At 69.1% G+C, this 57,671-nt stretch carries 52 protein-coding genes (2 of these 52 running past the window's edge); 43 read left to right on the top strand and 9 right to left on the bottom strand.

The features are described 5' to 3' along the window. The 8 genes from OG555_RS07405 to OG555_RS07370 form a co-directional block, all read left to right on the top strand. On the top strand, positions 1-424 hold the 3' end of the coding sequence (locus tag OG555_RS07405) for a beta-ketoacyl-[acyl-carrier-protein] synthase family protein (RefSeq protein ID WP_329482075.1). 848 nt of this gene lie to the left of the window's left edge; the window shows 424 of its 1,272 coding nt (coding positions 849-1,272); its start codon lies off the left edge, out of view; its stop codon occupies positions 422-424. Continuing rightward, positions 425-1,492: a 4-hydroxyphenylpyruvate dioxygenase gene (hppD, locus tag OG555_RS07400; RefSeq protein WP_329482074.1), complete on the top strand. Its 1,068-nt coding sequence runs from the start codon at positions 425-427 to the stop codon at positions 1,490-1,492. After that, positions 1,489-2,394 carry a phytanoyl-CoA dioxygenase family protein gene (locus OG555_RS07395; protein ID WP_329482073.1) on the top strand — a complete coding sequence of 302 codons (906 nt, stop codon included), beginning with the start codon at positions 1,489-1,491 and terminating at the stop codon, positions 2,392-2,394. Before hppD ends, OG555_RS07395 begins: the two co-directional genes overlap by 4 nt. Positions 2,395-2,408: 14 nt before the next feature. Further along, a complete protein-coding gene (locus OG555_RS07390) occupies positions 2,409-3,194 on the top strand; it encodes a DUF3050 domain-containing protein (RefSeq protein WP_329482072.1) in 786 nt (261 codons plus the stop codon). A gap of 3 nt (positions 3,195-3,197) precedes the next feature. After that, on the top strand, positions 3,198-4,148 hold the full coding sequence (locus tag OG555_RS07385) for a thiamine pyrophosphate-dependent dehydrogenase E1 component subunit alpha (RefSeq protein WP_329482071.1): 951 nt from the start codon (positions 3,198-3,200) through the stop codon (positions 4,146-4,148). Then, positions 4,148-5,122 (top strand): alpha-ketoacid dehydrogenase subunit beta, encoded by a 975-nt coding sequence (locus tag OG555_RS07380; RefSeq protein WP_329482070.1) that lies wholly within the window; start codon positions 4,148-4,150, stop codon positions 5,120-5,122. Before OG555_RS07385 ends, OG555_RS07380 begins: the two co-directional genes overlap by 1 nt. Beyond that, the gene (locus OG555_RS07375; RefSeq protein WP_329482069.1) at positions 5,119-6,447 is read left to right on the top strand and encodes a hypothetical protein; all 1,329 of its coding nucleotides are present in this window, start codon (positions 5,119-5,121) and stop codon (positions 6,445-6,447) included. Before OG555_RS07380 ends, OG555_RS07375 begins: the two co-directional genes overlap by 4 nt. Positions 6,448-6,562: 115 nt before the next feature. Continuing rightward, positions 6,563-8,674 (top strand): hypothetical protein, encoded by a 2,112-nt coding sequence (locus tag OG555_RS07370; RefSeq protein ID WP_329482068.1) that lies wholly within the window; start codon positions 6,563-6,565, stop codon positions 8,672-8,674. Here the strand turns inward: OG555_RS07370 and OG555_RS07365 are convergent. The 3 genes from OG555_RS07365 to OG555_RS07355 are packed head-to-tail and all read right to left on the bottom strand — an operon-like array spanning position 8,656 to position 12,160. Beyond that, a complete protein-coding gene (locus tag OG555_RS07365; protein WP_329482067.1) occupies positions 8,656-9,345 on the bottom strand; it encodes an SGNH/GDSL hydrolase family protein in 690 nt (229 codons plus the stop codon). The genes OG555_RS07370 and OG555_RS07365 overlap by 19 nt on opposite strands. Beyond that, positions 9,342-10,559, bottom strand: a complete 1,218-nt coding sequence (locus OG555_RS07360; protein ID WP_329482066.1) for an MFS transporter — start codon at positions 10,557-10,559, stop codon at positions 9,342-9,344. The genes OG555_RS07365 and OG555_RS07360 overlap by 4 nt, the downstream gene beginning before the upstream one ends. Beyond that, positions 10,556-12,160 carry a class I adenylate-forming enzyme family protein gene (locus tag OG555_RS07355; protein WP_329482065.1) on the bottom strand — a complete coding sequence of 535 codons (1,605 nt, stop codon included), beginning with the start codon at positions 12,158-12,160 and terminating at the stop codon, positions 10,556-10,558. Before OG555_RS07355 ends, OG555_RS07360 begins: the two co-directional genes overlap by 4 nt. Before the next feature lie 293 nt (positions 12,161-12,453). Here OG555_RS07355 and OG555_RS07350 point away from each other — a divergent pair, with 293 nt between their 5' ends. From OG555_RS07350 to OG555_RS07325, 6 genes are all read left to right on the top strand, one after another. Further along, entirely contained in the window at positions 12,454-13,737 is a 1,284-nt protein-coding gene (locus tag OG555_RS07350) for an SGNH/GDSL hydrolase family protein (protein ID WP_329482064.1), read from the top strand. A 5-nt stretch (positions 13,738-13,742) separates the two neighbouring features. Beyond that, the gene (locus OG555_RS07345; protein WP_329482063.1) at positions 13,743-14,954 is read left to right on the top strand and encodes a cytochrome P450; all 1,212 of its coding nucleotides are present in this window, start codon (positions 13,743-13,745) and stop codon (positions 14,952-14,954) included. 4 nt (positions 14,955-14,958) lie between these two features. Further along, the gene (locus tag OG555_RS07340) at positions 14,959-15,885 is read left to right on the top strand and encodes an alpha/beta hydrolase (protein WP_329482062.1); all 927 of its coding nucleotides are present in this window, start codon (positions 14,959-14,961) and stop codon (positions 15,883-15,885) included. A 17-nt stretch (positions 15,886-15,902) separates the two neighbouring features. Continuing rightward, a complete protein-coding gene (locus OG555_RS07335) occupies positions 15,903-16,979 on the top strand; it encodes an alpha-hydroxy acid oxidase (RefSeq protein ID WP_329482061.1) in 1,077 nt (358 codons plus the stop codon). Beyond that, positions 16,961-18,226: an aminotransferase-like domain-containing protein gene (locus tag OG555_RS07330; RefSeq protein WP_329482060.1), complete on the top strand. Its 1,266-nt coding sequence runs from the start codon at positions 16,961-16,963 to the stop codon at positions 18,224-18,226. Before OG555_RS07335 ends, OG555_RS07330 begins: the two co-directional genes overlap by 19 nt. 66 nt (positions 18,227-18,292) lie before the next feature. Beyond that, positions 18,293-19,468: an MFS transporter gene (locus OG555_RS07325; RefSeq protein WP_329482059.1), complete on the top strand. Its 1,176-nt coding sequence runs from the start codon at positions 18,293-18,295 to the stop codon at positions 19,466-19,468. Positions 19,469-19,871: 403 nt separating this feature from the next. Here OG555_RS07325 and coaA read toward each other — a convergent pair whose 3' ends face one another. Then, on the bottom strand, positions 19,872-20,825 hold the full coding sequence (gene coaA / locus OG555_RS07320; protein WP_329482058.1) for a type I pantothenate kinase: 954 nt from the start codon (positions 20,823-20,825) through the stop codon (positions 19,872-19,874). A gap of 136 nt (positions 20,826-20,961) precedes the next feature. Between coaA and OG555_RS07315 the strand changes: the two genes are divergently transcribed. From OG555_RS07315 to OG555_RS07295, 5 genes are read left to right on the top strand one after another with little or no spacing between them, the layout of a single operon-like run. After that, positions 20,962-22,821, top strand: coding sequence for an alpha-glucuronidase (locus tag OG555_RS07315; RefSeq protein ID WP_329484782.1), 1,860 nt, complete (start codon positions 20,962-20,964; stop codon positions 22,819-22,821). A gap of 31 nt (positions 22,822-22,852) precedes the next feature. Continuing rightward, positions 22,853-23,857, top strand: a complete 1,005-nt coding sequence (locus OG555_RS07310) for a LacI family DNA-binding transcriptional regulator (protein WP_329482057.1) — start codon at positions 22,853-22,855, stop codon at positions 23,855-23,857. 60 nt (positions 23,858-23,917) lie between these two features. After that, complete coding sequence (locus tag OG555_RS07305; protein WP_328526199.1) at positions 23,918-24,268, top strand: holo-ACP synthase; 351 nt, start codon at positions 23,918-23,920, stop codon at positions 24,266-24,268. 2 nt (positions 24,269-24,270) lie between these two features. Beyond that, positions 24,271-25,668: an NAD(P)H-hydrate dehydratase gene (locus OG555_RS07300; RefSeq protein ID WP_329482056.1), complete on the top strand. Its 1,398-nt coding sequence runs from the start codon at positions 24,271-24,273 to the stop codon at positions 25,666-25,668. A 56-nt stretch (positions 25,669-25,724) separates the two neighbouring features. Next, positions 25,725-28,670, top strand: a complete 2,946-nt coding sequence (locus OG555_RS07295; RefSeq protein ID WP_329482055.1) for a PIG-L family deacetylase — start codon at positions 25,725-25,727, stop codon at positions 28,668-28,670. Here the strand turns inward: OG555_RS07295 and OG555_RS07290 are convergent. Further along, positions 28,657-29,424, bottom strand: coding sequence for an META domain-containing protein (locus OG555_RS07290; protein ID WP_329482054.1), 768 nt, complete (start codon positions 29,422-29,424; stop codon positions 28,657-28,659). The two genes, OG555_RS07295 and OG555_RS07290, sit on opposite strands and share 14 nt — an antisense overlap. Positions 29,425-29,715: 291 nt before the next feature. Here OG555_RS07290 and OG555_RS07285 point away from each other — a divergent pair, with 291 nt between their 5' ends. The 10 genes from OG555_RS07285 (at position 29,716) to OG555_RS07240 (ending at position 38,257) form a co-directional block, all read left to right on the top strand. Continuing rightward, a complete protein-coding gene (locus tag OG555_RS07285) occupies positions 29,716-30,933 on the top strand; it encodes a GH12 family glycosyl hydrolase domain-containing protein (protein WP_329482053.1) in 1,218 nt (405 codons plus the stop codon). A 77-nt stretch (positions 30,934-31,010) separates the two neighbouring features. Beyond that, positions 31,011-31,652 carry an HAD family hydrolase gene (locus OG555_RS07280; protein WP_329482052.1) on the top strand — a complete coding sequence of 214 codons (642 nt, stop codon included), beginning with the start codon at positions 31,011-31,013 and terminating at the stop codon, positions 31,650-31,652. Between the two features lie 15 nt (positions 31,653-31,667). Further along, positions 31,668-32,843, top strand: a complete 1,176-nt coding sequence (gene alr, locus OG555_RS07275; RefSeq protein WP_329482051.1) for an alanine racemase — start codon at positions 31,668-31,670, stop codon at positions 32,841-32,843. Between the two features lie 6 nt (positions 32,844-32,849). After that, positions 32,850-33,968 (top strand): alpha/beta fold hydrolase, encoded by a 1,119-nt coding sequence (locus OG555_RS07270; protein WP_329482050.1) that lies wholly within the window; start codon positions 32,850-32,852, stop codon positions 33,966-33,968. Then, positions 33,965-34,891 (top strand): tRNA (adenosine(37)-N6)-threonylcarbamoyltransferase complex ATPase subunit type 1 TsaE, encoded by a 927-nt coding sequence (gene tsaE, locus OG555_RS07265; RefSeq protein ID WP_329482049.1) that lies wholly within the window; start codon positions 33,965-33,967, stop codon positions 34,889-34,891. The genes OG555_RS07270 and tsaE overlap by 4 nt, the downstream gene beginning before the upstream one ends. A gap of 1 nt (position 34,892) precedes the next feature. Continuing rightward, positions 34,893-35,558 carry a tRNA (adenosine(37)-N6)-threonylcarbamoyltransferase complex dimerization subunit type 1 TsaB gene (gene tsaB, locus OG555_RS07260; protein ID WP_329482048.1) on the top strand — a complete coding sequence of 222 codons (666 nt, stop codon included), beginning with the start codon at positions 34,893-34,895 and terminating at the stop codon, positions 35,556-35,558. Continuing rightward, positions 35,555-36,004 (top strand): GNAT family N-acetyltransferase, encoded by a 450-nt coding sequence (locus tag OG555_RS07255; RefSeq protein ID WP_329482047.1) that lies wholly within the window; start codon positions 35,555-35,557, stop codon positions 36,002-36,004. Before tsaB ends, OG555_RS07255 begins: the two co-directional genes overlap by 4 nt. 17 nt (positions 36,005-36,021) lie before the next feature. Then, a complete protein-coding gene (tsaD, locus tag OG555_RS07250; protein ID WP_328526931.1) occupies positions 36,022-37,068 on the top strand; it encodes a tRNA (adenosine(37)-N6)-threonylcarbamoyltransferase complex transferase subunit TsaD in 1,047 nt (348 codons plus the stop codon). Next, on the top strand, positions 37,065-37,514 hold the full coding sequence (locus tag OG555_RS07245; protein ID WP_329482046.1) for a GNAT family N-acetyltransferase: 450 nt from the start codon (positions 37,065-37,067) through the stop codon (positions 37,512-37,514). Before tsaD ends, OG555_RS07245 begins: the two co-directional genes overlap by 4 nt. A 20-nt stretch (positions 37,515-37,534) precedes the next feature. Then, positions 37,535-38,257: an alpha/beta hydrolase gene (locus OG555_RS07240; protein WP_329482045.1), complete on the top strand. Its 723-nt coding sequence runs from the start codon at positions 37,535-37,537 to the stop codon at positions 38,255-38,257. 309 nt (positions 38,258-38,566) lie between these two features. Here OG555_RS07240 and OG555_RS07235 read toward each other — a convergent pair whose 3' ends face one another. Both OG555_RS07235 and OG555_RS07230 read right to left on the bottom strand, forming a co-directional pair. Further along, entirely contained in the window at positions 38,567-39,727 is a 1,161-nt protein-coding gene (locus OG555_RS07235; protein WP_329482044.1) for a class I SAM-dependent methyltransferase, read from the bottom strand. A 9-nt stretch (positions 39,728-39,736) separates the two neighbouring features. Continuing rightward, complete coding sequence (locus tag OG555_RS07230; protein ID WP_329482043.1) at positions 39,737-40,057, bottom strand: peptidoglycan-binding domain-containing protein; 321 nt, start codon at positions 40,055-40,057, stop codon at positions 39,737-39,739. A 573-nt stretch (positions 40,058-40,630) separates the two neighbouring features. Between OG555_RS07230 and groES the strand changes: the two genes are divergently transcribed. From groES to OG555_RS07185, 9 genes are all read left to right on the top strand, one after another. Continuing rightward, positions 40,631-40,927, top strand: coding sequence for a co-chaperone GroES (gene groES, locus OG555_RS07225; RefSeq protein ID WP_130384566.1), 297 nt, complete (start codon positions 40,631-40,633; stop codon positions 40,925-40,927). Positions 40,928-41,108: 181 nt separating this feature from the next. Then, the gene (gene groL, locus OG555_RS07220; RefSeq protein WP_329482042.1) at positions 41,109-42,728 is read left to right on the top strand and encodes a chaperonin GroEL; all 1,620 of its coding nucleotides are present in this window, start codon (positions 41,109-41,111) and stop codon (positions 42,726-42,728) included. Between the two features lie 109 nt (positions 42,729-42,837). Continuing rightward, positions 42,838-43,293: a GNAT family N-acetyltransferase gene (locus OG555_RS07215; protein ID WP_329482041.1), complete on the top strand. Its 456-nt coding sequence runs from the start codon at positions 42,838-42,840 to the stop codon at positions 43,291-43,293. Between the two features lie 187 nt (positions 43,294-43,480). Next, positions 43,481-44,092 carry an RNA polymerase sigma factor ShbA gene (gene shbA / locus OG555_RS07210; RefSeq protein WP_405069224.1) on the top strand — a complete coding sequence of 204 codons (612 nt, stop codon included), beginning with the start codon at positions 43,481-43,483 and terminating at the stop codon, positions 44,090-44,092. After that, the gene (locus OG555_RS07205) at positions 44,085-45,452 is read left to right on the top strand and encodes a hypothetical protein (RefSeq protein ID WP_329482040.1); all 1,368 of its coding nucleotides are present in this window, start codon (positions 44,085-44,087) and stop codon (positions 45,450-45,452) included. Before shbA ends, OG555_RS07205 begins: the two co-directional genes overlap by 8 nt. 152 nt (positions 45,453-45,604) lie before the next feature. Then, entirely contained in the window at positions 45,605-47,116 is a 1,512-nt protein-coding gene (gene guaB, locus OG555_RS07200) for an IMP dehydrogenase (protein WP_329482039.1), read from the top strand. 29 nt (positions 47,117-47,145) lie between these two features. Continuing rightward, positions 47,146-48,252, top strand: a complete 1,107-nt coding sequence (locus OG555_RS07195; RefSeq protein WP_329482038.1) for a GuaB3 family IMP dehydrogenase-related protein — start codon at positions 47,146-47,148, stop codon at positions 48,250-48,252. Continuing rightward, entirely contained in the window at positions 48,249-48,974 is a 726-nt protein-coding gene (locus OG555_RS07190; RefSeq protein ID WP_329482037.1) for an alpha/beta fold hydrolase, read from the top strand. Before OG555_RS07195 ends, OG555_RS07190 begins: the two co-directional genes overlap by 4 nt. Before the next feature lie 22 nt (positions 48,975-48,996). Next, positions 48,997-49,398 (top strand): hypothetical protein, encoded by a 402-nt coding sequence (locus OG555_RS07185; RefSeq protein ID WP_328526220.1) that lies wholly within the window; start codon positions 48,997-48,999, stop codon positions 49,396-49,398. Here the strand turns inward: OG555_RS07185 and OG555_RS07180 are convergent. Continuing rightward, positions 49,395-49,955, bottom strand: coding sequence for a TIGR03086 family metal-binding protein (locus OG555_RS07180; protein ID WP_329482036.1), 561 nt, complete (start codon positions 49,953-49,955; stop codon positions 49,395-49,397). The two genes, OG555_RS07185 and OG555_RS07180, sit on opposite strands and share 4 nt — an antisense overlap. A 46-nt stretch (positions 49,956-50,001) precedes the next feature. Continuing rightward, positions 50,002-51,453, bottom strand: a complete 1,452-nt coding sequence (locus OG555_RS07175; RefSeq protein WP_329482035.1) for a hypothetical protein — start codon at positions 51,451-51,453, stop codon at positions 50,002-50,004. 125 nt (positions 51,454-51,578) lie between these two features. Between OG555_RS07175 and OG555_RS07170 the strand changes: the two genes are divergently transcribed. The 5 genes from OG555_RS07170 to OG555_RS07150 form a co-directional block, all read left to right on the top strand. After that, complete coding sequence (locus OG555_RS07170) at positions 51,579-53,171, top strand: succinic semialdehyde dehydrogenase (RefSeq protein WP_329482034.1); 1,593 nt, start codon at positions 51,579-51,581, stop codon at positions 53,169-53,171. After that, positions 53,168-54,877, top strand: coding sequence for a GMC family oxidoreductase (locus OG555_RS07165; protein WP_329482033.1), 1,710 nt, complete (start codon positions 53,168-53,170; stop codon positions 54,875-54,877). Before OG555_RS07170 ends, OG555_RS07165 begins: the two co-directional genes overlap by 4 nt. A 689-nt stretch (positions 54,878-55,566) precedes the next feature. Beyond that, positions 55,567-56,562, top strand: a complete 996-nt coding sequence (bioB, locus tag OG555_RS07160) for a biotin synthase BioB (protein WP_329482032.1) — start codon at positions 55,567-55,569, stop codon at positions 56,560-56,562. Beyond that, positions 56,559-56,747: a biotin synthase auxiliary protein BsaP gene (gene bsaP / locus OG555_RS07155; protein WP_329482031.1), complete on the top strand. Its 189-nt coding sequence runs from the start codon at positions 56,559-56,561 to the stop codon at positions 56,745-56,747. Before bioB ends, bsaP begins: the two co-directional genes overlap by 4 nt. Positions 56,748-56,767: 20 nt before the next feature. Then, on the top strand, positions 56,768-57,671 hold the 5' portion of the coding sequence (locus OG555_RS07150; RefSeq protein WP_329482030.1) for an isopentenyl transferase family protein. It continues 233 nt past the right edge of the window; the window shows 904 of its 1,137 coding nt (coding positions 1-904); the start codon lies at positions 56,768-56,770; its stop codon lies off the right edge, out of view.

Genomic DNA, 57,671 nt, shown 5'->3' with positions numbered 1-57,671 from the left:
GTGCATGCGAAAGGCCTTCGAGGCAATAGATCCCAGCAAGGTCGGCTATGTGAACGCGCACGGCACCAGCACCAAGCTCGGTGATGTGGCCGAGTCGGTCGCGATCGGGCTGGCGTTCGGTGTGCACCATCCCGCGGTCAGCTCGACCAAGGCGTTGACCGGGCACATGCTGGGCACCTCCGGTGTCGTCGAGGCCGCGGCCGCCGCCTGTGCGATCACGACCGGTCTGCTGCCCCCGACGTACCACCTGGACGATCCGGATCCGGCCTGCCCGCTGGACCACGTCCGCAAGGAACCCCGCGAAGTCCACGTCGAGTACGCGCTGTCGAACTCGTTCGGATTCGGCGGCCAGAACGTGAGCCTGCTCCTCGGCACCGCCACCACGCCGGAGCGGCGAGTCATCAACAGTGAGGAGAACCTGTAAATGGAGATCTACGGGATCGACCACGTCGAGCTGTACGTGGGCGACGCTCGCCAGGCCGCGTTCTATCTGGGACACGCGTTCGGCCTGCAGGTGCACGGACAGGGCGGACCGGAGACCGGCCTACCGGACCAGCGGTCGCTGCTGCTGCGCGAGGACGCCGTACAGATCGTGCTGACGTCCGGGCTGGTCGCCGACCACGCCGCGGCCCTCTACGTCCAGCGCCACGGTGACGGTGTCGCCGTGGTCGGGCTGGAGGTGGACAACGCGTCCGTGGCCTACACCGAGCTGCTGGCCAGGGGCGCCGAGTCGGTCGCCGAACCGGTGACCTACACCGACGAGCAGGAGACCACCGTGGTGGTCGCGGAGGTGACGGGCTTCGGCGACGTGATCCACCGGTTGGTCGAGCGGCACGGGCCGCGCCGCGAGTTCCTGCCCGGCGCGTTCCAGATCACCGAGCCGGCGAGTGGCCCCGACGAGAAGCTGTTCAGCGAGATCGACCACCTGGCGATCTGCGTGCCGTCGGGGCAGTTGAGGCCGACGGTGGAGTTCTACGAGAAGGTCTTCGGGTTCCTGCCGATCTTCGACGAGTACATCGAGGTGGCCGGGCAGGGGATGGAGTCGACGGTCGTGCAGAGTACGTCGAAGCACGTCACCTTCACGTTGATCGAGCCGGATCCGAACCGCCGGCCGGGACAGATCAACGACTTCCTCACCTGGCACGCCGGCGCCGGCGTGCAGCACATCGCGTTGCGGACCAGCGACATCGTCGAGGCGGTCGGAACGCTGGCCGGCCGGGGCGTCAACTTCCTCGCCTCGCCGTCGGCGTACTACCGGGCGCTGCCGGAACGCGTCGGTGAGGTGGAGACGCCGATCGAGGACCTGGAGAAGCTCGGCATCCTGGTCGACCGGGACCACTGGGGTCAGCTGCTGCAGATCTTCACCGAGTCGATGCACGTCCGGCGCACGCTGTTCCTGGAGATCATCGAGCGGCGCGGCGCGATGACGTTCGGCAGCGGCAACATCAAGGCACTCTACGAGGCCAAGGAACGCGAGTTGGCGGCCTCATGACCCTCGAATTCAAGCTTTCCGAAGAAGAGATCGAGCTCCTGCCCACTGACGAAGAGGTTGCCTTCTACAACGAGCATGGCTGGTACCTGTCCAAGAAGCTGCTCACCGACGACGAGACCGACGAGCTCGTCAACGCCAGCGAGCGTTACTACGCCGGCGAACGCGATCGCAGCCTCCCGACGGCCCCGCCGAAGCTGGCCTACTGGGATCCGTCGAAGGGCGACGTCCAGCGGCACAACGACTATGTGCACTACGAGCACGACGGCCTGGCCAAGATCCTCCGCAAGCCGCTGATCGGCGCGGTCGCGGCCCGGCTCGCACAGACCGACGAGATCCGGATCTTCCAATCCACGCTGATCTACAAGCCGCCGATCAAGGGCGAGCCGTCGAACATCGTGCCCTGGCACTTCGACAAGCACTACTGGTCGTCGTCGGCATCGGACCGGATGCTGACCGCGTTCATCCCGTTCCACGACTGTCCGCCGGAGATGGGCACGATCACCATGGTCGACGGCAGTCATCGCTGGCAGGAGAACGGCTCCGACGACACCGTCGTACGCCACTTCGCCGACCGGGACAGGTCGCAACTCGACCAGATGCTGGCCGAGAACGCGGCGTACAACCACGCCGAGGTGACCAAAATCCCGATCACGATCCCACGCGGTCATATGAACTTCCACCACTGCCGCACGTACCACGGCAGCGGAGCCAACGTCAGCGACCGCCCCCGCCGCGCGATCTCCCTGCACCTCCAGGACGGTGCCAACCACTACCGCGAGTTCCCGTTGTCCGACGGAACCCTGGCCGCCTACAACCACGACGTCCTCGTACGCCGCACTCCCGCCGGCCACCCCGACTACGCCGACCCCGACTACTGCCCAATCCTCTGGGCCGACCGCTGACAGGAGAACCGCCCATGTCCCGTTACGACTGGGGTCAGACCCACCCCGGCATCGAACAACTGGAGAAGGCCGTCACCCCGGCCCGCGACAAGGTCGTCCAGCACCCGCTCTACGCGAACCTGGATACCCACGAGGCGCTGGTCACCTTCATGGAGCACCACGTGTTCGCGGTCTGGGACTTCATGTCCCTGTTGAAATCGCTGCAGCGCGAACTCACCTGTGTGACCGTGCCCTGGATCCCGACCGCGCACTCCGGGAGCCGCAGGCTGATCAACGACATCGTGATGGTCGAGGAGAGCGACGAACTCGGCGACGGTTTCATCAGCCACTTCGAGCTGTACGTCAACGGAATGCGCGAGGCCGGAGCGGACGTGGCCGCCATCGAAAGGCTGATCGACCTGCTCCGGAACGGCGGCTCGGTGGTCGAGTCGCTGCGGGAGGCCGGCGTACCGCAGCCGTCGATCGACTTCGCCGGGACGACCTGGGACATCATCGAGAACGCCCCGATCCACTGCCAGGCGGCCGCCTTCGCGTTCGGCCGGGAGGACCTGATCCCGGACATGTTCACTCAGGTGGTCGCGGTGAACGAGCGGTCGAACAAGCTCAACACGTTCGTCGACTATCTGGAGCGGCACATCGAGGTGGACGGCGAACAGCACACGCCGATGGCGATGCAGATGGTCACCGATCTCTGCGGTGACGACCAGGCCAAGTGGGAAGCCTGTGCGGACACGATCAACACCGCGCTGGCCGCCCGCGCCCGGCTGTGGGACGCCATCCTCGCCGCGGTGAAGGACTGACCCATGAGGTCTGTCGATCTCTACCGGACCGTGCGGTTGATCCGTCGTTTCGAGGAGCGGGCGATCGAGTTCGTGCGGTCCGGGGAGATCGTCGGCGGGATTCATCCGTACGTCGGGCAGGAGGCGATCGCGGTCGGCGTGTGTGCAGCGTTGACGGACGCCGACGTGATCACCAGTACGCACCGCGGGCACGGCCATGTGCTGGCCCGCGGTGTGGACCCGGCGCGGTTGTTCGCCGAGTTGATGGGCCGGGAGAGCGGGCTGAACAAGGGTCGTGGCGGGTCTATGCACGCGGCCGACTTCAGCCTCGGGATCCTTGGTGCGAATGCGATCGTCGGCGCGGCCGGATCGATCGCGACCGGTGCGGCGTGGGCTTTGCGGCAGCGCGGTCGTCACTCGGTCGCCGTCACGTTCTTCGGTGACGGCGCGATGAACGAGGGAATGTTGCTCGAAGCATTCAACCTGGCCGCGCTCTGGCAGGTGCCGGTGATCTTCGTCTGCGAGAACAACGGGTATGCGACGACGATGCCGGTCGAGTCGGCGGTCGCCGGCAGCATCACCGGCCGGGCGCGGGCGTTCGGCATCCCGGCTTTCAGCATCGACGGGCAGGATCCCGAGACGGTGCTGAAGGCAACCTTGGCGGCCGTGAAGCGGGCCAGGGCTGGTAAGGGGCCTACGTTCCTGGAGTGCGTCACCTACCGCTTCGACGCACACCACACCTTCGAGCACCGGACCCGGCTCACTTACCGCTCGCCCGAGGATCTCGCCGCCGGCCGGTCGCGCGATCCGGTGGAGATCCAAGGCGCCCGACTGGCAGCCGACGAACGCGCGGCGGTCGACAGGGAGGTCGAGGTTCTGCTCGACGCGGCGGCCGAATTCGCCTTGGGAAGTGCTCACCCGGATCCGGCGGCCGCTCTCGACTACCTGTACGCCTCGCCGGAGGTGCTGCGCTGATGCCGAAACTCTCATACCTGAAGGCACTCAACCGCGCCCTCGGCGACTCCCTGGCTGAGGACCCGTCGGTCTTCTTGCTGGGTGAGGACATCCGGGTCGCGGCGTCCAACCTGACCGCCGGCCTGTTCGCCCGCTTCGGCCCGGACCGCGTACTCGACACTCCGCTGTCCGAGCAGGCCTTCACCAACTTCGCGACCGGCGCGGCACTCGCCGGGATGCGGCCGGTGATCGAGTTCCAGATCCCGTCGCTGCTGTTCCTGGTCTTCGAGCAGATCGCCAACCAGGCCCACAAGTTCTCGCTGATGACCGGCGGCCAGTGCAAGGTCCCGGTCACGTACGTCGTTCCCGGTTCGGGCTCGCGGACCGGATGGGCCGGCCAGCACTCCGACCACCCGTACGCCCTGTTCGCCCACATCGGCGTGAAGACCGTCGTACCCGCGACTCCGGCCGACGCCTACGGACTCCTGGTCTCGGCAATCCGGGACGACGATCCGGTCGTGGTGTTCGCGCCGTCCGGTGCGCTCGGTGTCCGTGACGATGTCGACTTCAGCACGCTCGCGCCGGTACCGCTCGGCGTCGGCCGGGTCGCACGCGCTGGCAGCGACGTGACAGTCGTTGCCCTCGGCCACCTCGTGCAGGATGCGGTGGCGGTCGCGGACGAACTGGCCGGGCTGGGAATCTCGATCGAGGTCTTCGACCCGCGGACCGTCTACCCGCTCGACACGGACGGTCTGGCAGCGTCGGTGGCCAAGACCCGCAGGCTGGTGGTGATCGACGACTCCAACCGGACCAGTGGCTTCGCCGCCGAGGTCCTCGCGATCGCCGCCGAACGCTCCACCCTCGCCGCGCGGCCGCGCCGAGTGACCCGCCCGGACGGAGCCGTGCTCCCGTTCGCCCTGGCCCTGGACCGCGCCGTCCAACCCGGCCGCGACCAACTCGTCTCCGCGATTCACGCCGTACTGGAGGAACGATGACCGATCTGTGGCACCAGTTGCCCGAGGCAACGCGCAAGGCGCTTGTCGCGCGGGGGAGCGAGTCCTGGCAGCGGGTGTACGACGGGGTCGCCACGCACAACAAGGAGTGGCGACCGCTCCGGCCGCCGATCATGGCGGCGGCGACCTATCGATCGTTGACCGACATCTCGGCGACCGTGGCCCGGCTGATCCTGGCCGCATGTTTGCGTAGGGCAACGACAGCCGGGGAGTTGCGGCGCGCACTCGGGCTGCCGGTCGGCTACATCGACCTGCTCGACGAGGAATTGCCGCTGACCGAGGAGCTGCTCGGTGGCGTCCGGGCGGACATCCTGCTCGCGGACGGGACGCCGTACGTGGTCGAGGCCAACATCGACAGCGCCCTCGGCGGCGCCCACGACTCCGACGGTGTCGCCCGGCGCTTCCTCGACGCGTACGCCGGTGATCCGGTGCTCGATGAGGTCGGGTTGGCGGCGCCGCCGTCCGCTGTTGACGCGCGGTACGAGGCGGTGCGGGCGGCGTTGAAGCTGACCGAGTCGGATCGGCTCGCCATGGTGTTCACCACCGGCGGCACGTATCCGGGGTCGCAGGACGGGCTGGCGATGATCAAGGTGCTCGAACCGTTCAGCGACCGCGGTCGCGAACTCGGTCTCGACATGCGCGTGTACCCGGTCGAGTGGCTCACCCTGGACGACGCCGGTCGGCTCTGCGTCGACGACGGCCCGATCGACGCCGTACTCCGGATGTTCGTCCCGCAAGGTATGAAGCCGAGCGATGGGTTGCAGGCTCTGCACACGGCGGTCCGGATGGGTGCAGTGCGGATGTTCACGCACACGGCCAGTTGGCTGCTGGCCAGCAAGACGATCTTCGCGTGGCTCTGGGAAGACCTGCCCTTGCTATCTGGGGAGGACGCCGAGGTCGTCCGCCGCCACGTCCCTCGCACCGAGGTGTTGTCCGCGGACCTTCGCGACGAGGCGATGACCGACCAGAACCACCTCGTCCTGAAGCCCTCCGGTTCGTACGGCGGAGTCGGTGTCGTGGTGGGCCCGGAGGTCACCCCGCAGACCTGGCAGGACGCCGTCGATGCCGCACTCGTCGAGGGCTGCTACATCCTCCAGGCGTACGTCGAGGTCGACCGGCTCACCATGCAGTTCGTCGAGATCGCCACCGGCGACACGCACGAGGCCGCAGTACCGTTCTGCATCGCGCCGTACCTCTTCGCCGGCACCCCGTGCGGCGCCTATCTCCGCTTCACCGTCCCCGGCGCCGGCCCGGTGGTCAACGTGGGTCAGGGTGCGCTGACTAGCGGTCTTCTCTTGGTTCCGTAGCTGGTATATCAGCCGCATCCATCGTCTGCAGTGTGATGTTTTCCCTTGTGGATAAGGGCTTTCGGGGTCTCGCCGGATTTGCCGCAGCTCGATGGCGGTGCGTAGAATCGCACACATGTTCGAAGGAGACTTGGCGACGCTGACGACGGCCGACCTGCTGGCCTCGGCCGCCGACCACGACGCCGAGGCCCGGCGGGTCGACGCGCGGCGCCTGGAACATGCCCAGGTCTATGCCGATCGTTTCCATCCTGACGCGTGCCCGGCCCGGCCAGGCCGTCGGTCGTGGGAGGGCCGCGAACGCGCGGTGGTGCTGGGTGGTGACGGGTGCCCGGAGATCCTGGAGTTCGCGGTCGCCGAGTTCGCAGTGATCCTCGGGATCTCCCCGCGGGTCGCGGCGAACTGCATCGGTCAGGCGTTGGCGCTGCGGCACCGGTTCCCCTTCACCTGGGCCAGGGTCCAGGCCGGCGACGCGACACCCTGGAAGGCCTGCCGCATCGTCGCCGACTGCGCGAAACTGACCCAGGACGCCGCCGCCTACGTCGACCAACGGATCGCGCGACTCATCGATTCGATCACCCCGTACCGGCTGAACAAGATCGTCCAGGCCGCCAAGATGCACACCGATCCCGACCTGGCACGGGCCGAGGCCGCCGAGCAGGCCCGCGAACGCGGCGTGTTCGTCGGCCGATCCACCGAGCACGGCACCAAGACGATGTACATCAAGGCCGCCGCCGGTGCAGTCATCCGCAACAAGGCGACCCTCGACGCGATCGCCGACGCCCTCAAAACCTTCGGCGACACCCGGTCGGTCCAACACCGCCGCGCCGACGCCGTCGGCATCCTGGCCGACCCCCGTTACACCCAAGAACTCCTTACCCAGGCCCGCCACCACCACCTCACCACCCCAGCCCAGGACACCCCAGCACAGGACACCCCGGCCCCGGACACCACGGCCCGGGAGACCACGGCCCGGGAGACCACGGCCCGGGAGACCGCGACCCGGGAGACCGCGGCCCGGGAGACCGCGGCCCGGGACACCGCGGGGCCGGATACCACGGCCCCGGACGCCGCGGGGCTTGTGAGCACGAGCCGTCCGGGTGCGGGCGACCGGGCAGCTGGACCGCTACGTCGAGGCCGGCGGGGCGCCGGGTGCCCCGAGGCCGGTGACGACGATCGTCCTCACGCGACCACCGACGACCTGGCCCGGGCTCGTGTCGGCCATCAGGTCGGCTCGGGTCATGGCGTCGCTGCCGCGGGGGCGAGCGGGATGCCCGGCGCGGGCTCGGCATCGCGGTGGGGTGATCAGGACCGGACCGGCAACCGGACCGTCGTCCAGGACGAGCCCGGCCTGGACGACGAGGCCGACCGCGACGCACCCCACCCGAGTGGCAGTGATTTGCCCGACCCCCTCGACAGCCCCGACACCGTGCCGACCGAGCCCGGCCTGGACGACGAGGCCGACCGCGACGCACCCCACCCCAGCACCAGCGACCTGCCCGACCCCCTCGACACCCCCGACACCGTGCCGATCGAACCCTTCGACCCAGCCGACCCCGGCCTACACCTCGACCCCGACGACGGCCAGCCCATGGACGCGGCCGCCCGCCGCGCCCTGCACGCCCGCCTGGCCCAGATGAAACAGGACGCCTACACCACCCACCCCACCCGAACCGGCGAGGACCGCGCCGATAGTCCCGACCGTACCCGCGGACGAGTCCGTCCGGGCCAGACCCAGATCTACGTTCACCTCACCGACCACACCCTGGCCACCGGCACCGGCGTACTCCGCGCCGAAGCCATCGGCCCGCTGCTCGCCGACCAGCTGGCCGAGCTCATCGGCCACGGCCCGTACACCGTCAAGCCGGTCATCGACCTCAACGACGCGGTCAGCGTGGACGCCTACGAGATCCCCGACCGGATCCGCGAACGCGTCAAACTCACCCACCCCGTCGAACTGTTCCCGTTCGGCACCCAAGAAACCCACCCCGGCATGGACCTGGACCACCTCCGGCCCTACGACCCCCTCGGCCCACCAGGCCAAACCAACACCACCAACCTCGCACCCCTCGGCCGCTACGGCCACCGGGTCAAAACCCACGCCCACGGCTGGACCGTCCACCGCCTCGACCACCAGACCCTGGAATGGACCACACCCCACGGCTTCACATTCCACGTCGACCCCACCGGCACCCACCGAGTCCCTGACGTTCAGCCAGGTGAATCCTGATGTGGCGCGGCTATGAGGTGGCGGCCAAGAGCGCGGACGGTTTCGGCGGTGGCGACGGCGTCGCTGCGGGCGTTGCCGTGGCGGCCGTCGCTGCTGTAAAGGGTGGGGTCGGTGGACAGGGGGTGATCGGTCAGATGGATGTGGATGGTGTTGAGCTTGTCGGCCAGTGCGGCGGTGCGGTCCGAGAGGGTTCGCATTCGTTGCCGAAGGCCCGGTCTGAGCCAGTCCGCGACGGCGGGGCTGTAGGAGATGTCGAACATGCCCAGCGTCATCACGTCCGCGCCGGCGTCCTGCAGGGTCGTGATCATCAGCGTGAGTTCGCGATCGACCCGGTCGGCGTCGTACGTGGCCGGGAAGGCGTCGTTGCCGCCGCCGACGACGAGCGCGAGGTCGGGACCGAACACGAGCGCCGGCTCGAGTTGGGTGGCCAGGATCTCGCGCGTACGCAGGCCGCTGACACCGAGGTTACGGCAGACCAGCTCGGGTTGGACCGCGCGGAGTTCGCCGGCGATCCGGTCGGCCCACTGCAGGGTGCTGTAGCCGTCGACCGGTTCGCACATCCCCTCCGCGACACTGTCGCCGAGCACGACAAACCGCCGCCAGGGGTGACCGGCGAGCAACTCGACGCTCTCTCCTGGTCGGAGGCAGTAGGGATCGTTTGCCTCATTCATGCCGCCTCCATCGTGCTCGGAGCGTCGAGAACCTTTCCAGGACCACGCCGGGCGAGCGGGAAGACACTGATCAGCAGGCACACCAGGCCGGACAGGACCAGTGAGGGGGTCAGCCCGAGCCCGCTGACGAGTGCGCCGGCGAGCAGTGCCCCGAGTGGTAGTCCGGCGAAGGAGGTGGCGGCGACCACGCCGATGACCCGCGCCTGCAGGTCTTTCGGGACATGTTCGTAGAGAGCTGCGCCGAACACCGGGTTGATCGCGGCCATGCCGATCCCGGACAGGAACGTCACCACCATCACCAGGATCAGGTCGTCGCTGAACCCCAGTACCAGGAGGCGCGGACTGCCGCCGATCACAGCGCCGACGGCGAAGGTCAGGTAGCGCGGCAGTCTGGTGGCGAGGATCGCGAACCCGATGCTGCCCAGGAGGGCGCCGCCGGAGAACGCGCCGAGGGTCAGGCCGAGACCGGCTGCCGTGCCGAGCTCCTCCTTGACCCACAGGGGAATGAAGACCGCGGTGCTCGCGCTGCTGAAGACGTTCAAGGTGAACGTGGTGATCAGCATCGTGGTGAGCAACGCGTCACGGCGGACGAACGCGAAGCCAGCCATGAGCGACCGGAAGTACTTCTCCCGCACCGCGGCGGCGACCACCGAAGGTGGGTAAACGAAGGCGGCCACCAGCACCGCGCAGACCGCGAACGTCGCCGCGTCGATCCACAGCACGGAGGCCGCGTCGGTCCAGTAGATCAACAGGCCGGCCAGGGGTGCGGCGAGCAACGTCGCACCCCGCGCGAAGGCTTCGTGCAACGACGTGATCCGGATCAGTTCGACCTGGGCCGCCTCCGCCATCGGCCGGACGAGCAGATCCTTGGACCGGTCTGCGGCGCCACGCAGCGCACCCGCCAGTGCGACCAGCAGGAGTAGCGCGGTGAACCCCAGTTGGGTGGTCGCGGCGATCGCCCCGACCGCCACTGCGCTGCAGAGGTTCGCGAGGATCGAGGTACGCCGCGGCCCGAGACTGTCGATCAGCGGCCCGGCCATGATGCTGGCCACGATGTACGGCACCATCTCGACCGCCGCCACCAGACCCATCCGCGCCGCGCTCCCCGTGGTCACCAGCACCAACCACGGGATCGCCACCATCGAGATCCGGCTCCCCACCGCCGACAGAACGTCCGCGACGAACAGGATGACCAGACCCCGCCGTGCGCTCATCCCGCCTCCCCGACTCCGACGCCGCGCCGGGCAGGGTGGCGTGCTGGGCCATCGGGACCCGCCTCCGCGTGATCCGGTCGCCGGACCACACGCAGTTCCCGGTAGAGCTTGCGGAGGGCAACTTTGTCGACCTTCGCGATCCGGGTCAGCGGCAGCTCGTCCACGAAGTCGATGGCAGCTGGAGTCCACATCTCGTTCAGCGTGTCGGTGACCAGTTGCCGGAGGTCGTCCGCGGTGACCGGGGAGCGCGTGACGACGAAGGCGTGGACTGCCTCGCCGACCACAGGATCCGGTACGCCGATGACCGCAGCGGTCCGTACTGCGGGATGGCTGGCGAGGATGTCCTCGATCGGGCGGCAGAAGATGGCCCAGTTGCGGCGGGTGGTGACGATCATGTCGTGCACGCGGTCGACCAGGAACAGGTAGCCGTCGGAGTCCAGGTAGCCGAGATCCCGGGTGCGGAGCCAGCCGTCGACGAGCGTCTCGGCGGTGAGCTCGGGCCGGCCCAGATACCCGGCGAAGGTGAGCTCGCTCTGCACCCACACCTCCCCGGTCTGTCCCGCGTCGAGCACCTTCCCGTCGTCGTCCCGGATCTCCAGCCGCACATCGCCGTACGGCGTACCCGCTGAAGCCAGCCGCTCCGGATGGGCCGGGTCCTCGGTCAAGCCCGGGAGTGCGGTGACGACGACCGCTTCGCTGAGCCCGTAGACGATCCGCAGTACCGGACCGAAGCGGGCGATCCCCTGTCGCAGCCGAGCGGGCGTCGCCGGTCCGGCGCCGACATTGAGCATGAACAGGCTGCTGCAGTCGACGTCCTCTCCACCTGGATGATCGAGCACCTCGTACAGCATCGGCGGCGTCACGTACGTCGACGTGATCCGCTCGGCCGACACAGTCCGGTAGAACTCGTCCGGCGACCAGGTGTCGGTCAGGAACAGCACGCCGCCCGTGAACAGATTGAAGAAGCTGGTGATCTGTCCGCTCGCCAGCCACAGCGGCGAACCCGAGTAGTGGCGCAGCAACGGGAACCCGTTGGCGACGAACGCGTCCGCCAGTTCGAGGATCTGCTCGTAGAAGTTCTGCGTGTGGTGGACGAGCTTGGGATCGCCGGTCGTCCCACTCGTCTGTAGCACCGAGTCGGGTGCCGGCACCGACGGATCGATCACGTACGGCGCTCCGTCGGTCAAGAGCTCGGCCACCTGGAACACGGGCATCGGCGCCAGTGACGCGGCGAGCTCACGACCCAGGTGTCCTGTGCCGTCGGCGTCGTAGACGAACGCGTCCGCGTCGGACAGCGCGGCGAACCGGTCGATCTCACGGCGGGACGTGATCGGCGCGCTCCAGAGCACGCGGCAGCCGTGCAGGTGCAGGGCCAGTTGGAGCGCCGGGGCGTCGAAGCAGTTCGCCGCCATCACCAGTACCTTGCCACCGGGACGGATGCCCGCGTCGCGCAGCGCCGCCGCGATCCGCAGCACGTCGGCGGTCAGTTCGCCGTACGTCGCCCGCCGAACTCCGCGGACCAGCGCGAGCCGTTCCGAGAATTGCTCGAAGAGCGTTAATACCCGCAGCACGTAATTGGGCATGACGAATTCAGGCGGCATTTCGTAAGGTTCCCCTCGACTCCGGCCACCCCCAGCCGTCGGGGCGACTCTACTGGAAGCGCCGGGCACCCGCCAGAGGCTGGAAACCGTTCTACCGTAGGCAGACCGTCGCGCTCCGCAGTCGGGTGATCACATCCTCGCGTGGGTGAAGGAATACCCCTGCGAAACGGGTCCGGAAGGGGTCCGCTAACCGCTGGCCGATGAATTTCGGAAATGCATTTGCTGTGCATTGACCGGATTCCTCGCCGCGTATTACGTTCCGTCCGCATCCGATTCCGCCAGGAGGTCCGTCCATGCACATTTCCAGCAGTTGGCGTGCGGTCGCGGTGACCGCCGCACTGACCCTGGCCGGCTCCGGCCTGGCCGGGGCGAGCTCCAGCCAGAGCCGTCACGACGATGCGTGGGTCGGCACCTGGGCGACCGCGGTCACCCACGGCGACGCGACCGGCTCGACCAACACCGGCCTCACCGACCAGAGCGTCCGGCTGGTGGTCCGGCCGACTGTCGGCGGCGACAAGATCCGGATCCGGCTGTCGAACATCTACGGCGAGAAGACCGTCACCGTCGGCGCGGCAACCGTTGCCAAGCCCAACAAGTCGACGCCGGAGCTGGCCGACATCGACCCGAACACCCTGCGTACGTTGACGTTCAACGGCTCCGGCAGCGCATCGATGGTGAAGGGCAGCGAACTGCTGAGCGATCCGGTGAATCTGCGGCTGGGCACGCTCGACGACCTCGTCATCAGCCTCTACTTCCCGGAGAACACCGGGCCGACCACGTTCCACGGCTCGTCGATCCAGGACAACTTCGTCGGCCCGACCAACCTGGTCACCCAGCCCGGCGGGGCGGCGTACACGCTGACCCGGCGCTGCTGCTGGTTCTTCCTGTCCGGCGTGGACGTGCAGACCGACGACTCGGCCGGCTCGATCGTCGTGCTCGGCGACTCGATCACCGACGGCACCAACAGCACGTTCAACGCGAACAACCGCTGGCCCGACCAGCTCGCCGAGCGGTTGGCCGCGGCGGCCGGGACCAAGCCGTTCCCGAGCGTGCTGAACGCGGGTCTGGCCGGGAGCCGGCTCAACCACGAGGGCACCGAGCCGTCCGACAACGGCGCGTTCCCCGGGTTCGGTGAGGTCGGGGTGAACTCGCTGGCCCGGCTGAACGAGGACGTGTTCGCGCAGACCGACGTACGCACCGTCATCACCGAGCTGGGCATCAACGACATCTGGATGTCCGACGACTCGGCGGCCGAGATCATCGGCGCGCTCCGGCAGGTCAACGCGCAGGCCAAGGAACGCGGACTGCGCAGCTTGGTCACCACGATCACGCCGTTCGAGGGACTCTCCGGCACCGACAGCTGGACGCCGGCGAAGGAGGCCACCCGGCAGGCGGTGAACAGCTACCTGCGCTCGAGCCACGAGTTCGACGGCGTGCTCGACTTCGACAAGGTGCTGCGCGACCCGGCCGCGCCTTCGAAGCTGCTGGCGGCGCTGGACTCCGGCGACCACATCCACCCGAACGACACGGGCTACCAGGCGATGGCCGCCTCCGTCCCGCTGAACCTGGTGCGCTGACCGGGATGCGCACCGCCAACGAGATCCTTGCCGCGCTCGGATCCGAGGCCGGGCGCCGCGATCCGATGCCGCTCTTCGCCGAGCTGCATCGGATCGGCCCGGTCTGCCGGCTCGCTCCCGGGAGTTCGCCGTACGCGGTCGTCGTCAACGGGTACGACGCCGCCCAGGAGGCGCTGAAGGACACCAGGTTCCGTCGGTTGCTGTCGGCGGATCCGAACCCGAAGGAGCCGGTACTGCGAAGGCTCGGAGGGTCGATGATGTTCCGCAACGAGCCGGACCATCTGCGGATGCGCAAGGTGTTCCAGGCGGTCCTCACGCCACGCCGGCTGACCGGGTTCGAACCGGTGGTGGACGCGTTGGCCGCCGAGCTCCTGGACGACCTGGGCAAGGCCGGTGCCAACGGCCAGATGATCGATTTCGTCGACTTCGCGTACCGGTTGCCGATCACGGTGATCGGCACGTTCCTGGGCATCCCGCGCTCGGACTTCGGTTGGTTCCGGGACCGGACGCAGCGGATCGACGACTACCTCGATCTCGGTGGCAAGGCTCCCGAGCGGCTGGCGGCGGCGAACCAGGCGGCCGAGGAACTCAACGACTACTACGCCCGGATGATCGCCGACCGCCGGATCCGTCCCCGGGACGACCTGGTCGGATCACTCGTGCACGCGCTGGATTCGGGGACATCGGGGATCGACGAGCAGGAGCTGATCGACAACCTGCTCGTGCTGGTGAACGCCAGCTTCGTGACCACGATGAACCTCCTCACCAACGGACTCGAGCAGCTCCTCTCCCAGCCCGCGCTGGTCGAGGCCGTGCGCGACGATCCCGGACTGGCAGCGGACTACGTCGAGGAGATCCTCCGGCACCAGAGCTCGGTGCAGTTGATCAGCCGGAAGGCATCCGTCGACCTCGAGCTGGCCGGCGAGCCGATCAGCGCGGGGAGTCTCGTCCTCATCCTGCCCGGCGCGGCGAACCGCGATCCGATCAAGCATGCGGACGCGGACACCTTCGATCCGGGACGCGATGATCTGCAGCACCTGTCGTTCGGAGCGGGTCCGTTCTACTGCGTCGGGGCCGCGCTCGCCCGGATGGAAGGGCGTGCGGCGTTCGGGCAGCTGTTCCAACGGTTCCCGAACCTGCGGTTCGAGGGAGAGCCCGTGCGCAGTCATAGCCTGCTGTTGCGTGGACACAGCTCCATGCCGATCCGATTGGGGTGAACCGATGCCGTTGGACCCGCAGGTCGAGGCGATGCGCGCCGAGCGTGAGGGCAACCAGGTGCCACAGCTCTACACCCAGAACCTGGCCGAGGCCAGGGCGGCCGACCTCGCGTCCATCCAGGCCGCGGGTGGGGATGTCGAGCCAGTTCACCACGTGGAGAACCTCACGACCGACGGCGGCGTACCGCTGCGGGTTTACCGGCCGGATCCGACCGGTCCACTGCCGACGGTGATCTACTTCTTCGGCGGCGGGTGGACGCTGGGCAGCATCGAGACCGCCGACGGCATCAGCCGCAAGCTCGCCAATGCCGTTCCCTGTCAGGTGATCACGGTCGGCTATCGGCTGGCGCCGGAGCATCCGTTCCCGGCCGCGGTGCATGACTGCCACGACGCCACGCAGTGGATCGCCGCGCACGCCGGCGACTTGCAGGTCGATCCGTCGCGGCTCGTCGTCGGTGGTGACAGTGCCGGCGGCAACCTTGCGGCGGCGACCACGTTGCTTGCCCGCGACAACGGTCCGGCGCTGGCGGGGCAGTTGCTCGTCTACCCGAACACTCGCTACGGCTCGGACACCATCTCGATGCGGGCCGGCGACGATCCGTACCTCTTCAACAAGACCTCGGTCGGCTGGTACTGGGATCACTACCTGACCGACCCGGCCGACGGTCTCAACCCGCTCGCGTCACCACTGCTCGCCGAGTCGCACGCGGATCTCCCGCCCGCGCTGGTGATCACCGCGGAGTACGATCCGCTCCGCGACGAAGGCGAGTACTACGCCGAGAAGCTGCATGCCGCCGGCGTCCCGATCACCCTCAGCCGGTACGACGGGATGGTGCACGGCTTCTTCGCGATGTCCGGCATCCTCGACGGCGGAAAGAAGGCGATGGCCGAGGCGTCCGCCTGGTTGAGTGGGATCTTCCGCGATGCCTGAGGAATCGCCGAGCCACGATGGCTGACAGCCTCGCCGACTACGAGTCCTTGGCGGCAGCGGTTCTGCCGGCCGCAGTCCGGGACTTTGTTGCCGGTGGCAGCGGTTCCGAGCTGACGCTGCGCCGCAACCGTGCGGCTCTGGAGGCGATCACGCTCACGCCCCGCGTGCTCGCCGGGATCGACGAACCCGACCCGTCCCGCACGCTGCTCGGCAGTCAGCTCACGATGCCGGTCGGAGTCGCCCCCATGGCGTACCAGCGGCTCCTGCACCCCGAAGGGGAACTCCTCCTCGCGGCTGCGGCCGCGACGGCCGGAATCCCCTATGTCATCAGCACTCTGAGCAGCGTCCCGTTGGAGAAGATCGCCGCGGTGACGCCCTCGTGGTTCCAGCTGTACTGGTTACGAGATCGCGGCCTGGTCAGGACTCTGGTAGAGCGTGCCACCGCAGCGGGTTGCGGTGCGCTGATGGTGACCGTCGACGTGCCGGTGATGGGACGCCGGCTGCGCGATGTCCGCAACTCCTTCGCACTGCCGCCGGAGGTCGTTGCGGCCAACATTGTCGACATGGCGACAGAGGCACATGCCGCCGTGCCTGGGCTGTCGGCAGTCGCCGTGCACACCGCGTCCGCGTTCGAACCCGCTGTCGGCTGGTCCGACCTGCAGTGGCTTCGAAGTTCAAGTGAACTTCCGTTGGTGGTGAAGGGGATTCTGGACCCGCGCGACGCCACGCGGGCCGCTGACCTGGGTGCGGACGGGGTGGTGGTCTCGAACCACGGTGGACGCCAGCTGGACGGCGCACCGGCCTCGATCGACGCGCTCGGACCGGTCGTCGATGCCATTGGCAACCACTGCACTGTGATGGTGGATGGTGGAATGCGAGGGGGCATCGATGTGGTGAAGGCACTCGCGCTGGGTGCTTCCGCCGTACTGATCGGACGGCCGTTGCTGTGGGCACTGGCTGTGAATGCTGTGGATGAAGCGCTGGCTCTCCTCAGACAAGAGCTGGGCGATGCGATGCTGCTGGCCGGATGTGCGGACCTGGCCGCGGTCGCGCGGCTGACGACGGGGAGGACCCCATGGCTGATCTCGAGCTGACCGAGCTGCACGGCTCGCTCACCGATCGCGCGCTGAACTCGATGAACTTCCTCAACGAGGTGTCGCACCACTACCCGGACGCGATCTCGCTCGCAGCCGGGCGCCCGACCGAGGAGTACTTCGCGCTCGAGGACCTGCATCGCTACCTTGAGCTGTTCGCCGATCACCTGCGCTCGAAGGGGTACGACGAGTCGGCGGTGCGGCGGACGATCTTCCAGTACGGCCGGACCAAGGGCATCATCCACGACCTGGTCGCCCGCAACCTCGCGGTCGACGAGGACATCCACGTCGATCCCGAGGCGATCGTCGTCACGGTCGGCTGCCAGGAGGCGATGGTTCTCACCCTGCGGGCACTGCGCTCTGGCCCGGACGACGTGCTGCTGGCGATCTCCCCGACGTACGTCGGAATCACCGGTGCGGCTCGCTTGCTCGACTTCCCCGTGCTGCCGGTGACCGAGGACGACGATCTCGCCGCGGTGGTGAAGGCGGCCCGCGCGGACGGGCTGCGCCCGCGAGCTTGCTATGTGATGCCGGACTTCGCCAACCCTTCCGGGCTCAGCCTCGATGTGGACGCCAGACGGCGATTGCTGGAGGTCGCGGCCGAGCAGGAATTGCTCCTGCTCGAGGACAACCCGTACGGACTGTTCCCGGCCTGGGGCGTTGCTCGCGTGCCGACGCTGAAGGCCCTCGACACCGAGCGTCGCGTCATCTACCTCGGTTCGTTCGCCAAGACCGGCCTGCCCGGCGCGCGGGTCGGGTACGTCGTCGCCGACCAGACCGTCGCCGCCCCGGGCGGGAGCATCAACCTTCTCGCCGACGAACTGTCGAAGCTCAAGAGCATGCTCACCGTCAACACCTCGCCGGTCGCGCAGGCGGTGATCGGCGGCAAGCTGCTCGCGCACGACTGCAGCCTGGTCGCCGCGAACCGGCGCGAGCGCGCGGTGTACGCCGCCAATCTCCGCGCGATCACCGACGGCCTGGCCGCCCGGTTCCCCGGCGGTGAGATCACCTGGACTGTGCCGTCCGGTGGCTTCTTCGTGGTCGTCACCGTGCCCTTCCCGGTCGACGACGTACTGCTGGAGAGGTCGGCCCACGAGTACGGCGTGCTCTGGACCCCGATGAGCCACTTCTACGAGGGCGACACCCCGATCCACGCCCTGCGCCTGTCCTGCAGCGCGGTCACGCCGGTCCAGATCGACGCCGCCCTGAACCGTCTCGCCGCGCTCATCGCCGACCAACTGCCGTAACTGGTCCTCCCGGACGGGCCGGAACTGGATCTGTAGGGCGTGCCGGTCCACTTCTAGCGTGAAGTCATGACCACCACGTGCGAGATCCCCACCGTCCAGGTAGCCACCGCCGAGCGCCTGGTGACCGGCCGGTTCGGGCGGTTGCTGGTGATGGTGTTCGGGTCCGGCCTGAGCATGTACCTGCTCACCTCGGTCGTCCCGCTCTACCTGGCCGCCAACGGCTCAGGCGGGATCGGGGCCGGGCTGTCGACCGGCGCGATGATGCTGTCCGCGGTCGGCGTCGAGTTGCTCGTGCCCCGGATGCTGGCCCGCTGGGGCTGCCAGGTCGTCCTCGGCCTCGGGCTGGTCCTGCTCGGCGCTCCCTCGCTGGTCCTCCTGACCACCGCGTCGCTGCCGGCCGTCCTCGCCGTCTGCGTCGTCCGCGGCGCCGGCCTGGCGATCCTGGTCGTCGGCGCGGTCGCCCTGGTCGCCGACCTCACTCCCGCGGCCCGCCGCGGCGAGGGACTGGGCATCTACGGCATCGCTGTCGGCGTCCCGGCCGTCATCGGTCTGCCGCTCGGCGTCTACCTGACCAACCGGATCGGCTTCGACGCCCTGTTCGTCCTCGCCGCGTTCAGTTCGCTCGCCGGACTCGTCACTCTCGTGGGTCTGCCGGCTCGGGTGTCCGCCGAGGAGCAGCACGTGAAGGTGCTCGGTGGCGTACGGCGAAGCGGTCTGCTGATGCCGACCTTCGTCTTCGCGGCCGTGACCGTCGCCGCCGGGATCAGCGTCACCTTCCTGCCGCTGGCCGTCGCCGCGGACAAGCACTCCCTCGTCGCCACCGCTCTGCTGCTGCAGGCCGCGACCGCGCCCGGCGCACGCTGGCTGGCCGGCCGGTACGGCGACCGCGTCGGCCCGGCGAAGTTGCTGGCACCGGCCCTGGTCCTCGCCGCGCTGGGTGCCGGCTCGTTGGTGCTGATCGGCAACCCGATCGCCATCGTGGTGGGCTCGACCCTGTTCGGCCTCGGCTTCGGCGCCGCGCAGAACCTCACCCTGACGATGATGTACCACCGGGTCCCGAACTCCCGCTACGGCCAGGTCAGCGCGCTGTGGAACCTCGCGTACGACGGTGGATGGGGGATGGGCGCCATCATCTTCGGCGCTGTTGTCGCCGGGGCCGGTTACCCACTCGCCTTCGGGCTGACCGCACTCGTCGTTGCGGCTGCTGTCGTACCCGCCGTCAAGGCCCTCCAACCCAGCTGAGCGCCGTTCTACTCGGTGTGAGGTTGGCCCCTGGGTGTGCTGGTCGCAGGAGTGGACCCGGATCCGGTCATCGGAACGTCCGGGCCACCGGCCCAGACTGTGTGGCGCGGATCGAGGCTGGTCTGGGCGGAAGTGGAGGCCGGTGGGGGTGCAGGTCGACAGGAGGTCTCGGCCCTGCTCTCGCCCAGTCGCCCGGTCTCACGCCTGAACACCCCGCGCGAGCGCCGCCCCAGGACCGACACATCCTGTCGACCTGCACATCCGGGCCGCCCACAACTGCACCGGCGAAGACCGCCCCCACACAGGCCCGGGACACGCCCAGAGCCGCAATTGGTTGAAAGGCGATAGTGCGGAGGGCTGCTGGGCGTCAGAGCTTTCCCCTGACCGGGGTGGTGGGGTGGGGTCAGAGTTTGCGGAGCCTGACCCAGCGGACGGCGTGGTCGGGGCCCTTGCGGAGGACCAAGGTGGCGCGGGAGCGGGTGGGGAGGATGTTCTCGCGCAGGTTGGGGCCGTTGATGCCGTCCCAGAGCGACTCGGCCTTCTTGACCGCCTCCTCCCGGCTCAGCTCGCCGTAGCGGACGAAGTACGACTCCGGGTTGCGGAACGCCGTCTCCCACAGCTTGAGGAAGCGGTGCACGTACCAGGACCGGATGTCGTCGGCGGCCGCGTCGACGTACACGGAGAAGTCGAAGAAGTCGCTGACCGCGAGGCCGCTCTTGCCGTCCGCGTGCCGGGGCGCGGGCTGCAGGACGTTCAGGCCCTCGAGCAGCAGGATGTCGGGCTGCTCGACCGTCGTCCGTACGCCGTTCATCCGGTCGTAGTGCAGGTGGGAGTAGACCGGCGCCTCGACCGCGTCCATGCCGGACTTCACCTCGACCACGAAGCGCAGCAGCGACTTGCGGTCATACGACTCCGGGAAGCCCTTGCGCATCATCAGGCTCCGGCGCTCGAGCTCCGCGTTCGGCCAGAGGAAGCCGTCGGTGGTGACGAGCGCGACCCGCGGGTGCTCGGGCCAGCGGGCCAGCAGTTCGCGCAGCAACCGGGCGGTGGTGGACTTGCCGACGGCAACCGATCCGCCGATGCCGATCACGAACGGGGTCCGGGTCGCGGCCGGCTTGCCGAGGAAGCTCTCGGTGTCGGCGTGCAGCGCGCGGGCGTGCCGGACGTAGAGCGAGAGGATCCGCGACAACGGCAGGTAGACCTCGCGGACCTCGTCCATGTCGATCTCGTCACCGAGGCCGCGCAGCCGCTCGATCTCGTCCACCGTCAGCGGGGAGACGGTCGTCTCGGCCAGTTGCGCCCAGGCGGCGCGGTCGAGCTCGGTGTAGGGAGTCACCTCCCGCGACGGCTGCAGCATGAGCCCCATTCTTCCCATCCGCCGGGGGTGCACCCACACCGGGAGGCAGTGGGCTTCGTCTCAATCGGACAACGCCGAAACTTTCGGACCCGCGGCGCCCGGGAGTGACCGGGGTCGTGTGCAAGGATCCGGCGTGATGTTCGACCCCTGCTGGCTCGGCTCTCAGCGGTTGCCCGAGGTGACCGTGCACGCCTCGGGGGCGCTGGCCCAGACGATCCGGGCCGAGCTCCGGCAGACCCGCCGGATCCGGAACGGCGTGGAAGTCGCGCTGTGCGTGCTGACCCGGGTCCGGGAATCGCCGTTGTGGCAGGAGGTCGAGGCCGCGCTGCCGCTCGACGGGCTGGGTGCCGAGGGCTTCGTGGTGGTGCGACGAGGCAACCAACTGGTCGTCGCCGCCGAAGGCGGCCGTGGCTTGCTGTACGGGTACTTCTACCTGCTGCGGTACTTCGAGTGGATGACCGGTGACTTCACCGTGGTCGAGCGGCCGGCCATTCCGGTCCGGATACTCGATCACTGGGACAACATGGCGGGTTCCGTCGAGCGCGGGTACTCAGGTGGATCGATATTCTTCCGCGACGGCCGGGTGGTCCAGGATCTGACCCGGGTACGGGCGTATGCCCGGATGCTGGCGTCGATCGGGATCAACGCGGTCGCGATGGCCGAGACCCGGTTGCTCGCCGACCATCTCCCGGATGTGTCCCGGCTGGCGGCGGTGTTCCGCGAGTACGGGATCGCGCTGAGCCTGGCGGTCGAGATGACCGATCCACCGGACGAGCGGGCGGCGCAGTGGTGGTCGGCCGCGGTCGGGCGCCTGTACGACGCCGTACCCGACCTCGGTGGGTTGGTGGTGTCGGCGGACTCCGAGGGGTGGTCGCCGGCGGACGGTGCGAACCTGCTCGCCCGGGCGTTGGCGCCGTACGGCGGGAGTGTGTTCTGGCGGTCTTGCGGGTACGGCGGCCGGCCGGACTGGCGGGATCGGCGGACGGATCGCGCGCGGGCGGCGTACGACCACTTCATCCCGCTGGACGGGCGGTTCGACGAGAACGTCGTACTGCAGGTGAAGCACGGGCCGCTGGACTTCCAGGCGCGCGAGGCGATGTCGCCGTTGCTGGGGGAGTTGCAGGAGACCGCGTTCGCGGTGGAGTTGCAGGTGACGCAGGAGTACACCGGGCAGCAGCAGGATCTGTGCTACCTCGGGCCGTGGTGGCGGGAGATCCTGCAGTTCGACACGACCGGATCGGGCGGGCCTACCGTTGCCGAGCGCACCGATGCGATCGTTGCCGTCGCCAACGTAGGCGACGATCCGAACTGGACCGGGCACAAGCTTGCCCAGAGCAACCTGTATGCCTACGGCCGGCTGGCCTGGGATCCGGGTGCCGATCCGGTCAGCCTGCTGCACGAGTGGGCCGCGGCGACCTTCGCGATGGACGATCGGACCCGGTCCGAGCTGGTGTCGGTCATGGCCGAGTCCTGGCAGACGTACGAGCGCTACACCGCGCCGCTCGGGGTCGGGTTCATGGTCGCGCCGGAGACGCACTACGGCCCGAACGTGAACGGGTACGAGTACTCGGCGCGCGGGACGTACCACTTCGCCGATCGCTACGGCGTCGGCGTCGACCGCACGGTCGCGACCGGCTCAGGCTTCACCGGGCAGTACCCCGAGCCCCTCGCGAGCCGCTACGAGAACGTCAGCACCTGCCCCGACGAACTCCTGCTGTTCTTCCATCACGTCGGGTACGACCACGTGCTGCAGAACGGCCGTACGGTCCTGCAGCACATCTACGACACCCACTTCCAGGGGTACGACGAGGTGGCGGCGATGCTGACCCGCTGGAAGGCCATCGCGGACCGCTTCGAGCCCGTGGTGCGCGAGAACATCACCTCCCGGCTGGAGGCGCAGCTCGCCAACGCCGCCGACTGGCGGGATCAGGTGAACACGTACTTCTACCGTCTCAGCGGGATAGGGGACGCGGAGGGCCGCACGATCTACGGGTAGGCTGGCCGAAAGTTTCGAGGGGGAGGCGCTCGTGGGTCAGCGGATGACGATCGCGAAGATCGCGGAGCAGGCCGGGGTCTCGGTCCCCACCGTCTCCAAGGTGCTGAACGGTCGCGCCGACGTCGCCGCGGACACCCGGGCCAAGGTCGAGGGCATCATCCAGGAGCACGGCTACCAGCGCCGGACCGCGACTACGGCGAGCAGCCCGATGATCGACCTGGTGTTTCCCGAGCTGAGTGGGGAATGGGCGATCCAGCTGATCCGAGGGGTCGAGGGTGTGCTCCGGGCGGCGGGCGTCGAGCTGGTGCTGTCCGAGTGTGGCGACGCCCGGCGGCCGCGGCAGGACTGGATCGAGTCCGTCCTGAACCGGCGGCCGCTCGGCGTGATCATGGTGTTCTCCGACCTCGACCCGGACCAGCGGGCGCAGCTGGAGGCGCGGCGGATCCCGTTCGTCGTGGTCGACCCGATCGGTGACGAGGGGGACGACGTACCGTCCATCGGCTCGGCGAACTGGAACGGCGGGCGGATGGCGACGCTGCATCTGCGCAAGCTCGGGCATACCCGGATCGGGATGATCGGCGGGCCGGTCGAGACGCTCTGCTCGCGGATGCGCGTCGACGGGTACCAGGACGCGTTGCGCTCGACCGGGATCGCGGTCGATCCCGAGCTGATCCGCGCGGGTGACTTCAGCGTCAGCGGCGGTCACCGGGAAGCTCTCGCGTTGCTCCGGTTGCCTGAGCGGCCGACGGCGATCTTCGCGGGCAGCGACATGCAGGCGCTCGGTGTCTACCAGGCAGCGCGCGAGCTCGGCCTGAAGATCCCGCGCGACCTGTCGGTCGTCGGGTACGACGACCTCCCGGTGGCGCAGTGGGTCGGCCCGACGCTGACGACCGTCCACCAGCCGCTGCACCAGATGGCCGAACTCGCCGCCCGCCTGGTCCTCGACCTCGCGCGCGGCGTCACCCCCGCCGCCCTCCGGATGGACCTGGCTGTGGAGATGCGGATCCGCCAGTCGACGGCGCCCCCGGTGGGCTGACCCCCGCGCCACCAGCGGCGCGTGCTCTTGCGCTGGAGGCGTCCGGTTAGGGTGAGAACCATGATCGTCGGCGTGGGCATCGATGTGGTCGACGTCGAGCGGTTCATGAAGACGCTCGAGCGAACTCCCGGTCTGCGGGATCGGGTGTTCACGCCGACCGAGGCGGTCCGGCCGCCGGCTTCGCTGGCTGCTCGCTTCGCGGCGAAGGAAGCGCTGGCCAAGGCACTCGGCGCACCTGCGGGCATGCTGTGGCACGACGCCGAGGTGCAGACCGACGAAACCGGCCGGCCGTGGCTGGAGATCACCGGCACGGTCGCTGCCCAGGCTTCGCGGCTCGGTGTCCAGAGTCTGCATCTGTCGCTGAGCCACGACGCCGGCATCGCCTCCGCCGTGGTCATCCTGGAGGGCTGAACATGCGCCGCGCGCACACCGTCGAACAGGTCCGGGCCGCCGAGGCCGAGCTGATGGCCCGGCTACCTGAGGGCACCTTGATGCAGCGGGCGGCGACCGGCCTGGCAGTTGCCATCAGCAACTTCCTCGGCGGGACGTACGGCACCCGCGTCGTCCTGCTGATCGGCTCGGGCGACAACGGCGGCGACGCCCTGTACGCCGGTGCCCGGCTCGCCCGCCGCGGCGCCCAGGTCACCGCCGTCCTGCTCTCCGCCAGCGCTCACGCAGCCGGTCTGGAGGCTTTGAAAGCAGCCGGTGGCCGCGTCGGCTCGACCGACGACATCCGCACGGCCGACGTGGTGGTCGACGGCATCGTCGGCATCGGCGGTCGCCCCGGCCTCCGCCCGGACGCCTTGGCCGCGGTCGAGTCGGCCGACGAGTACGACGTACCGATCGTCGCCGTCGACACCCCGTCCGGCGTCGACGTCGACACGGGCGAGACCCCGGAGCCGCACGTCCGCGCAGCACTCACCGTCACCTTCGGCACCCACAAGATCTGCCACTTCATCGATCCTGCCGCCACCGCCTGCGGCCCGGTCCACCTCGTCGAGATCGGCCTCGACCTCCCACCGGCACCGGTCGAGTCCCTCCAGGCCGCCGACGTCCGCGCCCGCTACCGCGTCCCCCACGGCGAGTCCGACAAGTACTCCCGCGGCGTCCTCGGCCTGATGGTCGGCTCCACGCAGTACCCGGGCGCCGCCGTCATCGCCACCGCCGGCGCCCTCGGCGGCCCCGTCGGCATGGTCCGGTACGTCGGCCCGGACGCCGTCGCAGCCGAAGTCCGGGCAGCCCACCCGGAGATCGTGGCCGGCGACGGACGCGTGCAGGCGTGGACCATCGGCTCCGGTCTCGGCGACGAACTCGACATCGACCGGATCCGCGAACTCCTCGACGCCGAGGAGCCCGTCGTTCTCGATGCGGACGGACTGAAGGCGCTCGACGAGTCCGGCGACCACACCGGCGTACTCGTCACTCCGCACGCCGGTGAGTTGGCCCGCATGCTGGGCGTCGACCGCTCCACGGTCGAAGCCAAGCGCCTCGAGCACGCCCGGCTCGCCGCCGAACGCTTCGACGTCACCGTCCTCCTCAAGGGCTCGACGACCGTCATCGCCACCCCCGACGGGCACGTCCGCGTCAACACCAACGCCACCCCGTGGCTGGCCACCGCGGGTGCCGGCGACGTCCTGGCCGGTCTCTGTGGCGCGCTGCTCGCGTCCGGTCTCCCGGCCCTCGATGCGGCTTCCCTCGGCGCCTATCTGCACGCCGCCGCGGCCAACCTCGCTTCGTCGAGTGCCCCGGTCACGGCCCTCTCGGTGGCGGCCGCTCTGCCGGAAGCCACGCGGTACCTGTTGCGCGCCTGAGTGTGTGGACGTAGGACTGGATCTGCCAGTGCCTCCACCGCCTTTGGAGCGTGCACGTGAAGCGATTCGTGGGGTTCGTCGTCCTTGCTCTGATTGCTGTGCTGCCGGTGCCGGTCGCATCGGCGAGTGTGGCCAAGCCGTATGTGGCTGATCGGCAGACGAAGATCGACGTGATGGGGGAGTGGGCCCATCCCGACGATGACACCAGCATCATCGGGCCCTGCGGGGTCTGGCATCAGCGGTACGGCGTGAAGTGTGGCGTGATCCAGGTGACGCGCGGTGAAGGCGGCGGCAACGCGGTCGGCAACGAGCTCGGCCCCGACCTCGGTCTGCGCCGCGAGAACGAGGACCGCGTCGCGCACTACCGGTCCGGAACCGTCGACATCTTCAACCTCGATCGGATCGACTTCTTCTACAACCAGAGCGCGCCGCTGACGCAGTACTTCTGGGACGAGGAGGAGACGCTGCGCCGGGTGACCCGGGTCATCCGCGAGACGCAGCCGGAGATCTACATCGGGTTCACGCCGACCCTCGCCGCCGGTCACGGCAACCACCAGCAGGCCGGCCGGCTGATCTGGGAAGGCGTCATCGCAGCCGCCGACCCGAACCGGTTCCCCGAGCAGCTGAAGGGTCCGCACGCGCTCAGCACCTGGCAGGTGAAGAAGGTCTTCTCCGGCGGCACCACCGCCGGCACCGGCGGTACGACGACAGCCGCGAACTGCACCACCGGCTTCACCCCGACCGGCCTGGACACCGTGGCGGGCGTGTGGACCGGCTACGACTCGCCGTACAAGTGGCCGGCGGGGAACGTGCAGGGACAGCCGGCCGGGACCGCGAAGATCTGGCAGCAGATCGCGGACGAGGGGCGCTCGGCGTACCCGACGCAGAGCCGGGTGATGTTCAAGGGGACTTCGGTTCCGGCGTGCTCGCGGTTCGGCATGACCGAGTCGTTCGTGCCGTTCCAGCCGAACAGCAGTCCGCAGGCCGGGCTCGACGAGGCGATCCTGTTCGGCGCGACCAAGCCCGATCCCGGTGGGCTCCCGCTGGGGACGTTGGAGTACCTGACCTTCTCGCGGTTCTACAACGTCGCCGGTGAGCCGTTCCAGGCGACCGTGCACCTCCAGGCGCCGTCCGGGAAGCTTGCCGAAGGCAACATCGAGCTGACCGTGCCGGCCGGGTGGACCACGGACGGACCGAAGCCCGTCCCGGCGAAGTCGACCGCCGACATCACCTTCACGGTGACCGCGGCGGCCAACGCACCGGTGGACCAGAACGCGAAGGTCGCCGCCCGCTACACCACCGCTCATGCGTCCGGCTACACCGACAACGTCGTACGGATCGTGGCCGCGGCGGAAGGTCGCTTCCAGCGGTGGGGGAACTGGCAGGAGTACGACCAGTGGCTGCAGAACACCGCGCCGCAGGCCAACCGTCTCGGCCGGTCGCAGGCTATCCAGTCGATGGGGATCGGCCAGACGATCGACCTGCCGGTTGTCGTGCACAACTGGTCGGCGCAGCAGCAGAGTGGTGCGGTGTCGCTCGACCTGCCGGCCGACTTCACGGTCGACACGCCCTCGAAGCCGTACGACCTTCAGCCCGGCGCGGACGTCACCGTGACGTTCAAGCTGACCAACACCGACACGTCGCTGCCGGCGAACCAGAACGTGTCGATCCCGATCCGGACCGCCACGGGCAGTGAGACGCTGACGCTGACCCTGGTGCCGACGACGGTCATCCCGCAGGCGACCCCGGTGGTCGACGGCAAGGCGGGGCCGGGCGAGTACCCGGGCCCGACGCTCGACCTCGGCCGGATCTGGCAGGGCGCGGCCACGTGCACCGGCGTGGACGACTGCGGCGTTTCGTCAACCGGAGAAGGCAGTACGGCGAAAGTGAGCTGGTCCGACGACGCGCTCTACTTCTTCGTCCACGTGCGCGACGACTACCAGTCGTACGCCGTGAGTCCGGCGGAGTGTGTCGGTCACTGGCAGGCCGACTCCGTCGAGATCCTGCTCGACCCGCGTGGGAACGCATCGGAGGCGCTGAAGGACACCGCGAACACGTTCAAGCTCGGCATCTTCCCGTTCACCCAGAGCGGCGGGCCCTGCTGGGAGCGGGATGCGGACAACCGCCAGGGCTACTCGAGCGGTTCGCTCGACACCGGCAACGCACCGGGCGTGCAGGTCGCGTCGACCGCGCGGTGGGTCGGCAGCAACGAGACCACGGTCCCGCACGCGTACGCCGGTGGCGGGTACGACCTCGAGGTCAAGATCCCGCTGGCCGACCTGCCCGCCGCCGTCGACCCGACCCGGCTGGGCCTGAACATCACGCCGTACGACAACGACGACACCTCGGCTGCCGGTACGACGACGCTGCGGCACATCGACATGAGTACGCGGCTGGCCTGGTCGGCACTCGGCTCGGTCCAGTCCGACCCGTACCGCTGGGGCCTCGCGACCCTGCCGGGCTACACGCCACCGGCGGATCGCCCGACCACCCCGGCACCGCCGAACGTCTCCAACCCGAACCTGAACGGAGCCCTGTCGCCCCAGACCATCGCCCAGTCCGCCCGCAACGGCGTACCGATCTCCGGCCGCGTCCCGACCAGCGACCTGAAGATCCTGTCCGCCGGACTCAGCGGAAACGCCGTGGACATCGTCACCAGTTCGAGTGGAGCCGGTACGGCCCGGGCGTTCCTGACCACCGGCCAGCTCGGTGCGATCCCGGTCTGGACGACCAGCTGTTCACCGGCTGCGGATCCAGCGCCCGACTACGGTCTGACACCCTGCGCAGTCACCGACGGCGGCATCCCGCCATGGTCCCCGGACATGAGCGGTCATCTCGTCCAACAGTCCAGCCAGCAGATCAACCACGGCGTCCAGCACTGGTCCATCCCACTCACCGCGGCCCAACGCGCCACGCTGAGTGCCGACGGCCGGCTGCTCGTCTCCTACGAAACCCCGCAGAACGAGGTCCAGGCGTTCGACGTCCTGCTCAGCCGGCGGTGAAGTCGAGTCCGCCGGCCGCTGTCCGGAGCTTCAACGTGGACGAGTCGATCTCGTAGCTGACGTCGCCCTTCAAGGCATTGAGGAGAGTGGTCTCGAGGGTCGCCGCGTCGCCGGTGCAGGCGCGGCGGGTGGTGGCGAGTTCGCCGAAGGTGAGCTTGCCGGTGGAACGCGCCACCATGCCCTGGAAGTCGTTGCACCCGGTCGATCCGGTGACGCGCTCGCCGTCGAGGGTCATCCACGCCTTCTCGAAGCCGGCCTGGTGGGTGGCGGCGTCGCCGGTGACGACGGTGGTCAGGGTCCACTTCGTGCCGTCCAGAGCGCGGGCCGGCTCGGCGGTGGCGCGGTCCACCAGCGAGATCGTCGTGCTGCCGGCGGTGAGGTCGAGCTTGCTACCGTCGAGCTTCCAGGCCGGTTTGCCGGAGAGGATGTTCGCCAGCCAGGAGTCCTGACCCTGCTGCAGACCGGGGCAACCCATCATGGTCATCGCCAGCCCGCCCTCGAGCGTCAGCTTGCCGCCACTCGTCGACACCTTCGACTGCATCGAGTTGCAGCCGGCATCCGCGACCAGGCGGCCGTCGTCGGTGAACTCCAGGCGGACCCGGGTGTTCGGCGCGAGCTGCTTGGGCTGCCCGTTCTCGGTCACGGCAGTGGACAGGAACGACTTGCCGGTCAGTGACGCACCCGTGTCGGGCTCGTTCCCACAGGCGGTCAGGACCAGCAGCAAACCGGCGGCGGCCAGGGCGATCGTCCGCATCTTCACACCCTACGGACGCCGGCGGCCCGGCCTTCGTTGCAGTGTGAAGGCTTGGTTAAGTCGGGCCCCCGAGTTGGCAGGTCAGATCACGGTTGGATAACGTCGCGGCGTACGCGAGAGCGAACGAGAAGGACAAGACCGGTACGCCGGTCTGCCGGATCGGATCGGTGTTTCTGGGGACCGCCGCCTGTTTCTGGCCCCACTGGGGACCAAACCAACATTTGTTGGGTCACACTGAAGCACTGGGGCAACGCAGAGTGGCCCGTCGAGCAGACGAGGAATGTGTTTTCCATGCCCCCCATCCGAACTGCCCGGAGTCGCAAGATCATCCCGGCGGTGTTCCTTGCCGTCGGCGCGCTCGTCGCCGCGCCGATCGTCGTTCACGCGGCCAAGGACTCCCCGGTGTCAACTGCGAACGCCGCGGACAGCACGGTGACTGCCCTCCCGAGCGTCGGACGCGTCGAGACCTGCGTCCTGGATGCCTACTCCAGCTGTACCGTCCTGCACGGCTTCGCCCAGAAGCCGGTCGCCATCACCGCGACCGCTTCCGGACCGGCGATCCTCTCGATCGACCCGAGCAAGACCACCGACCAGAGCTACCGGCTGCGCGCTTTGCGCTACGACGGCCAGAAGTACCCCGCCGGCACCAAGTTGACCTACACGGCGCACTACGACTTCACGGCCGCGCCCGCGCAACCCACCACTCCGGCGCCGACCACCACGACGACGCCGACCAAGCCGCCGACGACCAGCACGCCGACGCCGTCCCAGACGCCGACGACCACGACGACGCCGACCAAGCCGCCGACGTCGACTCCGACGACGACCACGCCCAGCACGACGACCCCCACGTCGACGGGCAGCCCGAGCCAGACCTGCACCAACCCGTCGTTCGTCACCACGTCGACGAACAACCAGGGTGACGGCCAGTCGTTCGGCGCCTACTACGTCCACAACAACATGTGGAACAACGACAACGGCACGTACACGCTGAGTGCCTGCAACTACAACAACTGGTTCCTCGACGTCACCCAGCCGCTGCCGGGTGACAAGGGCGTCCAGGCGTACCCGAACGTGCACAAGGACTACAACGACGTCGCGCTGTCGAAGATCCAGTCGGCCAAGTTCGCGGCGACCACGCCCGCCAGCTGCTCCGCCTGCATCTACGACGTCGCGTTCGACGCCTGGATCGGCGACGGTCTGAACAACGAGCTGATGATCTGGACCGACAACAAGGGCCAGGTCCCGGCTGGGAACAAGGTCGGCACCGTGTCGTTCGGCGGCTTCACGTACGACGTCTGGCACGAGAACGGCTACACCGCGTACGTGTCCCAGGTGACGCAGAAGTCCGGCACGATGCCGCTGGCCAGCTTCTTCAACGACATGTCCTCCCGCGGCTGGGCCCCGAAGGCCACCACGTGGCAGGTCGACTTCGGCGTCGAGGTGGTGTCCACCGGCAACACCAAGCAGCGCTTCAACTTCACCGACTTCTCCATCCAGGAGAACTGACCCCTCGCGCTCTCGCGATACCCGCGGCCGCCGTGACTCCCCCAGGTCACGGCGGCCGCATTGCATAGGGTGCGGTTGTGATCGGACTCGTGATCTTCGACAACGACGGCGTACTGGTGGACTCCGAGCGGCTGGCCAACACGATCCTGGCCGAGCTGCTCACGGAGGCCGGGCTGCCCTACACCTTCGAGGAGACCGTGCGTGACTTCATGGGCGGCAGCATGGCGTCGATGCGGCAGCAGGCCGAGGCCCGGCTCGGGCGGCCGCTGCCCGCGGACCTCGAGGATCGCTACCACCAGCGGCTCTTCGACGGGTTCGCGCACCTGCGGGCGATCGAGGGCGTCGAGGCTGTCCTCGATCACCTGGAGGCGCGCGGCGTAACGTACTGTCTCGCGTCGTCCGGCACCCACCGCAGGATCCGTACGGCGCTGACCGCGGTGGGGTTCCTGGATCGGTTCGACGGCCGGATCTTCAGCGCCGAGGATGTTGCCCACGGCAAGCCCGCGCCCGATCTGTTCCTGCACGCGGCCGGTTCGATGGGCGTGAAACCGGCCGACTGCCTGGTCGTCGAGGACAGCCCGCTGGGTGTCGCCGCGGCGGTTGCGGCCGGCATGAAGGTGTTCGGGTACGCCGGGATGACGGACCCCGCGAAGCTCTGCGATGCGGATGCGGTGTTCCACGACATGACCGCCCTGGCAGACCTGATCGACGCGGCCTGAGACACTGGAGGGGCTATGTCTACCCTCCAGTCACCTAGCGGCGACCGCCCGGTCCGCGCCGAGGCCGTCGTCGACCTGGCCGCGATCCGGCACAACGTGGCTACGCTGCGTGCCCGTGCCGCCGGCGCGCAGCTGATGACGGTCGTCAAGGCCGACGGATACGGGCACGGAATGGTCCCGGTCGCCCGGGCCGCCCGCGAGGCCGGCGCCGACTGGATCGGCGCCGCCGTCCTCGAGGAGGCGCTCGCGCTGCGTGACGCGGGCGACACCGGGCCGATCTTCTGCTGGCTGACCACGCCCGGCGAGCCGCTGGCCGACGCGATTGCCGCCGGCATCGATCTGTCCGCGGGCGCGCCCTGGGAGATCGACGAACTGGTCGCCGGCGTGGCGGACCGGCCGGCCCGGGTGCACCTGAAGATCGACACCGGGATGAGCCGCGGCGGCGCCGTACCCGAGGAGTGGCCGGCGCTGATCCGGGCCGCGGCGCGGGCACAGGCGACCGGCCGGATCGAGGTCAAGGGCATCTGGTCGCATCTGGCGTCGTCGGACGAGCCGAAGAGCCCGGTCAACGAATCCCAGCTCGCGACGTTCACCGAGGCGATCGACGTTGCGGCCTCGTTCGGCATCGACGCCGAGTTCAAGCACCTGGCGAACTCCGGTGCCACGCTGGCGCTGCCGGAGACCCACTTCAACCTGGTCCGCCCGGGGGTGGCGACGTACGGGCTCTCGCCGTTCGGGCACACGCTGCCCTCGGCCGAGCTCGGGTTGCGGCCGGCGATGACGCTGCGGGCGCGGTTCGCGATGGTCAAGCGGGTGCCGGCCGGGGCGGGCGTCTCCTACGGGCTGACCTGGACCGCGCCGCGGCCGTCGACGCTGGGGCTGATCCCGCTCGGGTACGGCGACGGCCTGCCACGGCACGCGTCCAATGGTGCTCCGGTCCAGGCGGGTGGCAGGCGACGGACGATCGTCGGACGGATCTGCATGGATCAGTGTGTGGTCAACCTCGAGGACGACCAGGCGGCCGCGGGCGACGAGGTGGTGCTGTTCGGCCCCGGGGCCACCGGCGAGCCGACGGCGGACGACTGGGCCGATGTCGCCGGGACCATCAACTACGAGATCGTGACCCGGCTGGGCGCCCGGATCCCCCGCCGGTACGTCGACAGTTCTGACACCACCCCCGTCGAAAGGTAGACCGGTATGTCCAAAGCAGGACGGACTGCTGGTCTGATCGGGGCCGCGGTCGGCGTGCTGGCCGCAGGAGCGGCGGCCGGGGTCGCGGTCGAGCGGCAGGTGATCGGCCGGCGTTCAGGTCAGCGTGCACAGTTGGAGGCCGAGCCGTTCGGTTCGCTGCGCGGCACTCCGCACGTCTTCACCGCCGACGACGGCGTCGAGCTGTACGTCGAGGTCGACGAGCTCAAGCGGTCGCGCCGCCCGGCCCCTCCACCGAAGCGCAGGTTCGGCAAGAAGCTGCCGCTGCCGCCGGAGGACCTGACCCTGATCTTCGCCCACGGCTACGGGCTGAACATGGACTCCTGGCACTTCGAGCGCCGCGACCTGGCCGGCATCGGCACGATGGTGTTCTACGACCAGCGCTCGCACGGGCGGTCCGGCCGCTCGCCCAAGGACCACGTCACCATCGAGCAACTCGGTCAGGACCTGTACGGGATCCTGGCCGAGTTCGCGCCGACCGGGCCGGTGATCCTGATCGGCCACTCGATGGGCGGTATGACGATCATGGCGCTGGCCGAGCAGCATCCGGAGATCTTCGGTGACCGGGTCATCGGCGTCGGCCTGTGCTCGACCAGCGCGGGCGGGCTGGACGACGTACCGATCGTGTTCCCGGGCAAGCTGGGCATGCTGGCCCGGGCGCTCGCCACCCCGACGGTCTCGGCGCTGGCGCGGATCCCGGACGTGGTCGAGCGCAGCCGCAAGGCGGGGACGGACATCAGCTACCTGCTGACCCGGAAGTACTCGTTCGGCTCCGAGGTCCCGCCGGCGTACACCGAGTTCGTCAACGAGATGATCGCGGCCACGCCGATCGAGGTGATCGCGGAGTTCTATCCGATCTTCGCGCTGCACGACAAGTTCGACTCCCTGGAGCCGCTGCAGAAGGTGGAGTGCGTCGTGATCGCGGGCGACAAGGACCACCTGACCCCGTTCTCGCATGCGGAGGAGATCGTCCGGCGGGTGCCCGGCGCGGAGCTGGTCGAGGTGAAGAACTGCGGCCACCTGGGCCTGATCGAGCACCACCGCGAGTACACCGCCGCCCTCCTCGGCATGATCGAACGAGCCGAACAATCCCTAGGAAACACATGACCGACCTGCACGTCGTCGACGCCACGGCGGATCACGTCGACCAGATCGTGGCGGTGATCCACCACGCCTTCTCCGCCCGCCGGGTGCTCGACCCGCCGGCCACCGCACTGTCCGAGAACCCCACGACGGTGGCCGCCGCCATCGCGGAGCACGGCGGACTGCTCGTGCTGATCGACGGGGCGCCGGCCGGCGCGTTGCTGTTCAAGCAGTCCGGTGACGTACTCACCCTGCGCTGCGTGTCGGTGGACCCGCGCCACCAGGGCCACGGCGTGGCCTCGGCGATGGTGGGTTGCGCCGAAGAGGCCGCCGTACGGCGTGGTGTGAGCCGGGTGAACCTGATCGCGCGGGTCGAGTTGCCGGACACCGTGGAGTTCTGGCGGCGGCGTGGGTACGCGGTGGTCGAGCAGCATGACCACAACCTCATCTACGCGAAGGCGATGCCGCTCGAGCTCACCGTGCCGACTGCCGACGACATGCAGGCGATCGGCGAGGAGCTCGCGGGGCAGTTGCGGGCGGGCGACGTACTCGTGCTGTCCGGTGACCTGGGGGCCGGCAAGACGACCTTCACGCAGGGGCTGGGCGTGGGGCTGAAGGTGCGCGGTTCCATCACGTCGCCGACGTTCGTGATCTCGCGGGTGCACCCGTCACTGGCCGGCGGTCCGGCGTTGGTGCATGTGGATGCCTATCGGCTCGGTGGATTCGCCGAGCTGGACGACCTCGACCTCGACGCGAGTCTGGAGGACGCGGTCACCGTGGTCGAATGGGGTCATGGCCTGGCCGAGGCGCTGGCGCCGGACCGGCTGGACATTGTCGTGACCCGCGGCGACGACGACACCGACGAGACGCGCGAGCTGCGGATCACCCCGGTGGGTCCGCGCTGGGCGGCGTCCGGCGTCCGCGTATCTGTGCTGGAGAAGAACTGAGATGCTGCTTGCTTTCGACACCTCGAGTGCTGCCGTCACCGTCGCACTGGCGTCACCCGACGGCAAGATCCTCGCCTCGTCCACGACCGTCGATGCCTTGCGGCACGGGGAGTTGCTGGCCCCGGCGATCGCGGACGCCTTCGCGACCGCGGGCGTGACGCCGCGCGACCTGACCCGGATCGCGGTCGGCGTCGGGCCTGGTCCGTTCACCGGATTGCGGGTGGGGCTGGTGACCGCGCGGACGATGGCCGACGTGCTCGGGATCGAGGTCGCGGGGGTCTGCAGCCTCGACATCCTGGCGCGGCAGTCGTCGCTGACCCTGCCCGTGGCGGTCGCGACGGACGCGCGGCGCAAGGAGATCTACTGGGCGTTGTACGACGGCCCGGCCGCGGACGGGAGCCGTCGTCGCCTCGAAGGGCCGGCGGTGGATCGTCCGGCCGAGGTCGCGCACGTGCTGGCGGGCCTGCCGGTGATCGGCCGCGGTGCGGTGCTGTACGCCGACGCGCTCGGCGTCTCCGATGTCGCTGTCGCCGAGTACCCGTCGGCCGAGGTGCTGGCCGTCGGCGTGGCGACCGGGACGCTCGAGGTCGTCGCGCCCGACCCGCTGTACCTGCGCCGGCCGGACGTGACGATGTCCGCCGGCCCGAAGAGCGTGCTGCCGAAGTGAGACCCGCAATTCGCGCGGCTGGGGCGGATGATCTGCCCGCGCTGGTCGCGTTGGACGAGGTGTGCTTCGGCGCCGAGGCGTGGAGTACGGTCGCGTGGTCGACCGAGTTCGACCGGCTGTCCGAGGATCGGGTGATCCTGGTCGCGGACGAGGGCTCCGTGGTCGGGTACGCCGTACTCCTGGTGCCGCCGGTCGCGCTGGACGTGGTGGAGTTGCTGCGGATCGCGGTGTCGCCGGCCGAGCGCCGTACCGGGATCGGCGGGCAGCTGATGACCGCGGCGCTGGCACGGTGCGCCGGGCGGACGGTGTTGCTGGAAGTTGCTGCGGGCAACGATTCGGCGCTGGGGTTGTACGAGGGCTTCGGGTTCGAGGAGATCAGCCGGCGGCGTGGGTACTACGCCGGTGGCGAGGATGCGGTGATCATGCGGTGGCGGGAGACGGTGTGAGTTCAGATGCGGTGACCATGGAGCCCCTGATTCTGGGGATCGAGACGTCGTGTGACGAGACCGGGGTCGGGATCGTCCGCGGGCAGACGCTGCTCGCCGACGCGATCGCGTCCAGTGTCGAGGAGCACGCGCGGTTCGGCGGCGTCGTACCGGAGGTGGCGAGCCGGGCGCACCTCGAGGCGATGGTCCCGACCATCCGGCGGGCGTGCGAGACCGCGGGGATCAAGCCGGCCGACGTCGACGCCGTCGCGGTCACCAGTGGACCAGGTCTCGCCGGTGCGTTGCTGGTCGGAGTGGCCGCGGCCAAGGGGCTCGCGCTGTCGCTCGACAAGCCTCTGTACGGCGTGAACCACCTGGCCGCTCACGTGGCTGTCGACACCTTGGAGCACGGCGATCTGCCGAAGGGCTGTGTCGCGATGCTGGTGTCCGGTGGGCACTCGTCGCTGCTCGCGGTCGAGGACATCACCGACGGCGTGGTGCCGATGGGGAGCACCATCGACGACGCCGCGGGGGAGGCGTTCGACAAGGTCGCTCGCGTGCTGGGGTTGCCGTTCCCGGGCGGTCCCTATGTCGACAAAGCGGCGCGGGACGGCGGCGACCGGCTGTACGTGACGTTCCCGCGCGGGCTGACGTCGCAGCGGGATCTCGAACGGCATCGGTTCGACTTCTCGTTCTCCGGGCTGAAGACGGCGGTGGCGCGGTGGGTCGAGGCGCGGCGTCGCGACGGTGAGGACGTGCCGGTCAATCACGTCGCCGCGGCGTTTCAGGAGGCGGTCTGTGACGTGTTGACCCGCAAGGCGATCGACGCGTGCAAGGACCGTGGGTTCGAGCATTTGCTGATCGGTGGCGGGGTCGCGGCGAACTCCCGGCTGCGCGCGATGGCCGAAGAGCGATGCACTGCGGCGGGTATCGCCGTACGCGTGCCGCGGCCCGGGTTGTGCACCGACAACGGCGCGATGGTCGCGGCGCTCGGCTCGGAACTCGTCCGGGCCGGGAAGGCGCCGTCGCCGCTGGGGCTGCCGGCCGACTCGTCGATGCCGATCACGGAGGTGCTGAACAAGTGAGGTGGACAGGGGCGGACGGGTTCGAGGCCGACGACGATGTCTCGCGGATCGACGTCGACGTCGTGCAGGGGTTCCTGAGTACGTCGTACTGGGCGAAGGGGATCCCGCGTGAGGTGGTGGCGCGGTCGATCGCGGGCTCGCTGAACATGGGTGTGTACGCGGCCGACGGCGCGATGGTCGCCTTCGCTCGCGCGGTGACGGATCGGGCGACGTTCGCGTGGCTCGCGGACGTCTTCGTGCTGGACGAGTGGCGGGGGCGCGGACTTGGCCGGTTCGTGGTGTCCACGCTGGTCGACCACCCGGAACTGAAGGGTGTACGGCGCTTCATGCTGGGGACCGCGGATGCGCACGAGCTGTACCGCAGCTACGGCTTCAGCGAACTCGCGGACCCGAGCAGCATGATGGCCATCCGCCACGACGCCGCCGACCTGTACGGCCACCCGTGATCCACCCCGGGGTGGACCTGGTGTGGCACCCGGCTGGTGCGACGGATCTCGTCGTACTGGCGCACGGCGGCATGGAGCACTCACAGGCGAGCCCGTACCTCTGGAATTCTGCCCTCATCCGCATGTGGCCGTTCGCGGCAGCGGCCCGCACGGCCGTCCCCACTGCGGCGATCGGCCTGCTGCGCTACCGCTACCGGGGCTGGAACGGTGACGCGGCCGACTCCGCCGCGGATCTCCGGGCCGTCCTCGACGAGCTCCCTCCGGTGATCCAGCGGGTCGTCCTGATCGGCCACTCGATGGGCGGCCGCGCGGTCGTCGCCGCGGGCGATCATCCCCGGGTCGCCGGTGTACTGGCCTTGGCTCCGTGGCTGCCCGACGACGAACCACTCACCGCACTCCGCGCGCCGGTCACCTTCGCCCACGGCACTCTCGACACCATCACCGACCCTCGCGCCACCACCGCATACGCCAACCGTCTCCGTGCCGCCGGCACCGCGGTCACCGTGTACTCGGTCGCCGCAGAAACCCACACCATGCTCCACCGGCCCACGGACTGGAACACCCTGGTAGCCGAGTTCACCCAAAGCGCTCTCAGCACCCCGTCGCCCACAACCCCTTCAGCTGCTGGGGATACGGAGCCGCTGCCTGAGTACGGGCGTAGGTCTTCAGTGCCGGCTGCGGTCTGGTCCATCGCGGTAGCACGCTTGCGCTTCCCGGTGGTGGCACGCTTCCAGGCGGGCTGAGCTGCGAACGCGGTGCTGCGGCTGCAGTGCGGGGAAGGGCACGGCAGCGGGCAGAGACCTGGGGCTTGTGCGCCGCCTGCTCCCCAGGTGAACGGTCAGCGGCCAACCGGTTTCTGCCCACCACCCTGCCAAACCCAGATGAACGCCTGACTGCACCCGCGTGACGCCCAGTCGACGTACGGCACCTCACTCCGTACGGCGAGTCTTAGTGGCGGGCCCCCGGCGAGTGCGGCAGCGGACGCAGCACCTCGCCCACCGGCAGGTCATCCGGGGACCCGCACGCGAGGTCGATCATATGTTCGAATACACTCAGAAAGCAAGTCCGATGCGACGACAGGAATAGGCGACCGCGTCCCGGCCGATCCGGGTGATGATGAGCGTCGCGGTCGCGGAGCCCTTGGGAGCGAGCTTCTTCCGCAGCTGGGCCGGATCGACATCCACCCCGCGCTTCTTGATCTCCAGCGTCCCGATGTCCTGTGCGCGAACCCACGACCGCAGCGCCTTCTCCTTGTACGGCAGCTGTTCCACCACCTCGTAGACCGACGCCAGCGGGGTCGGCACGAGCTTCGGTGCCGTGACGTAGGCGATGCGCGGATCCAGCAACCACCCGTCGACCGCGGCAGCCACAGCGGTCACCAGCCCAGCTCGCACCACGGCTCCGTCGGGCTCGTAGATGTACTGACCCACCGGACCACTCTCAGCGTCTGGTGCCTCGCTGACGCTGACGCCGGCGGGCAGAAGCGTGGCCCGCCGCGCGACCCCGGCGTACAGCGCGCCAGACCACAGCGCCGCCTCCTTCACCTCACCCGCGTCGCTGACCCACTCCGCCTCGACCCCATCGGGTACGGCGTCATGCGGGATGCCCGGTGCGACCTTCACACACGCAGTCCGCTGCAGGAGCCCAGTGACAAACGACCATGGCGGCGAATAGGCGTTGTGGTCGAATACGCGCCGGCCATCCGCCCGCCGCGCCGGGTCTGCGAACACCACGTCGTACGGCGTGAGCTCAGTCGACTCGGCGTCACCGAGGACAACCTCACCGGGCAGGTCGAGAGCGGCCAGGTTGGCGCGGGCCGTGGCTGCGGTCTCCGGATCGCGTTCGACACCAGTGACTCGTAGGCCGGCGCGGGCGGCGCTGATGAGATCGCCGCCGATGCCACAGCCCAGGTCGACCACGCTGGCACCCGGCAACGTCATTGCGATGCGTGCAGCACGGTGTGAACCGACAGTGGTCCGGGTCGCCTGCTCCAGACCGTCCGGCGTGAAGTACATCCGCGCAGCATCGACACCGAACTTGGCGACGGCGCGGTGGCGCAGCGACGCCTGAGTGACGGCAGCAGTCACGAGTGATGCGTCGTACCGCCGCCGGAGCTTCTCGACTAGTTGGAGCTCGCGGCCGGGGTGGTAGTCCGCGCAGGCAGCGGCGAGCACCTCAGCGCCAGGCCCGTCCAGCAACGCGGTGACTGTCACCCCGCAACCTTAGAGGGGGCTAGAGCAGCCTTTGCTCCAGCTTTGGGTGGCGGAGGAATAGAGGCGCCAGTTCATGGCGGAGCGGGTCTTGGGGCCGTAGATGCCGTCCGCCACGAGCTTGTGCTTGCGCTGGACGAGTTTCACCACCGCGCGGGTATTGCTGCCGTAGATGCCGTCGACGGCGAGCTTGGAGCCGTAGCAGAAGTTCAGGTTGCGCTGGAGGACCCGGATTGCGGTGTCGGGGTCGCCGTACACGGTCGAGCGGCGGTTTGGGTCGTCGCCGTACATGAGGTTGCAGGTCGTGCTGGTGCTGCCGTAGATCGAGGGCATCGGGATGCCCCAGCTGCGGTTGACCGGTACGAGCCGCGCCGCGCGGCACTGCGGGAGGGCGGCCGCGGCCTTCGCTTCGGTATCGGAGGAGGTCCGGGCGGCATCCGTCGCCTGGTCTGCCGCAGTCTGTGGTGCCGGTCCGGCTGCTGGAGCACCGGCGCTGGCGGGCTGGTCCTTCGCGGCGCCGGCGGCGACGACTCCGACAGCGAGCGCGCCGACCGGCCAGGATCGCGACAGTACGGCCGGACAGCTTGGGCAGAGACGGGAAGCTGATAGCCATGGCTTCTCCTCGGGGCGGTGCGCCGTTGACAGAACGGTCGCACGCCGACCCCGGATAGGCCCAGCGTTTGACCACATTCCGTGCCTGACCGGTCACCCGCCAGGATGCGGCCAGGAGGTTGCTGCCGGATCAGGTCTGGCACTCGAGTTGACCGAGTGCTAATCGCGGCCTAGATTCGGTGTTGGCACTCTCCACCCGAGGGTGCCAGCGGTCCGGCCTCTGACCCCCGCGACGGCAGGGGAGCGCGACCAGTCTGAACCACTGACAAGCAAATCGACCGTGGAGGTCAGCAAGTGTCGGTCACGATCAAGCCGCTCGAGGACCGTGTCCTCGTCGCGCCGCTCGAAGCCGAGCAGACCACGAAGTCCGGCCTGGTGATCCCGGACACCGCCAAGGAGAAGCCGCAGGAGGGCGAGATCCTCGCTGTCGGCCCGGGCCGGATCGACGACAACGGCAACCGCGTCCCGCTGGACGTCGCCGTCGGTGACAAGGTCATCTACTCCAAGTACGGCGGCACCGAGGTCAAGTACGACGGCCAGGACTACCTGATCCTGGGCGCCCGCGACATCCTCGCAGTCGTCAGCAAGTGACGACCCCAGGGCGTGGGCCCGCGCCCCGGCGGACCCGCCGGGACGTTCCACGCCCTGCCCGCTGTTCCTGACTGACACCGCCCTGGTGCCGACGACCGGTGCCGGGGCGGAGTCGGTCTGAAACAGCGGGACCGGATCCGAACTGCTAACGAAGACATTCAGAGAGGGACTGGTTTTTTCCATGCCGAAGATCCTCGAGTTCGACGAGAACGCGCGGCGCGCGCTGGAGCGTGGCGTCGACAAGCTCGCGAACACGGTGAAGGTGACGCTGGGGCCCAAGGGCCGCTACGTCGTCCTGGACAAGAAGTGGGGCGCCCCGACCATCACCAACGACGGTGTCACCGTCGCCCGTGAGGTCGAGCTGGACGACCCGTTCGAGAACCTTGGTGCGCAGCTGGCCAAGGAGGTCGCCACCAAGACCAACGACATCGCCGGTGACGGCACCACCACCGCGACGGTGCTGGCGCAGGCACTGGTGCACGAGGGCCTGCGGGCCGTCGCCGCCGGGGTCAACCCGATGGGCCTGAAGAAGGGCATCGAGGCGGCCATCGAGGCCGTGTCGGCCAAGCTGATCGAGACCGCCCGGCCGGTGGACGACAAGGGCGACATGGCCCACGTCGCCACCATCTCCGCCCGGGACGCCGAGATCGGCACCCTGATCGCGGACGCGTTCGACAAGGTCGGCAAGGACGGTGTGATCACCGTCGAGGAGTCGAACACCTTCGGTACCGAACTCGAGTTCACCGAGGGCATGCAGTTCGACAAGGGCTACATCTCGCCGTACTTCATCACCGACGCCGAGGCCGGCGAAGCGGTGCTGGAGGACCCGTACATCCTGATCAACCAGGGCAAGATCTCCGCGATCGCGGACCTGCTGCCGCTGCTGGAGAAGGTCGTGCAGTCCGGCAAGACGCTGCTGATCATCTCCGAGGACGTCGAGGCCGAGGCGCTGTCCACCCTGGTGGTGAACAAGATCCGCGGCAACTTCACCTCCGTCGCCGTCAAGGCGCCGGGCTTCGGTGACCGCCGCAAGGCGATGCTGGAGGACCTGGCCGCGCTCACCGGCGCGCAGGTCGTCGCCCCCGAGGTCGGCCTCAAGCTGGACCAGGTCGGTCTCGAGGTGCTCGGCACCGCCCGCCGGATCGTGGTCACCAAGGACAACACCACCGTGGTCGAGGGCGCCGGCAAGTCCGACGACATCGAGGCCCGGGTGAACCAGATCAAGGCCGAGATCGAGCGCACCGATTCCGACTGGGACCGGGAGAAGCTGCAGGAGCGGCTGGCCAAGCTGGCCGGTGGCGTCTGCGTGATCAAGGTCGGCGCGGCCACCGAGGTCGAGCTGAAGGAGAAGAAGCACCGCATCGAGGACGCCGTGTCGGCGACCCGTGCGGCGATCGAGGAGGGCATCGTCGCCGGTGGCGGCTCCGCTCTCGTCCACGCCGCCTCGGTGCTGGAGAACGGCCTGGACCTCGACGGCGACGAGCTCGCCGGAGTCCGGATCGTCCGCAAGGCCATCGTCGAGCCGCTGCGCTGGATCGCCGAGAACGGCGGCTACGAGGGCTACGTGGTGACCGCGAAGGTTGCGGAGCTGGAGGTCGGCAGCGGATTCAACGCCGCCACCGGCGAGTACGGCGACCTGCTGGCCCAGGGCGTGCTGGACCCGGTCAAGGTGACCCGGTCCGCGCTCGCCAACGCCGGCTCGATCGCGGCGCTGCTGCTCACCACTGAGACCCTGGTGGTCGACAAGCCCGAGGAAGAGGAGCCCGCCGCAGCCGGTCACGGCCACGGTCACGGCCACTGATCCTCAGGTCTGAACGAACAGCACCGCCCGGCAGGTCTTCGGACCCGCCGGGCGGTGTTCTGTTCGGGGCGGTAGGTGCGGCGCCGCGGCGATCTGGTGGGATGATGTCGTGGCGACGATTCGTGAACGTGCTGACGGGGACCTGGACGTCTGCGCCGGCCTGCTGTGGGACGTGCACGAGCTGGCGGGGTATCCGATCAATTGGCCTGAGGACGCGCGCAAGTGGCTGACACCGGATGACGGGCTCGGCTGCTGGGTTGCTGAGAGCAACGGCCGGGTCGCTGGGCACGTGGCACTGACGGCCAACGGGGCTGACGGAGCGTCCGTGGAGCGGCTGTTCGTGGACCCGAAGGCGACCTGTGCGGGCATCGGCCGGCAACTCCTGGACCACTGCGTCAAGACCGCCGCCGAGCTCGGGCGGAAGCTGTCGCTCGAGGTCGTCGACAACCGCGGTGCGGCCGTCACCATGTACCGGCGTGCGGGCTGGCGGGAGACCGGCCGGACCCCGATCGACTGGGGCGGCGACCACGCATCGGCGGTCCTCCACTTCGACGCACCGCGCTGACCGTCTCACGGGGCGATGGCCCGCCATCTCAAAGTCGGACCTTGATTCTCCGGTCCGAGTACCGTACGGGCGAGTAGTGACAGATCGTGATCAAAATCTGAAAATGCTCACGAATTGCCACTAGGCAACGAGAGGTGAGAGCCATATCATCTTTCAGGCTGACCGGTCCGACACGAGGGGGCGAGGGGTGACTGAGGTCCAAGTACCGCACACCCACGATCGGGTCGAGCTCAGGGATCTTGCCGCGCTGGCCGGCGACGGGGACCGCACAGCTCTCAACGACCTGCTCACCAGGGTGCGCGCCGTCGCGCACCGATACGTACGGTCCCGTTTGTGGACCTATCCCGGCGGCGCGGACATGGTCGACGACGTCGCGCAGGAAGTCTGTGTCGCGGTGTTCGGCGCGCTGGGCCGATACCGTGACGAGGGGAGGCCTTTCGAGGCTTTCGTCTACGGCATCGCGGCCCGCAAGGTCGCCGATGCCCAGCGTGCGTTCGCAGTGGCCGACGTTTCGACGCCGGACCTGCCGGACGGCGCGGACGAGTCGCCGACTCCGGAGGAGCACGCGGTCCGGAGCTCGGAGGTCCAGCACATCATGGGATTGCTGGACAAACTGCCCGAGAAGCTGCGGGAGATCCTGCGGCTTCGCGTGGTAGCTGGGATGTCAGCCGAGGAGACCGGCCGGGCACTGGGGATGACACCGGGGGCGGTGAGGGTCGCACAGCATCGAGCGTTGAACACGCTCAGGGGGTATGTGGGGCATGAGGGACGAGGAGCAGGGGAGGGGCATCATGGCTGACCGTTTCGACCTGGACGCGATCGACGCCGATGACGCACTGCTCGACCTGCTGGCCGCTGGTGGGGAGTCCGCGCGGAGCGCGGGGGAGCATGACCCGGCCGTTGCGCTGCTGGCCGAGCTGCGGCTGGCGGTGGAGGTCGAAGACGAACTCCCCGTGGAGACGATCGACGATCCGGAGAGCTTCCTGGCGCGTTGCGCCGCGCTGAACCCGATCACGGACCCGTTCGCCCGCAAGGTGGCGGCGCGCGGTCTGGCGCTGGGTGTCGCCGCGGTGGCCGCGCTGTCGGTCTCCGGGGTGGCCGCCGCGGTCAACGGCGACCCGCTGTCGCCGTACGAGAAGGTCATCGAGAAGATGGTCGACGCGGTCCGCCCGCAGACCAGCTTCCCGAAGGAACAGCTCGACGGCATGCCGGTGGTCGACAAGACCAAGATCGTCAAGGTCGCCAAGGACTACAAGCAGCGGCAGGAAGCGAAGGTCGCGGCCGAGGACCGGGTGGTCCGGGAGGAGCCGATTCCGCCGGCCGCCGTGCTGCCGACGGATACGCCGGACGTGCTGCAGCGGGCGCTCCCGAAGATCATCGAGCAGCCGACGGTGACGCAGGTCGACCCGCCCGCCGCGGAGACGACCAAGGCGCCGGAGAAGACCGACGACACCACGACGTCCAACCCGACCGATCCGCCGGCTACCCAGCCGACCGACCCGCCGGCGACTGACCCGACGGCGCCGCCGGCCACGACGGATCCGACGACCCAACCGCCGACCACGGACCCGACGACTGCGCCGCCTACGGACCCGACCCAGGACCCGACCACGGCGCCACCGACAAACCCCGACAACGGCCAGACCGGCACCGGAAACCCGACGACCACACCGAGTGGCGACACCACCGGCTCGGAAACCGGCACCACGCAGCCGAATGACACGCCGCCAGTCGTCGTGCCTCCGGTCGATGTGCCGTCGGTCGATGTGCCGTCGGTTGAGTTGCCGTCGCTCGGTGCGCCGTCGCTCAGTGCACCGTTGGTCGAGGCGCCGTCGGTCGACGCTCCGTCGGTCGACGCTCCTAACCCGCTGGCCGACCTGGTCGAGAAGGCCGTCGCGCCGATCCTGCCGTCAGCGACCGGGGCTGCACTCGAGAACGAGACCGCCGAGCAGTCCTTCGGCGACAGCGTTCAGGCGGCCGGCAAGCACTCGAGCGGGCAGACCGCCACCGGTTCGGTCCGGATGGTCTACCCGACCGGCCAGCACTCCACCGGCCTGTACGCCGAGGGCAAGCACGCGGCCATCGCCCGCGCGCACGGCTCGACCGCCGACGCCGACGTACTGCAGATCCTCGACGTCGTCAACGCGCCGCTCCAGTGACCCCGCCGCGCCGGCTCACCAGCCGGCGCGCCGGGTCCCGGCCGGACACAGGCCCGGCCGAAGCGGCCCTGTGGACGGGCGGTTCGGGAGCCTGAGCGGGCGCGGATAGGATGGGGTTCCGTTCTCGCCGTGTAAAGGTGCTTGTTTTACCCATGGACATCACACCCACTGGAGTTCCGGACAAGTTCGCCGTCCTCGGGCTCACCTTCGACGACGTTCTCCTGCAGCCGAACGAATCCGACGTCATCCCGTCCGAGGCCAACACGCGGTCCCGGGTCAGCCGCAACATCGAGGTGAACATTCCGCTGCTGTCCAGCGCGATGGATACCGTCACCGAGGCCCGGATGGCGATCGCGATGGCCCGCCAGGGCGGCCTCGGCGTCCTCCACCGCAACCTCTCGATCGAGGACCAGGCCCAGCAGGTCGACCTGGTCAAGCGGTCGGAGTCCGGCATGATCGCGCAGCCGATCACCATCGGCCCGGACGCCAGCATCGGCGAGGCCGACGCGCTCTGCGCGCAGTACCGGATCTCCGGCGTCCCCGTAGTCGACAACGCCGGCGTCCTGGTCGGCATCGTGACGAACCGCGACATGCGGTTCGAGAACGACATGTCCCGCCCGGTGCGCGAAGTGATGACCAGGCAGCCGCTGATCACCGGCAGGCAGGGCATCGCCGCCGACGACGCGATGGCACTGCTGAGCAAGCACAAGGTCGAGAAGCTGCCGCTGGTCGACGAGGCCGGCAAGCTCACCGGCCTGATCACGCTGAAGGACTTCGTCAAGCGCGACCAGTTCCCGCTGTCCACCAAGGACGGCACCGGACGGCTGCGGGTGGGTGGCGCGATCGGCTTCTTCGGTGAGGCCTACAAGCGGGCGATGACGCTGGTCGAGGCCGGCGTCGACGTGCTCGTGGTGGATACCGCACACGGTCACTCCCAGGCCCAGCTGGAGATCATCCGCAAGCTCAAGGCCGACCCGGCCACCCGTGGCGTCGACGTCGTCGGCGGCAACGTCGGGACCCGCGCCGGCGCCCAGGCACTGGTCGACGCGGGCGCGGACGGCGTCAAGGTCGGCGTCGGCCCGGGCTCGATCTGTACGACGCGGGTCGTCTCCGGCGTCGGCGTACCGCAGGTCACCGCGATCTACGAGGCGTCCCTGGCCTGCAAGCCGGCCGGTGTGCCGGTGATCGGCGACGGCGGCCTGCAGTACTCCGGTGACATCGCCAAGGCGCTCGTGGCCGGTGCGGACACCGTGATGCTCGGGTCGCTGCTGGCCGGCTGCGAGGAGTCGCCGGGCGACCTCGTGTTCATCAACGGCAAGCAGTTCAAGGCCTATCGCGGGATGGGCTCGCTCGGCGCGATGCAGTCCGGCGGCCTGCGCAAGTCGTACTCCAAGGACCGCTACTTCCAGAGCGACGTCGGCAGCGACGAGAAGCTCATCGCCGAGGGCGTCGAGGGCCAGGTCCCGTACCGGGGCCCGCTCAGCGCGGTCGCGCACCAACTGATCGGCGGTCTGCGCCAGTCCATGTGGTACTGCGGCTCCCGGACCGTCCCCGAACTGCAGGAGAAGGGCCGGTTCGTCCGCATCACCTCCGCCGGCCTGCAGGAGTCCCACCCGCACGACATCCAGATGACGGTCGAGGCGCCGAACTACTCCGGCCGCTGACACCGCCTGTAACCGGTAAGGAACACCAGATGACCGAGATCGAGATCGGCCGCGCCAAGCGGGGCCGGCAGGCGTACGCGTTCGACGACATCGCGATCGTGCCGTCGCGCCGGACGCGTGACCCCGAGGAGGTCTCGGTCGCCTGGCAGATCGACGCGTACCGGTTCGAGCTGCCGATCCTGGCCGCGCCGATGGACTCGGTGATGTCACCGGCCACCGCGATCGCGATCGGTAAGGCCGGCGGTCTCGGCGTGCTCAACCTCGAAGGTCTCTGGACCCGGTACGAGGATCCGACCAGCCTGCTCGAGGAGATCACCTCGATCACCCGCGAGCAGGCGACGCACCGGCTCCAGGAGATCTACTCGGCGCCGATCAAGCCCGAGCTGCTCTCCCAGCGGGTGCAGGAGATCCGCGACTCCGGTGTCACGGTCGCCGGTGCGTTGTCACCCCAGCGGACCAAGCAGTTCGCCAAGCATGTCGTGGACGCGGGCGTCGACCTGTTCGTCATCCGCGGTACGACGGTCTCCGCCGAGCACGTGTCCGGTCAGGCCGAGCCGCTGAACCTGAAGCAGTTCATCTACGACCTCGACGTACCGGTGATCGTCGGCGGGTGCGCGACACACCAGGCCGCGCTGCACCTGATGCGGACCGGTGCGGCGGGAGTACTCGTCGGCTTCGGCGGTGGCGCGGCGCACACGACGCGGAAGGTGCTCGGCGTCGCGGTGCCGATGGCGTCGGCGGTGGCCGACGTGGCTGCGGCGCGGCGGGACTACATGGACGAGTCCGGCGGTCGCTATGTGCACGTGATCGCGGACGGCTCGGTCGGGCGGTCCGGCGACGTGGCGAAGGCGGTCGCGTGCGGCGCGGACGCGGTGATGGTCGGTTCGCCGCTGGCCCGCGCGAGCGACGCGCCGGGCGGCGGGTACCACTGGGGTGCCGAGGCCTGGCACGCGGACCTACCGCGCGGTGAGCGGGTCGAGGTCGGCGTCACCGGGACACTCGAGCAGATCCTGTTCGGCCCGTCCTGGGTCCCGGACGGCACGATGAACCTGGTCGGCGCCCTCAAGCGCGCGATGGCCACCACCGGCTACACGGAGCTCAAGGAGTTCCAGCGGGTCGAGGTCGTCGTCGGGTGAGGACGGGCGTCCTGCTCCTGCACGGATCCAGCGGTACGCCGGACTTCGAGCGCGCCCGGATCCTCGAGGCCGAGGGGTACGACGTACTGGCGCCGCGGTGGACCGTGGGCAGCGAGGTGCCACTGGAGTCGTTCCCGCTGGACGAGCTCGCGGAGCGCACCGATCGTCTGGTGGTGATGGGCAGCTCGTGGGGCGCTGAGGCCGCGCTGTTGCTCGGTGCGCTCGACGAGCGCGTGGACGCGGTGGTCGCCTTCGCTCCGAGCGCCTACGTGTGGGGCCGGTTCGTCGAGGACGGGCGCCAGCGGTCGGCCTGGACGTGGCACGGCGAACCGCTGCCGTTCGTGCCGTTCGACCCGGACTGGCAGGCGGACGACGACCCGCCGAGCTACACCGGGTGGTACCGGCAGAGCCTCGAGGTGTACGACGACGCGTACGCCGAGCTGGCCCGGATCCCGGTGGAACGCATCCGCCAGGTGCTGCTGGTGGCGGGCGGTGACGACAAGGTCTGGCCCGCGGTGGAGTTCGCCGAGCGGATCGTCACGTCGCGCGGTGCTCTGGAGACCCAGCTGGTGACGTTGCCCGAGGCCGGGCACCGCGTCGTACTCCCCGGTGAGCAGCCCAAGACCGCCGGGCAGCGGATGGCGCGCGGTGGTTCGCCCGAGGCCGATCGTGAGCTGGGCGCGCTCGCGTGGGACGACGTGCGTCGAGTCCTCACTGGTTGAGTGGTTCTGGAAGGATTGCCGCATGGGATTGTTCAGCCGACAGAGCAGCCAGGACACGGACAATGTTGCCCTCGCCGCAGCGCGGGCCAGACTGTCCCCCGATGACGTGGACCAGGTGCGGTTCCTGATCACCACCAAGAAGACCGTGCACGCGGTGAAGCTGATCCGCGACCGCACCGGTCTCGCCCTCAAGCCGGCCAAGGAACTCGTCGACGACATCCGGCTCGGCCGCTACGTCCCGCCGACCACCGGTACGCCGCTGGTCCGGCGACCCGGCACCAACCTGGCCGAGCGCACCCGGGCCCTCAAGTCCGCCGGCGAACTCCACCAGGCGACCGCCCTGGTGGTTTCCGAAACCGGCATGACCGAAGCCGAGGCGGGGCTGTTCGTCGGTGCCCTGCGGACCGACCTGCAGGACTCCTAGGGCTTCCAGGCCGGATCCCGGCCGAAGGCACCGAGGAGTGCGTCCGCCGGGTCGGCGAACCCTCCGAGCCGGTCGCCGATCATGCCGAACGACCGGTAGGTGTCCTCGCGTTGCGCGAACCAGCCGGCCACTTCGCTGACCAGTTCGGGCTCCATCCGGGGGTCGGCGCCGATCGCGGCCGCCAGATCCCACCCGTGCACGAGGTGATCGGCGGACAGTTGCCGCAGATATTCGCTCGCGTCCTCGTCGCCGTACGACAGATGCACCGTGGCGATCGGCTCGCCGGCCGCCGCCTGCGCGGCGCTTGCCGCCGCGGTGGCCGCGCCGATGGGATCGTCGCCGAGCAGATCCCCGTCCAGCGACGTGCCGACCTCCGCGATCGTCCGGCCCGCCATCAGCGGCACGGTCCAGCGTTCCTCGCCGACCACGTGGTTCACCAGCGTGCGGACGTCCCAGTCCGCGCACGGCGTCCGGCCCGACCACTGGCCTGGGCCGACCTCGCTGACCAGCTGGGCGAAGTTGCCGACCGTCCGGTTGTGCAGTTCCACCGCGTCCATGACCTTCCCCCTCTCAGCGTCAGCGTCCGCCCGCGGGGGCAGCGCGTCAACGGCCGAGCTGGAGTTGCTCGGCGGCCTCGTGCGCTTGCTGCGAGGCCGTCAGGTCACCGCTGGCAGCAAGCAGGTCGCCGTGGTGGCGGTAGCAGGACCCGGCCAGATCCTTCATCACCTTGTCGTCGTCGGTGAAGGGGATCAGCGCGGTCGCGACCTCAGCGCACCAGCCGCCCAGGTCGAGGGCGATGTCGGTCCGCCCGGCCTGGTAGTACGCCTCCGAGATCTCGAGCAGCAGCTGGGCCCAGATCGGCACGTAGGTGCTCGTCTCATACCGCATCCGGTGCGACTCCCGCTCGGACGAGATCGCGAACAGGTAGTGCGCCTCCAGGCCCAGCGTCAGCGCGGTGTCCACGTCCTGCAGTAACAACGGCCGGATCAGCTCGGCCAGCTCGGTCGCCCGGACGGCCGCCGACTCGGGGTCGGTCCGGCCGGACACGGTCGCCAGCGTCATCCCCGGCGCGGGCTCGCTCAGCGCCAGCAGCCGGTGGTACTGCTCGAACGGACCGAGCTTGATCTCCGCGCTCTCCAGCGCAGCGACCAATGTGAGTGGCAGACCCCGGTCCAGCTCCTCGGTCACCCGGGTCGCCGTCTCCGGGTCGGTGTCGAACGCCGTCCGCAGGCAGGCCTCGCTCTCCATCAGCCGGCCGACGACGCCGAGGTGCTTGCCCTTCCTGGTCAGCGCCGCGACCAGCGTGCGCATGTCGGTCGCGGAGTCCGAGTCGGCGAGCGTGTCGGCCGTCGTCAGCCCGATCTCGTCGGCTTCCAGCGCGAGGTCGAGCCGGCCCTCGGCGGCATGGACGTCGGCCGACACGGCGGTCGCCGTACACAGATAGCGCGCGTACGAGAGTGACTGCGGGCTCTCGTTGATCTGGTCGGCCAGCTGCAGGAACAGCTGGGTCGCCGCGTCCGCGGACGCCACCGCCAGCGCGGGATCGCCGTACCGCCGCAGGATGAGCGCATTCATCGCGAGCACCCGGGCGAAATCCGGTTGGTGCTTCAATCCGTCGACGCCGCCGACGAGCTGGCCGTACGCGATCACCGCGCCGTCCATCTCGAGTACGGCGGTCGCGCCGTGACCGCGATGCGCCTGGGTCATCGCCCGCCGGGCCCGGATGTCGGCCAGGAACGAGGTCACGACGAGCACGCCGGCGTCACTGAGCTCGGTGTAGGCGAGTTGAGCCTCGTGCAGCGCGGCCAGCGCTTCCTCGTGCCGGCCGGACGCGTTCAGCGAGCCGGCCAGCTCGTACTGGGTCGCGGCGATCAGGTGCTTGGCCTCGTAGTGGTTCGGGTGCCCTTCGGCCCGTTCCCTGGCCAGCTCGATCACGCGTTGCTGGTACGGCCCGGCCTCGTCGGCACGGCCTTCCTCGATCAGCACCTGGGCTGTTTGCAGCGCCTCACCGAGCTCGTCCTCAGGAGGCGTCCAAAGCCCCCCGCTGTCCACCATCTCGACGTTCCACCCCTTCGCAGGTTCAGCCGATCAGCTTAGTGGTCAAACGCTCGGAACTCTCAGTCCTGACACGACCGAGTTGCACTGCTGACATGGCTATTACCGGCAGGTAGCCTGGATGAATGAGCGAGCAGACCTCGATTCCGGCTGACCCCGAGCTCGATCCGACCGCGTCGTACGCGACCGATCAGTCGGTCATCCGGCGGCTCTCGGGGCTGCTGCGGGCGACGGCCGGCACGCGGACGTCGTACGCGCCGGCGACCGGTCAGCCGATCGCGGACCTGCCGGTGTCCAGCCCGGACGACGTGATCGCCGCGATCCGGACGGCCCGCAGGACCCAGCAGACCTGGCGCCGGGTGCCGCTCGCCGAGCGGGCCGCGATCCTGCTGCGCTACCACGACCTCGTCCTGGATCACCGCCACGAGCTGGTCGACCTGGTCATCCGGGAGTCGGGCAAAGCCCGCAAGCAGGCGTTCGAGGAGGTCGCGCACGTCGCGCTGACCGCCCGCTACTACGGCCGCAAGGCCGCCGAGCTGCTCGAGCCGCAGCGCAAGCTGGGCATCTTCCCGATCCTCACCCGGGCCGAGCAGCGGTTCGTGCCGAAGGGCGTCGTCGGCGTCATCTCGCCGTGGAACTACCCGCTCAGCATGGCGATGGCCGACGGTCTGCCCGCGGTGCTGGCCGGCAACACGATCGTGCACAAGCCGGACAGCCAGACCCCGCTGACCGCGCTCCGGGCGATCGAGCTGCTGTACGACGCGGGCCTGCCGCGGGACGCGTGGCAGCCGGTGAACGGCGACGGCCCGACCGTCGGCGGCGCCCTGATCCAGAACGCCGACTACATCTGCTTCACCGGCTCGACCAGGACCGGCCGGCTGGTCGCCAGGCAGGCCGGCGAGCGGCTGATCGGCTGCAGCCTCGAGCTCGGCGGCAAGAACCCGATGCTCGTCCTCCGCGACGCCGACATCCACCGCGCCGCCGAGGGCGCTGTCCGGGCCTGCTTCGCGAGCGCCGGCCAGCTGTGCGTCTCGATGGAGCGGCTCTACGTGGCCGACCAGGTGTACGACGCGTTCGTCACGGCGTTCGTGGACCGGGTGAAGAAGATCCGGCTCTCCGCCGGGACCGGCTGGGACGTGGACATGGGTTCGCTGATCTCGAAGGCCCAGCTGGAGACCGTGTCCCGGCACGTCGACGACGCGCGGGCGAAGGGCGCCACAGTGCTCGTCGGCGGCAAGGCCCGGCCGGACATCGGCCCGCTGTTCTACGAGCCGACCGTGCTGTCCGGGGTGACGCCGGCGATGGAGTGCTTCGACAACGAGACCTTCGGGCCGGTCGTGTCGATCTACCGGTTCTCCGACGAGTCCGAGGCGATCCAGCGGGCGAACGAGGGCGAGTACGGCCTCAACGCGAGCGTCTGGACCCGGGACGGCCGCCGCGGCCGGGCGATCGCCGCGCAACTGGTGGCCGGCACGGTCAACGTCAACGAGGGCTACGGGGCGACGTTCGGATCGATCGACACCCCGATGGGTGGCATGCGAGCGTCCGGGCTCGGCCGCCGCCAGGGCGCCGAAGGCATCCGCCGGTACGTCGATCCGCAGGCGATCGCGACCCAGCGGCTACTGCCGATCGCGGCCTCACACGGCCTGTCCGACGAGACGTACGCCGAACTGATGACCGGCGCACTGCGGATCCTCAAGAAGCTGGGCCGCGCATGATTTTCGACTATGACGTCGTGATCGTCGGCTCTGGCTTCGGTGGCAGTGTCAGCGCATTGCGGCTGACCGAGAAGGGCTACAAGGTCGCTGTCCTGGAGGCGGGCGCGCGGTTCGACGACGCCGGGTTCGCGAAGAACTCCTGGGATACCAAGCGGTTCCTGTTCGCGCCGAAGCTCGGCTGGTACGGCATCCAGCGGATCAGCGCGCTGCGCGACGTGATCATCCTGTCGGGCGCCGGAGTCGGCGGCGGCAGTCTGGTCTACGCGAACACCCTCTACGAGCCGCTGCCCGCGTTCTACACCGACCGCCAGTGGGCGCACATCACCGACTGGAAGGACGAGCTCGCGCCGTACTACGACCAGGCGAAGCGGATGCTCGGCGTCACCACGTACCCGGGCTTCACGCCCGCGGACCAGGTGATGAAGCAGGTCGCCGATGACATGGGCGTGGGGGAGACGTTCCACCCGACCCCGGTCGGCGTCTTCTTCGGTGAGCCAGGTGTCGAGGCCGACGATCCGTACTTCGGTGGCGCGGGCCCGCGTCGTACCGGCTGTATCGACTGCGGCGAGTGCATGACCGGCTGCCGGCACAACGCGAAGAACACGCTGACGAAGAACTACCTCTTCCTGGCCGAGCAGGCCGGCGCACAGGTCTTCCCGATGACCACGGTGACCTCGGTGGAGCCGCTGCGGGACGGCGGGTACGCCGTGGACACCCGGCGTACCTCGGATCGGAAGAGCACGCGGCGGTTCACCGCAGGCCAGGTCGTCTTCGCTGCCTCGGCGTTGGGTACGGCGAAGCTCCTGCACCGGCTCCGGGACGAGGGCAAACTGCCCCGACTGTCCGACCGGCTCGGCGTGCTGACCCGGACGAACTCGGAGTCGTTGCTGGGCGCGATCTCGCGAGACCGCGACGTCGACTACAGCCGTGGGGTCGCGATCACGTCGTCGTTCCACCCGGACGACATCACCCACATCGAGCCGGTCCGGTACGGCAAGGGCAGCAACGTGATGTCGCTGCTGCAGACCGTGCTGACCGACGGCGAAGGGGACAAGCCGCGGTGGCGGACCTGGTTGCGTGAGCTCCGCGTGCAGCGGAAGAACATCCGCCGCTTGTACGACCTGAAGCACTGGTCCGAGCGGACCGTGATCGCGCTGGTGATGCAGACCGCGGACAACTCGATCACGACGTTCGGCAAGCGGGACCGGCTCGGACGCTGGCGGCTGACCTCGAAGCAGGGCCACGGCGCCCCGAACCCGGCCTGGATCCCGGTCGCGAACCAGGTGGTCCGCCGGATGGCGAAGCTGATGAACGGGACCCCGGGCGGGACGATCGGGGAGCCGTTCAACGTGCCGATGACGGCGCACTTCATCGGCGGCTGCGCGATCGGCGACTCACCCGAGACCGGCGTTGTCGATCCGTACCACCGGGTCTACGGGTACGACGGCCTGCACATCCTGGACGGGTCCGCGATCTCGGCGAACCTCGGCGTCAACCCGGCGCTGACCATCACGGCCCAGGCCGAGCGGGCGCTCGCGTTCTGGCCGAACAAGGGTGCGGACGACGTCCGCCCGGCGCTCGGATCGGCGTACCAGCGGATCCAGCCGGTGAAGCCGGCGCACCCCGTCGTACCGGCCGACGCGCCCGGAGCCCTCCGCCTCCCGATCATCCCGATCATCCCGAAACAGTCTGTGACGGAGCCGTAACACAACCAGGACACTCAACCTGCCGGCGTAATCCCGCCGCGTCCTGACCGGCTTCCCGAGTGGGCCATTCTCGTGGCCTTGGACAGGAACTCGGGACCTGGAACACGTTATTTCCTGTCGCAGCTCCCCAGGGGGTGTCCCAACCCTCCAGTGGTGACTAAGACCGGTAGTGGCAAATGAAAAAACCTCAACTCCGCGCCGGAGTCGAGGTTTGCACCGCTGGTCTTCCAAAAGGCCTGGAAAAGGGAGCAGGTCCCTCGGGAGCGTTTCCGCCCAAATCGCTTCCCGAGGGACCCACTCAAGCCGGGGTGAGGCGCCCGGCGCTTTGGGATCGGGTCACCAACCATGGCTGGCGACCCGAGCTCTTGGTTACTACCTTACATCCGATTTCCGGAGTTTCGAGTCCTTGCGAGTGGTTGTGACCACTCTGCGTGCTGATCGTAATGATCAGCTATTCGTCGCTCCTTGTAACCGGGTGGCGGTCTTCCTTGCGGTAACCGCCTCTGCACACATCAACGAGCCCATCTACGGGGGGTTACGAGGTTCCAGAGAAAATCCAAAACTTCTCCGGGGGTGGCAGAGAGTCGCTGGAGCAGGTCGCTCCCGGGTGTTTCACGTGACGCCCGCCGCAGAGACGCCGTACCCGGCTGTCTTACTGTGAGCCGACCGTTCGATGAGGCAGGAGAACCATGAGCGACATCCTGGGCGTGGCACGTGAGCAGGTTCTGGAACAGGGCGTCGGCCTGAGCCAGGAGCAGCTGGTCGAGGTTCTCCGTTCACCCGACGAGTTGCTGCCCGAGTTGCTCGCACTCGCCCACGAGGTGCGGGTGAAGTGGTGCGGCGAGGAGGTCGAGGTCGAGGGGATCATCTCGCTGAAGACCGGCGGCTGCCCGGAGGACTGTCACTTCTGCTCCCAGTCCGGCCAGTTCACCTCGCCGGTGCGCTCCGTCTGGCTGAACATCCCGGAGCTGGTGGAGGCGGCCAAGGAGACCGCGAAGACCGGCGCGACCGAGTTCTGCATCGTCGCCGCCGTCCGCGGTCCGGACCAGCGGCTGATGTCGCAGGTGAAGGCCGGCATCGAGGCGATCAACGCCGAGGTCGACATCAACATCGCCTGCTCGCTCGGCATGCTCACACAGGAGCAGGTCGACGAGCTCAAGGCGATGGGCGTGCACCGCTACAACCACAACCTCGAGTCGGCCCGCTCGTACTTCGGCGACGTCGTCACCACGCACTCTTTCGAGGAGCGCTGGGACACCTGCCTGATGGTGCGCGACTCCGGGATGGAACTGTGCTGCGGCGGTCTGGTCGGGATGGGCGAGTCGCTGGAGCAGCGCGCCGAGCTGGCCGCGCAGCTGGCCGAGCTCGACCCGCACGAGGTCCCGCTGAACTTCCTCAACCCACGCCCGGGTACGCCGTTCGGCGACCTGGAGATCATGGCCGGCAAGGACGCGCTGCGGACCATCGCCGCGTTCCGGCTCGCGATGCCCCGGACCGTCCTGCGGTACGCCGGCGGCCGCGAGCTGACCCTGGGCGACCTCGGCACGCGCGAGGGCCTGCTCGGCGGGATCAACGCCGTCATCGTCGGCAACTACCTCACCACACTCGGGCGCCCGGCGACCGCGGACCTCGACCTGCTGGCCGAGTTGAAGATGCCGGTCAAAGAGCTGCAGAAGACGTTGTGACCGAGGTCTACTGCGGCCACTGCGGCCGGGAGTTGGCCGACGGCGATCACGACCGGTGCCGTCAGGCGTTGGCGCTCGAGCCGCCGAGGTACTGCGCCGAGTGCCGGCGCCGGATGGTCGTCCAGGTCCATCCGATGGGCTGGTCGGCCCGCTGCTCGGTCCACGGTGAGCTGGCGTCTCACTGACCTCGACTAGGGTTTGAGGCATGTCCGACGCCGTACCTCGCCTGCTGGTCGCTCTCTACGGACCGACCTCGGCCGGGAAGACCGCGGTGTCGGTCGACCTGTGTCTGCGGATCCGGGACGAACTCGGACTCGAGCCGATCGTCGTGTCGGCCGACTCGCGCCAGGTGTACCGGTACATGGACATCGGGACCAGCAAGACCACGCCGGAGGAGATGCGCGGCATCCGCCACACGATGATCGACGTCACCGAGCCGGTGCGGAAGCTCGGGCTGGAGACGTTCGTGGCCGAGGCACGGCAGCACATGGACGCCAGTTGGGCGTCCGGTGGTGTGCCGGTGGTCGTCGGCGGCACCAGTGTCTACGTGCGTTCCCTGCTCGAGGGCTGGGAGGTGGACGCGGTCGCCGAGGCGCGGAACGCGGTCCGCCGCGACTTCCCGCGCAGCATGGCCGAGGACGCGTACGCCGTCCTGTCCCGCCTGGACCCGAAGGCAGCCGGGAAGATCCACGCGAACAACTACGACGCCATCGTCAACGCACTAGCGCATGCCATGGGCAACGATCCCGACCGCGCCGAGTCGCCGGTCGCAGCCCGGCAGGTCGTGCTCGCGGTGGACCGTCCGGCCACGGACATCGATCGTCGGGTAGCGGCGACGTACGACGAGCAGGTCCGCCGCGGGCTGCGGGACGAGGTCCTCGGCCTCGACGAGCGGTACGACGTCCTGGCGCAGTACGGCCGTCTCGGCCAGAAGTCGCCGAACCAGGTCGTCCACACCCACGGCTACACCGAATGGTTCGACGTCGCCCTGGAACGCGGCCGACCGGTCGAGAACCTCACGGCGGAAGACCTGGCCGAGGTCCGCGATCGGGTGGTCGAGCGCATCCGCACCCACACCCGGCGCCAGCGCGCGGCGATCCCGAAACTCA

The sequence above is a fragment of the Kribbella sp. NBC_01484 genome (genome assembly GCF_036227145.1).
Lineage (GTDB): Bacteria > Actinomycetota > Actinomycetes > Propionibacteriales > Kribbellaceae > Kribbella.
This window is presented reverse-complemented; position numbering and strand designations above follow the sequence as displayed.

Excerpts from the sequence above, each read along its gene's own strand:
- tsaD (WP_328526931.1), top strand. The coding sequence starts at position 36,022 with ATGGAGCCCCTGATTCTGGGGATCGAGACGTCGTGTGACGAGACCGGG.
- OG555_RS07315 (WP_329484782.1), top strand. The coding sequence starts at position 20,962 with ATGTTCGACCCCTGCTGGCTCGGCTCTCAGCGGTTGCCCGAGGTGACC.
- OG555_RS07195 (WP_329482038.1), top strand. The coding sequence starts at position 47,146 with ATGACCGAGATCGAGATCGGCCGCGCCAAGCGGGGCCGGCAGGCGTAC.
- OG555_RS07185 (WP_328526220.1), top strand. The coding sequence starts at position 48,997 with ATGGGATTGTTCAGCCGACAGAGCAGCCAGGACACGGACAATGTTGCC.
- guaB (WP_329482039.1), top strand. The coding sequence starts at position 45,605 with ATGGACATCACACCCACTGGAGTTCCGGACAAGTTCGCCGTCCTCGGG.
- tsaB (WP_329482048.1), top strand. The coding sequence starts at position 34,893 with ATGCTGCTTGCTTTCGACACCTCGAGTGCTGCCGTCACCGTCGCACTG.
- OG555_RS07390 (WP_329482072.1), top strand. The coding sequence starts at position 2,409 with ATGTCCCGTTACGACTGGGGTCAGACCCACCCCGGCATCGAACAACTG.
- OG555_RS07385 (WP_329482071.1), top strand. The coding sequence starts at position 3,198 with ATGAGGTCTGTCGATCTCTACCGGACCGTGCGGTTGATCCGTCGTTTC.
- OG555_RS07290 (WP_329482054.1), bottom strand. The coding sequence starts at position 29,424 with ATGCGGACGATCGCCCTGGCCGCCGCCGGTTTGCTGCTGGTCCTGACC.
- OG555_RS07175 (WP_329482035.1), bottom strand. The coding sequence starts at position 51,453 with ATGGTGGACAGCGGGGGGCTTTGGACGCCTCCTGAGGACGAGCTCGGT.
- OG555_RS07335 (WP_329482061.1), top strand. The coding sequence starts at position 15,903 with ATGGCTGACAGCCTCGCCGACTACGAGTCCTTGGCGGCAGCGGTTCTG.
- alr (WP_329482051.1), top strand. The coding sequence starts at position 31,668 with ATGTCTACCCTCCAGTCACCTAGCGGCGACCGCCCGGTCCGCGCCGAG.
- OG555_RS07170 (WP_329482034.1), top strand. The coding sequence starts at position 51,579 with ATGAGCGAGCAGACCTCGATTCCGGCTGACCCCGAGCTCGATCCGACC.
- OG555_RS07365 (WP_329482067.1), bottom strand. The coding sequence starts at position 9,345 with ATGAATGAGGCAAACGATCCCTACTGCCTCCGACCAGGAGAGAGCGTC.
- OG555_RS07395 (WP_329482073.1), top strand. The coding sequence starts at position 1,489 with ATGACCCTCGAATTCAAGCTTTCCGAAGAAGAGATCGAGCTCCTGCCC.
- OG555_RS07285 (WP_329482053.1), top strand. The coding sequence starts at position 29,716 with ATGCCCCCCATCCGAACTGCCCGGAGTCGCAAGATCATCCCGGCGGTG.
- OG555_RS07270 (WP_329482050.1), top strand. The coding sequence starts at position 32,850 with ATGTCCAAAGCAGGACGGACTGCTGGTCTGATCGGGGCCGCGGTCGGC.
- OG555_RS07325 (WP_329482059.1), top strand. The coding sequence starts at position 18,293 with ATGACCACCACGTGCGAGATCCCCACCGTCCAGGTAGCCACCGCCGAG.
- coaA (WP_329482058.1), bottom strand. The coding sequence starts at position 20,825 with ATGCTGCAGCCGTCGCGGGAGGTGACTCCCTACACCGAGCTCGACCGC.
- OG555_RS07300 (WP_329482056.1), top strand. The coding sequence starts at position 24,271 with ATGCGCCGCGCGCACACCGTCGAACAGGTCCGGGCCGCCGAGGCCGAG.
- groL (WP_329482042.1), top strand. The coding sequence starts at position 41,109 with ATGCCGAAGATCCTCGAGTTCGACGAGAACGCGCGGCGCGCGCTGGAG.
- OG555_RS07345 (WP_329482063.1), top strand. The coding sequence starts at position 13,743 with ATGCGCACCGCCAACGAGATCCTTGCCGCGCTCGGATCCGAGGCCGGG.
- OG555_RS07230 (WP_329482043.1), bottom strand. The coding sequence starts at position 40,057 with ATGCCCTCGATCTACGGCAGCACCAGCACGACCTGCAACCTCATGTAC.
- OG555_RS07330 (WP_329482060.1), top strand. The coding sequence starts at position 16,961 with ATGGCTGATCTCGAGCTGACCGAGCTGCACGGCTCGCTCACCGATCGC.
- OG555_RS07205 (WP_329482040.1), top strand. The coding sequence starts at position 44,085 with ATGGCTGACCGTTTCGACCTGGACGCGATCGACGCCGATGACGCACTG.
- OG555_RS07350 (WP_329482064.1), top strand. The coding sequence starts at position 12,454 with ATGCACATTTCCAGCAGTTGGCGTGCGGTCGCGGTGACCGCCGCACTG.
- OG555_RS07360 (WP_329482066.1), bottom strand. The coding sequence starts at position 10,559 with ATGAGCGCACGGCGGGGTCTGGTCATCCTGTTCGTCGCGGACGTTCTG.
- OG555_RS07375 (WP_329482069.1), top strand. The coding sequence starts at position 5,119 with ATGACCGATCTGTGGCACCAGTTGCCCGAGGCAACGCGCAAGGCGCTT.
- OG555_RS07305 (WP_328526199.1), top strand. The coding sequence starts at position 23,918 with ATGATCGTCGGCGTGGGCATCGATGTGGTCGACGTCGAGCGGTTCATG.
- OG555_RS07180 (WP_329482036.1), bottom strand. The coding sequence starts at position 49,955 with ATGGACGCGGTGGAACTGCACAACCGGACGGTCGGCAACTTCGCCCAG.
- OG555_RS07380 (WP_329482070.1), top strand. The coding sequence starts at position 4,148 with ATGCCGAAACTCTCATACCTGAAGGCACTCAACCGCGCCCTCGGCGAC.
- OG555_RS07165 (WP_329482033.1), top strand. The coding sequence starts at position 53,168 with ATGATTTTCGACTATGACGTCGTGATCGTCGGCTCTGGCTTCGGTGGC.
- OG555_RS07355 (WP_329482065.1), bottom strand. The coding sequence starts at position 12,160 with ATGCCGCCTGAATTCGTCATGCCCAATTACGTGCTGCGGGTATTAACG.
- hppD (WP_329482074.1), top strand. The coding sequence starts at position 425 with ATGGAGATCTACGGGATCGACCACGTCGAGCTGTACGTGGGCGACGCT.
- OG555_RS07370 (WP_329482068.1), top strand. The coding sequence starts at position 6,563 with ATGTTCGAAGGAGACTTGGCGACGCTGACGACGGCCGACCTGCTGGCC.
- OG555_RS07340 (WP_329482062.1), top strand. The coding sequence starts at position 14,959 with ATGCCGTTGGACCCGCAGGTCGAGGCGATGCGCGCCGAGCGTGAGGGC.
- tsaE (WP_329482049.1), top strand. The coding sequence starts at position 33,965 with ATGACCGACCTGCACGTCGTCGACGCCACGGCGGATCACGTCGACCAG.
- bioB (WP_329482032.1), top strand. The coding sequence starts at position 55,567 with ATGAGCGACATCCTGGGCGTGGCACGTGAGCAGGTTCTGGAACAGGGC.